General features: G+C 70.8%; 55 protein-coding genes, 5 tRNA genes and 1 pseudogene (1 of these 61 running past the window's edge). 13 read left to right on the forward strand and 48 right to left on the reverse strand.

From position 1 onward, the window contains the following. Window positions 1–95 precede the first annotated feature (95 nt). The 7 genes from rplS to proS form a co-directional block, all read right to left on the reverse strand. Complete coding sequence (rplS, locus tag ACFXJ5_RS28900; protein ID WP_384637226.1) at window positions 96–446, reverse strand: 50S ribosomal protein L19; 351 nt, start codon at window positions 444–446, stop codon at window positions 96–98. 129 nt (window positions 447–575) lie between these two features. Beyond that, window positions 576–1,400, reverse strand: coding sequence for a tRNA (guanosine(37)-N1)-methyltransferase TrmD (gene trmD, locus ACFXJ5_RS28905; RefSeq protein WP_384637229.1), 825 nt, complete (start codon window positions 1,398–1,400; stop codon window positions 576–578). 2 nt (window positions 1,401–1,402) lie between these two features. After that, window positions 1,403–1,948, reverse strand: coding sequence for a ribosome maturation factor RimM (gene rimM, locus ACFXJ5_RS28910; protein WP_384637231.1), 546 nt, complete (start codon window positions 1,946–1,948; stop codon window positions 1,403–1,405). 92 nt (window positions 1,949–2,040) lie between these two features. Beyond that, a complete protein-coding gene (locus ACFXJ5_RS28915) occupies window positions 2,041–2,280 on the reverse strand; it encodes an RNA-binding protein (protein ID WP_384637234.1) in 240 nt (79 codons plus the stop codon). A 2-nt stretch (window positions 2,281–2,282) separates the two neighbouring features. Then, window positions 2,283–2,714 (reverse strand): 30S ribosomal protein S16, encoded by a 432-nt coding sequence (rpsP, locus tag ACFXJ5_RS28920; RefSeq protein ID WP_384637237.1) that lies wholly within the window; start codon window positions 2,712–2,714, stop codon window positions 2,283–2,285. A 223-nt stretch (window positions 2,715–2,937) separates the two neighbouring features. Beyond that, entirely contained in the window at window positions 2,938–3,528 is a 591-nt protein-coding gene (locus ACFXJ5_RS28925; RefSeq protein WP_127360064.1) for a hypothetical protein, read from the reverse strand. Window positions 3,529–3,739: 211 nt separating this feature from the next. Continuing rightward, a complete protein-coding gene (proS, locus tag ACFXJ5_RS28930; RefSeq protein ID WP_384637240.1) occupies window positions 3,740–5,152 on the reverse strand; it encodes a proline--tRNA ligase in 1,413 nt (470 codons plus the stop codon). A 221-nt stretch (window positions 5,153–5,373) separates the two neighbouring features. On the opposite strand from proS, the gene ACFXJ5_RS28935 reads away from it, so the two are divergent. After that, window positions 5,374–6,195 (forward strand): class I SAM-dependent methyltransferase, encoded by an 822-nt coding sequence (locus ACFXJ5_RS28935; protein ID WP_384637242.1) that lies wholly within the window; start codon window positions 5,374–5,376, stop codon window positions 6,193–6,195. 24 nt (window positions 6,196–6,219) lie between these two features. Here ACFXJ5_RS28935 and ftsH read toward each other — a convergent pair whose 3' ends face one another. The 7 genes from ftsH to nsdA all read right to left on the reverse strand — a co-directional run bounded on the left by ftsH (window position 6,220) and on the right by nsdA (window position 16,502). Beyond that, window positions 6,220–8,163, reverse strand: coding sequence for an ATP-dependent zinc metalloprotease FtsH (gene ftsH, locus ACFXJ5_RS28940; RefSeq protein WP_384637245.1), 1,944 nt, complete (start codon window positions 8,161–8,163; stop codon window positions 6,220–6,222). Between the two features lie 87 nt (window positions 8,164–8,250). Beyond that, on the reverse strand, window positions 8,251–8,766 hold the full coding sequence (locus tag ACFXJ5_RS28945; RefSeq protein WP_384637248.1) for a GNAT family N-acetyltransferase: 516 nt from the start codon (window positions 8,764–8,766) through the stop codon (window positions 8,251–8,253). Between the two features lie 59 nt (window positions 8,767–8,825). Then, window positions 8,826–10,376: a signal recognition particle protein gene (ffh, locus tag ACFXJ5_RS28950; protein ID WP_384637250.1), complete on the reverse strand. Its 1,551-nt coding sequence runs from the start codon at window positions 10,374–10,376 to the stop codon at window positions 8,826–8,828. Window positions 10,377–10,466: 90 nt separating this feature from the next. Further along, on the reverse strand, window positions 10,467–12,926 hold the full coding sequence (locus ACFXJ5_RS28955) for a [protein-PII] uridylyltransferase (protein ID WP_384637252.1): 2,460 nt from the start codon (window positions 12,924–12,926) through the stop codon (window positions 10,467–10,469). Window positions 12,927–13,031: 105 nt separating this feature from the next. Continuing rightward, entirely contained in the window at window positions 13,032–13,370 is a 339-nt protein-coding gene (locus ACFXJ5_RS28960; RefSeq protein WP_384637255.1) for a P-II family nitrogen regulator, read from the reverse strand. Beyond that, window positions 13,367–14,695 carry an ammonium transporter gene (locus ACFXJ5_RS28965; RefSeq protein ID WP_384637258.1) on the reverse strand — a complete coding sequence of 443 codons (1,329 nt, stop codon included), beginning with the start codon at window positions 14,693–14,695 and terminating at the stop codon, window positions 13,367–13,369. The genes ACFXJ5_RS28960 and ACFXJ5_RS28965 overlap by 4 nt, the downstream gene beginning before the upstream one ends. A gap of 334 nt (window positions 14,696–15,029) precedes the next feature. Then, entirely contained in the window at window positions 15,030–16,502 is a 1,473-nt protein-coding gene (nsdA, locus tag ACFXJ5_RS28970) for a transcriptional repressor NsdA (RefSeq protein ID WP_459253993.1), read from the reverse strand. A 331-nt stretch (window positions 16,503–16,833) separates the two neighbouring features. Here nsdA and ACFXJ5_RS28975 point away from each other — a divergent pair, with 331 nt between their 5' ends. After that, window positions 16,834–17,511 carry a bifunctional DNA primase/polymerase gene (locus ACFXJ5_RS28975; protein ID WP_384637261.1) on the forward strand — a complete coding sequence of 226 codons (678 nt, stop codon included), beginning with the start codon at window positions 16,834–16,836 and terminating at the stop codon, window positions 17,509–17,511. Window positions 17,512–17,634: 123 nt separating this feature from the next. Here ACFXJ5_RS28975 and ftsY read toward each other — a convergent pair whose 3' ends face one another. After that, the gene (ftsY, locus tag ACFXJ5_RS28980; protein ID WP_384637264.1) at window positions 17,635–18,825 is read right to left on the reverse strand and encodes a signal recognition particle-docking protein FtsY; all 1,191 of its coding nucleotides are present in this window, start codon (window positions 18,823–18,825) and stop codon (window positions 17,635–17,637) included. 115 nt (window positions 18,826–18,940) lie between these two features. On the opposite strand from ftsY, the gene ACFXJ5_RS28985 reads away from it, so the two are divergent. Then, window positions 18,941–19,930 (forward strand): LLM class flavin-dependent oxidoreductase, encoded by a 990-nt coding sequence (locus ACFXJ5_RS28985; RefSeq protein WP_384637267.1) that lies wholly within the window; start codon window positions 18,941–18,943, stop codon window positions 19,928–19,930. An 88-nt stretch (window positions 19,931–20,018) separates the two neighbouring features. Here the strand turns inward: ACFXJ5_RS28985 and ACFXJ5_RS28990 are convergent, their stop codons facing one another. The 4 genes from ACFXJ5_RS28990 to ACFXJ5_RS29005 all read right to left on the reverse strand — a co-directional run bounded on the left by ACFXJ5_RS28990 (window position 20,019) and on the right by ACFXJ5_RS29005 (window position 26,384). Continuing rightward, on the reverse strand, window positions 20,019–21,446 hold the full coding sequence (locus ACFXJ5_RS28990; protein WP_384637270.1) for a sugar porter family MFS transporter: 1,428 nt from the start codon (window positions 21,444–21,446) through the stop codon (window positions 20,019–20,021). Window positions 21,447–21,658: 212 nt separating this feature from the next. After that, complete coding sequence (locus tag ACFXJ5_RS28995) at window positions 21,659–25,324, reverse strand: chromosome segregation SMC family protein (protein ID WP_384637273.1); 3,666 nt, start codon at window positions 25,322–25,324, stop codon at window positions 21,659–21,661. A 208-nt stretch (window positions 25,325–25,532) separates the two neighbouring features. After that, a complete protein-coding gene (locus ACFXJ5_RS29000) occupies window positions 25,533–25,736 on the reverse strand; it encodes a hypothetical protein (protein WP_127356461.1) in 204 nt (67 codons plus the stop codon). Window positions 25,737–26,102: 366 nt separating this feature from the next. Further along, window positions 26,103–26,384, reverse strand: coding sequence for an acylphosphatase (locus tag ACFXJ5_RS29005; protein WP_384637276.1), 282 nt, complete (start codon window positions 26,382–26,384; stop codon window positions 26,103–26,105). A gap of 122 nt (window positions 26,385–26,506) precedes the next feature. Here ACFXJ5_RS29005 and ACFXJ5_RS29010 point away from each other — a divergent pair, with 122 nt between their 5' ends. After that, entirely contained in the window at window positions 26,507–27,382 is an 876-nt protein-coding gene (locus ACFXJ5_RS29010; protein ID WP_459253994.1) for a CAP domain-containing protein, read from the forward strand. A gap of 49 nt (window positions 27,383–27,431) precedes the next feature. Here the strand turns inward: ACFXJ5_RS29010 and ACFXJ5_RS29015 are convergent, their stop codons facing one another. Continuing rightward, window positions 27,432–28,022: a flavodoxin family protein gene (locus ACFXJ5_RS29015; RefSeq protein WP_384637282.1), complete on the reverse strand. Its 591-nt coding sequence runs from the start codon at window positions 28,020–28,022 to the stop codon at window positions 27,432–27,434. A gap of 112 nt (window positions 28,023–28,134) precedes the next feature. Between ACFXJ5_RS29015 and ACFXJ5_RS29020 the strand changes: the two genes are divergently transcribed. Continuing rightward, complete coding sequence (locus ACFXJ5_RS29020) at window positions 28,135–28,518, forward strand: winged helix-turn-helix transcriptional regulator (RefSeq protein ID WP_384637285.1); 384 nt, start codon at window positions 28,135–28,137, stop codon at window positions 28,516–28,518. On the opposite strand, the gene mutM is transcribed toward ACFXJ5_RS29020, so the two are convergent. The 9 genes and pseudogenes from mutM to ACFXJ5_RS29065 all read right to left on the reverse strand — a co-directional run bounded on the left by mutM (window position 28,494) and on the right by ACFXJ5_RS29065 (window position 37,435). Continuing rightward, entirely contained in the window at window positions 28,494–29,348 is an 855-nt protein-coding gene (mutM, locus tag ACFXJ5_RS29025) for a bifunctional DNA-formamidopyrimidine glycosylase/DNA-(apurinic or apyrimidinic site) lyase (protein ID WP_384637288.1), read from the reverse strand. The genes ACFXJ5_RS29020 and mutM overlap by 25 nt on opposite strands. 116 nt (window positions 29,349–29,464) lie before the next feature. Beyond that, window positions 29,465–30,148 (reverse strand): annotated as a pseudogene (gene rnc, locus ACFXJ5_RS29030) (ribonuclease III); the annotation flags it as partial. A 19-nt stretch (window positions 30,149–30,167) separates the two neighbouring features. After that, window positions 30,168–30,341 (reverse strand): 50S ribosomal protein L32, encoded by a 174-nt coding sequence (gene rpmF / locus ACFXJ5_RS29035; RefSeq protein WP_026251550.1) that lies wholly within the window; start codon window positions 30,339–30,341, stop codon window positions 30,168–30,170. A 2-nt stretch (window positions 30,342–30,343) separates the two neighbouring features. After that, window positions 30,344–30,970: a YceD family protein gene (locus ACFXJ5_RS29040; protein ID WP_384637291.1), complete on the reverse strand. Its 627-nt coding sequence runs from the start codon at window positions 30,968–30,970 to the stop codon at window positions 30,344–30,346. Between the two features lie 94 nt (window positions 30,971–31,064). Then, window positions 31,065–32,150, reverse strand: coding sequence for an ATP synthase F0 subunit B (locus ACFXJ5_RS29045; protein ID WP_384637294.1), 1,086 nt, complete (start codon window positions 32,148–32,150; stop codon window positions 31,065–31,067). A gap of 164 nt (window positions 32,151–32,314) precedes the next feature. Beyond that, window positions 32,315–32,794 (reverse strand): pantetheine-phosphate adenylyltransferase, encoded by a 480-nt coding sequence (gene coaD / locus ACFXJ5_RS29050; protein WP_384637427.1) that lies wholly within the window; start codon window positions 32,792–32,794, stop codon window positions 32,315–32,317. Between the two features lie 26 nt (window positions 32,795–32,820). Continuing rightward, window positions 32,821–33,402: a 16S rRNA (guanine(966)-N(2))-methyltransferase RsmD gene (gene rsmD / locus ACFXJ5_RS29055; RefSeq protein ID WP_384637296.1), complete on the reverse strand. Its 582-nt coding sequence runs from the start codon at window positions 33,400–33,402 to the stop codon at window positions 32,821–32,823. A gap of 50 nt (window positions 33,403–33,452) precedes the next feature. Next, entirely contained in the window at window positions 33,453–35,657 is a 2,205-nt protein-coding gene (gene recG, locus ACFXJ5_RS29060; protein ID WP_384637299.1) for an ATP-dependent DNA helicase RecG, read from the reverse strand. A 95-nt stretch (window positions 35,658–35,752) separates the two neighbouring features. After that, window positions 35,753–37,435, reverse strand: a complete 1,683-nt coding sequence (locus tag ACFXJ5_RS29065) for a DAK2 domain-containing protein (RefSeq protein WP_384637302.1) — start codon at window positions 37,433–37,435, stop codon at window positions 35,753–35,755. 155 nt (window positions 37,436–37,590) lie between these two features. On the opposite strand from ACFXJ5_RS29065, the gene rpmB reads away from it, so the two are divergent. Continuing rightward, entirely contained in the window at window positions 37,591–37,776 is a 186-nt protein-coding gene (gene rpmB, locus ACFXJ5_RS29070) for a 50S ribosomal protein L28 (protein WP_014628431.1), read from the forward strand. A 77-nt stretch (window positions 37,777–37,853) separates the two neighbouring features. On the opposite strand, the gene thiD is transcribed toward rpmB, so the two are convergent. Together thiD and ACFXJ5_RS29080 are read right to left on the reverse strand one after the other, a co-directional pair. Beyond that, entirely contained in the window at window positions 37,854–38,654 is an 801-nt protein-coding gene (gene thiD / locus ACFXJ5_RS29075) for a bifunctional hydroxymethylpyrimidine kinase/phosphomethylpyrimidine kinase (protein WP_384637307.1), read from the reverse strand. After that, window positions 38,651–39,613: a thiamine-phosphate kinase gene (locus tag ACFXJ5_RS29080; RefSeq protein WP_384637309.1), complete on the reverse strand. Its 963-nt coding sequence runs from the start codon at window positions 39,611–39,613 to the stop codon at window positions 38,651–38,653. The genes thiD and ACFXJ5_RS29080 overlap by 4 nt, the downstream gene beginning before the upstream one ends. Before the next feature lie 155 nt (window positions 39,614–39,768). Between ACFXJ5_RS29080 and ACFXJ5_RS29085 the strand changes: the two genes are divergently transcribed. Together ACFXJ5_RS29085 and ACFXJ5_RS29090 are read left to right on the forward strand one after the other, a co-directional pair. Continuing rightward, window positions 39,769–40,002 carry an Lrp/AsnC family transcriptional regulator gene (locus tag ACFXJ5_RS29085; RefSeq protein ID WP_127356447.1) on the forward strand — a complete coding sequence of 78 codons (234 nt, stop codon included), beginning with the start codon at window positions 39,769–39,771 and terminating at the stop codon, window positions 40,000–40,002. An 86-nt stretch (window positions 40,003–40,088) separates the two neighbouring features. Beyond that, window positions 40,089–40,556: a DUF3515 domain-containing protein gene (locus tag ACFXJ5_RS29090; RefSeq protein WP_384637313.1), complete on the forward strand. Its 468-nt coding sequence runs from the start codon at window positions 40,089–40,091 to the stop codon at window positions 40,554–40,556. Between the two features lie 45 nt (window positions 40,557–40,601). On the opposite strand, the gene ACFXJ5_RS29095 is transcribed toward ACFXJ5_RS29090, so the two are convergent. Genes ACFXJ5_RS29095 through ACFXJ5_RS29105 form a run of 3 tightly spaced genes read right to left on the reverse strand, consistent with a single transcriptional unit; the run spans window position 40,602 to window position 43,476 of the window. Next, on the reverse strand, window positions 40,602–41,741 hold the full coding sequence (locus ACFXJ5_RS29095; RefSeq protein WP_384637316.1) for a D-alanine--D-alanine ligase family protein: 1,140 nt from the start codon (window positions 41,739–41,741) through the stop codon (window positions 40,602–40,604). 20 nt (window positions 41,742–41,761) lie between these two features. Further along, the gene (locus tag ACFXJ5_RS29100; protein ID WP_384637319.1) at window positions 41,762–42,763 is read right to left on the reverse strand and encodes an NAD(P)H-dependent glycerol-3-phosphate dehydrogenase; all 1,002 of its coding nucleotides are present in this window, start codon (window positions 42,761–42,763) and stop codon (window positions 41,762–41,764) included. Beyond that, a complete protein-coding gene (locus tag ACFXJ5_RS29105; RefSeq protein WP_384637322.1) occupies window positions 42,760–43,476 on the reverse strand; it encodes a lysophospholipid acyltransferase family protein in 717 nt (238 codons plus the stop codon). Before ACFXJ5_RS29105 ends, ACFXJ5_RS29100 begins: the two co-directional genes overlap by 4 nt. Window positions 43,477–43,646: 170 nt before the next feature. Between ACFXJ5_RS29105 and cofC the strand changes: the two genes are divergently transcribed. Next, complete coding sequence (gene cofC, locus ACFXJ5_RS29110; protein ID WP_384637325.1) at window positions 43,647–44,297, forward strand: 2-phospho-L-lactate guanylyltransferase; 651 nt, start codon at window positions 43,647–43,649, stop codon at window positions 44,295–44,297. A 5-nt stretch (window positions 44,298–44,302) separates the two neighbouring features. Further along, a complete protein-coding gene (locus ACFXJ5_RS29115) occupies window positions 44,303–44,521 on the forward strand; it encodes a hypothetical protein (RefSeq protein WP_384637328.1) in 219 nt (72 codons plus the stop codon). Between the two features lie 159 nt (window positions 44,522–44,680). Here ACFXJ5_RS29115 and ACFXJ5_RS29120 read toward each other — a convergent pair whose 3' ends face one another. From ACFXJ5_RS29120 to leuC, 4 genes are all read right to left on the reverse strand, one after another. Continuing rightward, window positions 44,681–45,316, reverse strand: coding sequence for an HU family DNA-binding protein (locus ACFXJ5_RS29120; RefSeq protein WP_384637331.1), 636 nt, complete (start codon window positions 45,314–45,316; stop codon window positions 44,681–44,683). A gap of 123 nt (window positions 45,317–45,439) precedes the next feature. Next, window positions 45,440–45,673 (reverse strand): SCO5555 family protein, encoded by a 234-nt coding sequence (locus ACFXJ5_RS29125; RefSeq protein ID WP_384637334.1) that lies wholly within the window; start codon window positions 45,671–45,673, stop codon window positions 45,440–45,442. Between the two features lie 113 nt (window positions 45,674–45,786). Beyond that, complete coding sequence (gene leuD / locus ACFXJ5_RS29130; RefSeq protein WP_384637337.1) at window positions 45,787–46,380, reverse strand: 3-isopropylmalate dehydratase small subunit; 594 nt, start codon at window positions 46,378–46,380, stop codon at window positions 45,787–45,789. A gap of 6 nt (window positions 46,381–46,386) precedes the next feature. Continuing rightward, on the reverse strand, window positions 46,387–47,799 hold the full coding sequence (leuC, locus tag ACFXJ5_RS29135; RefSeq protein WP_384637340.1) for a 3-isopropylmalate dehydratase large subunit: 1,413 nt from the start codon (window positions 47,797–47,799) through the stop codon (window positions 46,387–46,389). A gap of 160 nt (window positions 47,800–47,959) precedes the next feature. On the opposite strand from leuC, the gene ndgR reads away from it, so the two are divergent. Continuing rightward, window positions 47,960–48,676 (forward strand): IclR family transcriptional regulator NdgR, encoded by a 717-nt coding sequence (ndgR, locus tag ACFXJ5_RS29140; protein ID WP_127356438.1) that lies wholly within the window; start codon window positions 47,960–47,962, stop codon window positions 48,674–48,676. A gap of 4 nt (window positions 48,677–48,680) precedes the next feature. Here the strand turns inward: ndgR and ACFXJ5_RS29145 are convergent, their stop codons facing one another. Then, window positions 48,681–49,166 carry a DUF4188 domain-containing protein gene (locus ACFXJ5_RS29145; protein ID WP_384637344.1) on the reverse strand — a complete coding sequence of 162 codons (486 nt, stop codon included), beginning with the start codon at window positions 49,164–49,166 and terminating at the stop codon, window positions 48,681–48,683. Window positions 49,167–49,259: 93 nt separating this feature from the next. Here ACFXJ5_RS29145 and ACFXJ5_RS29150 point away from each other — a divergent pair, with 93 nt between their 5' ends. Beyond that, window positions 49,260–49,907 carry a MerR family transcriptional regulator gene (locus ACFXJ5_RS29150; protein ID WP_384637346.1) on the forward strand — a complete coding sequence of 216 codons (648 nt, stop codon included), beginning with the start codon at window positions 49,260–49,262 and terminating at the stop codon, window positions 49,905–49,907. A gap of 343 nt (window positions 49,908–50,250) precedes the next feature. Here ACFXJ5_RS29150 and ACFXJ5_RS29155 read toward each other — a convergent pair. From ACFXJ5_RS29155 to ACFXJ5_RS29195, 9 genes are all read right to left on the reverse strand, one after another. Next, window positions 50,251–50,323: transfer RNA gene (locus tag ACFXJ5_RS29155), tRNA-Glu, on the reverse strand. 28 nt (window positions 50,324–50,351) lie between these two features. Then, a tRNA-Gln gene (locus ACFXJ5_RS29160) sits at window positions 50,352–50,423 on the reverse strand. A gap of 12 nt (window positions 50,424–50,435) precedes the next feature. Further along, window positions 50,436–50,508: transfer RNA gene (locus ACFXJ5_RS29165), tRNA-Glu, on the reverse strand. Window positions 50,509–50,534: 26 nt separating this feature from the next. After that, window positions 50,535–50,607 (reverse strand) — tRNA-Glu (locus tag ACFXJ5_RS29170). Window positions 50,608–50,628: 21 nt separating this feature from the next. Next, window positions 50,629–50,700, reverse strand: a tRNA-Gln gene (locus ACFXJ5_RS29175). Between the two features lie 89 nt (window positions 50,701–50,789). Further along, the gene (locus tag ACFXJ5_RS29180; RefSeq protein WP_384637348.1) at window positions 50,790–51,518 is read right to left on the reverse strand and encodes an HAD family hydrolase; all 729 of its coding nucleotides are present in this window, start codon (window positions 51,516–51,518) and stop codon (window positions 50,790–50,792) included. A gap of 5 nt (window positions 51,519–51,523) precedes the next feature. Next, window positions 51,524–53,023 carry a glutamate--tRNA ligase gene (gltX, locus tag ACFXJ5_RS29185; protein ID WP_384637351.1) on the reverse strand — a complete coding sequence of 500 codons (1,500 nt, stop codon included), beginning with the start codon at window positions 53,021–53,023 and terminating at the stop codon, window positions 51,524–51,526. After that, on the reverse strand, window positions 53,016–53,798 hold the full coding sequence (locus tag ACFXJ5_RS29190; RefSeq protein ID WP_384637354.1) for a fumarylacetoacetate hydrolase family protein: 783 nt from the start codon (window positions 53,796–53,798) through the stop codon (window positions 53,016–53,018). The genes gltX and ACFXJ5_RS29190 overlap by 8 nt, the downstream gene beginning before the upstream one ends. An 81-nt stretch (window positions 53,799–53,879) precedes the next feature. After that, complete coding sequence (locus tag ACFXJ5_RS29195) at window positions 53,880–54,071, reverse strand: hypothetical protein (RefSeq protein ID WP_384637357.1); 192 nt, start codon at window positions 54,069–54,071, stop codon at window positions 53,880–53,882. A 556-nt stretch (window positions 54,072–54,627) separates the two neighbouring features. On the opposite strand from ACFXJ5_RS29195, the gene ACFXJ5_RS29200 reads away from it, so the two are divergent. Then, on the forward strand, window positions 54,628–55,136 hold the start of the coding sequence (locus tag ACFXJ5_RS29200) for a nitrate- and nitrite sensing domain-containing protein (RefSeq protein WP_384637360.1). The gene runs 3,082 nt beyond the window's last position; only the first 509 of its 3,591 coding nucleotides appear in the window; its start codon is at window positions 54,628–54,630; its stop codon lies off the right edge, out of view.

Here is a 55,136-nt window from a genome sequence, read left to right on the forward strand (position 1 = left end):
GGCTCAGTGCGGTCGCGCTTCGGGAGGTCTATCTCAGTGTCCATCGAGCGCTGAGCCTATACGGACCGGCTTTGCGCCCCGACGGAGTGCGCGACTCAGTTGTCGCGCTTCTCCTTGATCTTGGCGGCCTTGCCGCGCAGCTCACGGAGGTAGTACAGCTTGGCGCGACGGACGTCACCGCGGGTCACGACCTCGATCTTCTCGAAGATCGGGCTGTTCACCGGGAAGGTGCGCTCGACGCCGACGCTGAAGGAGACCTTGCGGACCGTGAAGGTCTCGCGGACGCCCGAGCCCTGGCGGCGGATGACGACGCCCTTGAACTGCTGCACACGAGAGCGGTTGCCCTCGATGACGCGGACGTGGACGTTCACGGTGTCGCCGGGGCGGAACGCCGGAATGTCGGTGCGCACCGAGGCGGCGTCGACGGAGTCGAGCAGGTGAGACATGATGGTCTGCTTTCTTCACCGATGCCACAGGTCATCGGCGGAATCTCGGAATGGTTTGCGGGAGCCGCACCACCGGGCGGACGTCGTTCCCCCTGTGGCAGGGGCGCACGCCGGACGGACAGCAGCGGCCTATTCTTCCACGGCCTGCGCGGCTCGCCCAAATCGGCCGTCCGCCAGCCCCGCCCAGCCCAGCTCGGCGAGCAGTTTGCGGTCGTGCTTGTCGAGCGTCGCCGGGTCGCAACGCTCGATCAGATCCGGCCGGTTGGCGGTGGTGCGGCGGAAGGCCTCGTCGCGCCGCCAGCGGGCGACCCTGCCGTGGTGACCGCTGAGCAGCACCTCGGGGACCTCGCGGTCCCGCCAGACCGGGGGCTTGGTGTAGACGGGTCCTTCGAGCAGGTCGGCCATGGCGCCGGGGGCGAAGGAGTCGTCGCGGTGCGACTCGGCGTTGCCCAGGACGCCGGGCAGCAGGCGGGCCACCGCCTCGACGATGACCAGGACCGGGGCCTCGCCGCCGGCCAGGACGTAGTCGCCGATGGAGACCTCGCGTACGTCCAGGCGCTCGCCGTACGCGTCGATGACCCGGCGGTCGATGCCCTCGTAACGGGCCGGGGTGAAGATCAGCCAGGGCCGTTCGGACAGCTCGACCGCCAGCTCCTGGGTGAAGGGCACCCCGCTGGGCGTGGGCACCACGAGCACGGGCCGCGCGTCGGCCTCGCCGCCCTCCCCCGACTCCAGCACGGCGTCCAGCGCCTCGCCCCACGGCTCGGGCTTCATGACCATGCCGGGGCCGCCGCCGTAAGGGGTGTCGTCCACGGTGTTGTGCTTGTCGTGGGCCCAGTCGCGCAGGTCGTGGACGCGTACGTCCAGCTGGCCGCGCTGCCGTGCCTTGCCGACCAGCGAGACGTTCAGCGGTTCGAGGTACTCGGGGAAGATCGTGACGACGTCGATCCGCATGGCTACTCTGCCTCGCCGGCCTTGCCGGCCCCGCCCGGCTCGTCGTCGAGCAGGCCCGGAGGCGGGGCGATGACCGCCCGCTGCTCCTCCAGGTCGATCTCCGGGACGATCTCCTCCACGAAGGGGATCATGACCTCGCTGCCGTCGGGGCGCTTGACGATCAGCAGGTCCTGGTAGGGCAGATGCGTGATCTCGGTGATCCGGCCGACCTCGGTGCCGTCGACGGTGACCACGTCGAGGTCCATCAGCTGGTGGTCGTAGAACTCCTCGGGATCCTCGGGCAGCTCCTCCGGGTCAACGTCGGCGATGAGCAGCACATTGCGCAGCGCCTCGGCGGCGTTGCGCTCCTTGACGCCCTCGAAGCGCAGCAGCAGCCGGCCGCTGTGCACCCGGCCCGTCTCGATGGTGAGCGGGCCGGCCGACGCCGGGTCCGTGGCCAGTACGGCGCCCGGGCCGAGCCGCAGCTCCGGCTCGTCGGTGCGCACCTCCACCGTGACCTCGCCCTTGATGCCGTGGGCGCGGCCGATCCTGCCGACTACCAGCTGCACTGCGGTTCTCCTGTTTGCTCTACGGAATACGGCACGGGCCGGGGACGGCCACATGAGCCGTACCCCGGCCCGTGCCGGTGCTTCGTACCTGTCTAGCGAACCTCGTCCACGTCGACCAGGTCGACGCGGACACCACGGCCGCCGAGTGCGCCCACGACAGTACGCAGGGCGCGGGCGGTGCGGCCGTTGCGGCCGATCACCTTACCGAGGTCCTCGGGGTGAACCCGGACCTCCAGTACCCGCCCGCGACGCAGGGTGCGCTCGGCCACCTGCACGTCGTCGGGGTTGTCGACGATGCCCTTGACCAGGTGCTCAAGGACCTCCTCAAGCACGCTCAGGCCTCGGTCGACTCGGCCGAGGCCTCGGCCTCAGCGGGCTTCTCGGACTTCTTCGCCTTGGGGGTGATGGCCTCACCCTTCGGACCGTCGCCCGCGGCGGAGGTCGCGGCCTCGAAGAGGGCGCGGTGGTCGGCCTTGGGCTCGGCGACAAGCAGCGGCGCGGGGGCCTCGAGGCCCTTGTACTTCTGCCAGTCACCGGTGAGCTTGAGAATCGCGAGCACGGGCTCGGTCGGCTGTGCGCCGACACCCAGCCAGTACTGCGCACGCTCCGAGTCGACCTCGATGCGCGACGGGTTCTGCACCGGGTGGTACAGGCCGATCTCCTCGATGGCCCGGCCGTCACGGCGGGTACGGGAGTCGGCGACGACGATGCGGTAGTGAGGCGAACGGATCTTGCCCAGACGCTTCAGCTTGATCTTGACTGCCACTGGAGTGGGGTCTCCTGGTCTTGACGTGTTTGGACGTGACGGAGCACCACGTGGGGTTGTGGTTCCCGAACGTCCGATGGACGCGTCAGCCGAAGGAGAGAGGGGTCCTGTACGACTGCCGAGTGCTCAGCTGACCATTCTGCCATACGGCGGGCACACTGCCGTACGCCCCGTACGCACGTCCTTGCCGTACAACAGGGCCGTCCAGCAGAAAGCCGGCCGCTCACGCCACCGCCGCGGCCTCCGGGATACGGAACGGGGTGCCGCACGCACCGCAGACGATCGGCGCCTGCGCGAGCACGGACGGTACGACCCGGACGTTACGCCCGCAGTCGCACACCGCCTTCACGCGTACGCCGCCGCCGGACGAGCCGTGCCGGGCCGCCGGACCGCGGAAGCTGCGGGCGGTGTCGGAGGCGGTCGCCACGGTGTGGGCCTTGAGGGCGCGCTGGAGTCTGTCGATAGTGGCTCGATAGCGCCTCTTCGTGTCGGGGCGCAGCTGGACCAACGAGAAGCCGCTGCTGGGATGCGGCTCCTCGGAATGGTCCAGTCCGAGCTCGTCGGCGATCGCCAGGAAGCGTCGGTTGTGGTAACGGCCGGCGCGCGAGGTGTCACGGATGCCGCGGGCGGCGGCGACTCCGTGCACGGCCTCGTGCAGCAGCCGTTCAAAGGAGAGCTCGGTGCCGCAGGCGGACGAGGACTCTCCGATCAGGGACTCTGGGGCGGCCAGATCCGGCAGTTCGGGGTGGTGCCGTTGAATGTCGGCCCACGCGACTGCAAGCTCGGCGGCGAGAACTGGTGGTGTCGTGCTCACGTCGTGACAACGAGCCGGGACCGCTCGGTGTTCCGATTCCGGGGCATCCCAAATAATTTGCACTCATGGGTCAGTTCTGAGTGATTCCCATGACTGAGGGCGGGTGCGGAGAACAGGGGAGAACCCGCGCACCCGCCCCTAAGCCGGGACGTACTACCGATTACGTACGTCGGTTTTCGGTCACCCTGCCCAACGGGCAGTCCATGGGCCGTCAGTATGCCCGCGCGACGATCGCGACGGTACCCGGCGCGTCGTCCGAGAGCGGCACCGAACCGTCCTCGGCCACCAGGCAGCGTACGGAGACGCCCTGCTCGGCGAGCTTGGCCTCACCCTCCGGGCCCAGGTCGGCCCACGGGATGCGGCCCCAGCCGGTGACGGCGGCCTCGGCGGCCTCCTCGATCGTCGCCACGTCGACGGTGCGGGACTCACGGCGCTCCCGCGACTCGCGCAGCAGCGTGGCCTGGTCCTCCTCGAGGACCGCCGGGAGGAGGGCCTCCAGCGCGTCGAGGGACACCGGCTCCTTGCCACCGGGGATCCGGCGGGCGAGCATCGCGGTGCCGTTCTCGAGGTCGCGCGGGCCGATCTCGACCCGTACGGGCACGCCCTTGAGCTCCCAGTCCACGGCCCGGCGGCCGAACGGGGTGTCGGTGCGGTCGTCCACCTGGACCCGGATGCCGGCCGCCTTGAGCCTCGCGCCGATCTCGCGGACCTTCGCGATGACCGCGTCGTCGCCCTTGATCGCCAGCACGACGACCTGGACGGGTGCCATGCGCGGCGGGACGCGCAGACCGCTGTCGTCGCCGTGCGACATGATCAGGCCGCCGACCATGCGGGTCGACGTACCCCACGAGGTCTGCCAGACCAGCTCCTGCTTGCCCTCGCCGGACAGGTAGGAGGTGTTGAAGGCCTTGGCGAAGTTCGTACCCAGCTCGTGGCTGGTACCCATCTGCAGGGCCTTGCCGTCGCCCATCATCCCTTCGAGGGTGAGGGTGTTGATCGCGCCGGCGAAGCGTTCCCGGGCGGTCTTGCGGCCGAGGACCACATCGACGGCGAGGTAGTTGATCATGAAGTCGCCGTAGACCTCACGGTGGATCATGTCGGCGTAGGCGCGCGCTTCCTCGTACGTCGCGTGCGCGGTGTGGCCCTCCTGCCAGAGGAACTCCGTCGTGCGCAGGAAGATCCGCGGCCGCATCTCCCAACGGACCACGTTCGCCCACTGGTTGATCAGCAGCGGCAGGTCACGATAGCTCTGCACCCACTTCGAGAAGTACTCGTTGATGATCGTCTCGGAGGTGGGGCGTACGACGACCGGCTCCTCCAGCCCCTTGCCACCGCCGTGCGTGACCACCGCCAGCTCGGGGGCGAAGCCCTCGACGTGCTCGGCCTCCCTGGTCAGGTACGACTGCGGGATGAAGAGCGGGAAGTAGGCGTTCTGCGCGCCCGCGTCCTTGATGCGCGCGTCCATCTCCTGCTGCATCCGCTCCCAGAGCGAGTACCCGTACGGTCGGATGACCATGGTGCCGCGCACCGGCCCGTTGTCGGCCAGCTCGGCCTTGTTGATCAGGTCCTGGTACCAGCGCGGGAAATCGGTCGCCTGGGGGGTGAGTACGGGAGCCTTTGCCATGGCGCAGATGGTACGGCGAGGCGACTGCGAAACGTGAATCGGCGTATGAGCAGGGAGTGATCGGAGCGTATACGGGGCGCACACAAGCAACCGCCCCAAACCTCTGGACTCCGGGCCGGAAGGGGAGTTGTCTGGCTTTCGGGGACATGCACTGCGCACGTACGTATCACGGGGGTTGGACGGCAAGCTGCGAATCGGACTCGGCGGATTGGGGCTGCTCGATGACACCTACGCTCGCACGCTCACGCAGTACCAGTACCAAGGCCCGTGACTGGGCCGAGATCCAGGAGCGCATGCTCGTTCCGCTCTACGATGCCGTGTACGACCGCCTCGGTGTCGGCCCCGGTACGCGACTGCTGGGCCTGCGGAGCGGTTCGGGGCTGGCCCTGCTGATGGCGGCGGCCAGGGGTGCGGCGGTCACCGGCTGCGAGCCGGACGAACAACGGCTGGCCCTGGCCCGGGAGCGGCTGCTGCCCGAGCCGCAGTGGGGCGCGGCGGCGCGCGGGCGGGCCTGGCCGGCTGCCCGGCTGCTGTTGGGCGGCCCCGAGCGGCTGCCCGCCACCGCCGGGCCGTTCACGGTGGTCACCGCCCTCGACCCGGCCGCCAAGTCGGCTGTCCTCGCCCCCGCTCTCGCGGCCGCAGCCCGCCTCGCCGAGCGCGGCGCCCCCGTGGTCCTCGCCGGCTGGGGCCCGTCCGAACGCTGCGCCACCCACCGCGTCCTCCGCGTCGCCGCCCGCCTCGCCGAGCCCCGCGGCCCCGCCGGGCGCCTGCGGCTCAGCGGCCGCGACGACCTCGAGGAGCTGGCCCTCGGCGCCGGGCTGCGGCCCGACGGCTCGGGACGCGTGTCCTGCCCCTTCGGCTACGCCGACATGGACAGCGCGGTCCGCGGCATGATCTCCACCGGGCTCTTCGACGACGCCGTCGCCGCGACCGATCAGGAGCAGGTCGAGAAGGAACTCGCCGAGGCCCTCCACCCCTTCCGCCGCCCGGACGGCGCGGTCCGGATGGACAACGTCTTCCGCTATCTGATCGCCCGCGCGTAAATCCGTCACCCGCGCGTAGATCCGTCAGACGTCCGGCTTCGCCAGCCGCGGGATACCCGCGGCGGCGTACGCCTCGGCCTCTTCCAGGGTCTCCGCCGCGAGCAGGGCGGTGGCGAGCGCGTCGAGCTGCTCCCGGTGCGTGTCGAGGAGCCGTTGTGCGGTGCCGTAGCACTCGTCGACGATGCGCCGCATCTCGCTGTCGACGACGTCGAGCGTCGCGGGTGCGGCGGAGAGGCCGTAGGGCTGCTGGGGGTCGTTGGGGATGGCGCTGATGGGGCCGACCCTCTCGCTCATGCCCCAGCGGCCGACCATGCCGCGGACCAGGTTGGTGACCTGTTCGAGGTCGTTCTCGGCGCCGGTCGTGATGACGCCGAAGACGATGTGCTCGGCGGCCATGCCGCCCAGGGCGCCGATGATGCGGCCGCGCAGGTACTCCTCGGTGTAGGCGTAGCGGTCGGAGTCGGGCGTGGAGAGGGTGACGCCGAGGGCGCGTCCGCGTGGGACGATGGTGATCTTGCGGACGGGGTCGGCGCCGGGCTGGAGCATGCCGAGGAGGGCGTGGCCGGACTCGTGGTAGGCAGTGCGCTTGCGCTCCTCCGGTGGGATGACCAGCGGGCGCTCGGCGCCGAGTTGTACCTTCTCCAGGGCATCGGAGAGCTCGCTCTGGCCGACGGCCTTCCTGCCGCGCTTGACGGCGAGGAGGGCGGCCTCGTTGGCGAGGTTGGCGAGGTCGGCACCGGTCATGCCGGGCGTGCTGCGGGCGACCCGGGTGAGGTCGACGCCCTTCTCCAGCGGGACCTCGCGGGTGTGGATACGGAGGATCGCCTCACGCCCGGGCCGGTCGGGCGGGCTGACGTGGACCGTACGGTCGAAGCGGCCGGGCCGCGTGAGAGCCGGGTCGAGGACGTCCGGCCGGTTGGTGGCGGCGATGACGACGACGCCTTCGGAGCCGGAGAAGCCGTCCATCTCGGTCAGGATCTGATTCAGCGTCTGTTCTCGCTCGTCGTGGCCGCCCAGGCCCCCGGCGGCGCCGCGCGCCCGCCCGATGGTGTCGATCTCGTCGATGAAGATGATCGCGGGGGCGACCTTCCGCGCCTCGGCGAACAGTTCGCGTACCCTCCCCGCACCCACGCCCACGATCATCTCGATGAACTCGGACGCCGAGGCCGAGAAGAACGGCACGTCCGCCTCACCCGCGACCGCCCGGGCCAGCAGCGTCTTGCCGGTGCCGGGCGGCCCGGCCAGCAGCACCCCGCGCGGCATGCGCGCGCCGAGCGCCCGGTAGGCCTCGGGTCGCTTGAGGAAGTCGACGACCTCGCTGAGTTCCGCCTCGACCTCGTCGATACCGGCGACGTCCTCGAAGGTGGTGCGTTTGCCCTCCTCGGGGACGACCGGCTTCGGTGGCGCCTTCCGGCCGAAGCCGCCGAGGCCACCGCCCATTCCGCCGGCCAGGGACTTGCTCACCCGACGCCCGATGAAGATCCACAGCGCCACGAGCAGCAGCACCGGCGCGAGCGAGATCAGCAGGTTGTAGAGGAAGCTGCGCTGCTGGACCACCGGTTGGGCGATGACGGTGACCTTGTTCTTGGTCAGCGTGGCCCACAGGTTGTCGTCGGCGAAGACCGGCCGCTGGGTCTTGAACTTGGTGTACTTCCCCTGGCCGTCACTCTTGGGGACGGTCTGCTCCTTCCTGAGCACGCCCTCGATCGCGTCGCCCTTGGAGTAGACCTTCGAGATGTTGTTCGCCTGGAGCTGCCTCTCGAACTCCGTGTACGACACCGTCGGCGTATTGGCACCGGAGAACAGCGACAGCACCAGGTCCGTGATCAGGAAGACCGCGAGCGCGGTGAGGATCATGGCGCCCCAGCCGCCCAGCCTGCGGCGCGGCGGGGTGGGCGGTCTCGGCGGCGCGCCCTCCGACCGCCACGGATCGTGGGGCTGCTGCCGGGGCGGCACGGAATTGCTCATAAGCGAACAATACGGACACCTGTCGGGGCGCCGCCCCGGAACGTAGGCCGTCAGGGCCTCCGGTCAGGGCCTGCGGTCACAGGACCGTCACAGGCCCGGCCAGTCCTCGACGGTGAGCGCGAACCGCTCGTGGTCCCGCCACGCGTCGTTCAGGAAGAGGAAGCGCGGCGAGAAGCCCTCGTGCCGGAAGCCGAGCCGCTTCGCCAGCGCGATGGACCGCTCGTTCTCCGGCTGCACGTTGATCTCCAGCCGGTGCAGCCCCAGGCCCTCCCGGGCGTCGGCGAAGCACCGGTCGACGACCAGCCGCATGCCCTCGCTCATCCGGCCGGTCCCGGCGTACGGAAGGTAGCTGTCGTAGCCGAGCGTGGCGTTGCGGAACCGGCCGCGCGCGATGTTGGCGACGTTGCACTTCCCGACGATCCCGCCGCTCTCGCCGTCGATGATCAGGAACGTACGCAACCCCAGCCCCTGCTGCCGCAGCAGCTCGTGGAAACCGTCCGGGTCGACGGGATTCCAGCGCCCGATGTGCTCGGCGGAGCGGATGACGGCTTCCGCGTAGGCGGCGGCGTCGGCGGGACGCGGCTCGCGGATCGTGACTCGCATGGGCTCATTGTCGTTCATGAACCACCCCGCGGGCCGCCGACTTGGAAGTTGCCGATCCGCTACTGGGGCGGCAGCAGGTCCTTGAACTCCGGCGGCAGCTCGAAGTTGTCCGCTCCGCCGCCGGCCGGGAGACCGAACGCGCCGCCGGCCTGCTGCTCGCGGCGGGTGGCGGCGGCCTGCTCCTCGGCCTTGCGCTTCATCGGGTTGCCCGACTTCCGCTTGCCCTTGGCCTGCTTGACCTGCTTCTTCTGACGGGCACCGCCGCCGCCCATGCCGGGGATCCCCGGCATGCCGGGCATGCCGCCGCCTTGGGCCATACGGGACATCATCTTGCGGGCCTCGAAGAAGCGCTCGACCAGGCTCTTGACCGCACTGACGTCGACGCCCGAGCCGCGGGCGACGCGGGCCCGGCGGGAGCCGTTGATGATCGTCGGGTCCTGGCGCTCGGCCGGGGTCATCGACTTGATGATCGCGGCGGTGCGGTCCACGTCCCGCTCGTCGAGGTTGGCGATCTGGTCCTTGATCTGGCCCATGCCGGGCATCATGCCGAGCAGCTTGGAGATGGAGCCCATCTTGCGGACCTGCTCCATCTGCTGGAGGAAGTCGTCGAGGGTGAACTCCTTCGGCCCCTTCGCCAGCTTCTCGGCCATCTTCTGGGCCTCGGCCTGGCTGAAGGTCTGCTCGGCCTTCTCGATCAGGGTGAGCATGTCGCCCATGCCGAGGATGCGGGACGCCATGCGGTCCGGGTGGAACGCGTCGAAGTCGTCCAGCTTCTCGCCGTTGGAGGCGAACATGACCTGCTTGCCGGTGACGTGCGCGACCGACAGCGCGGCACCGCCTCGCGCGTCGCCGTCCAGCTTGGACAGGACCACGCCGTCGAAGCCGACGCCGTCGCGGAACGCCTCGGCGGTGTTGACCGCGTCCTGGCCGACCATCGCGTCGACGACGAAGAGGATCTCGTCCGGGCTGACCGCGTCCCGGATGTCGGCGGCCTGCTGCATCATGTCGGCGTCGATGCCGAGCCGGCCGGCAGTGTCGACGATGACCACGTCGTGCAGCTTGCTCTTGGCGAACTCGATCGACTCCCTGGCGACCTTCACCGGGTCGCCGACGCCGTTGCCCGGCTCCGGCGCGAAGACCGCGACCCCGGCGCGCTCGGCGACGACCGACAGCTGGTTGACGGCGTTCGGGCGCTGGAGGTCGGCCGCGACCAGCAGCGGGGTGTGGCCCTGCCCCTTGAGCCACAGGCCGAGCTTTCCGGCCAGCGTCGTCTTACCGGCGCCCTGGAGACCCGCGAGCATGATGACGGTCGGCGGCTGCTTGGCGAAGCGCAGGCGGCGGGTCTCGCCACCGAGGATGCCGACCAGCTCCTCGTTGACGATCTTGATGACCTGCTGCGCGGGGTTCAGCGCCTGGGAGACCTCGGCGCCGGCCGCCCGGTCCTTGACCTGCTTGATGAACGCGCGGACCACCGGCAGTGCGACGTCCGCCTCCAGCAACGCGATACGGATCTCGCGCGCGGTGGCGTCGATGTCCGCCTCGGAGAGGCGGCCCTTGCCCCGGAGGTTCTTGAAAGTCGCTGCAAGGCGGTCGGAGAGGGTATCGAACACGTCGGTCGCGGATCCTCGTGTCGGGGGCGGGTGGTCGTCCTCAAGGGTATCCGGGCATGCAGGTGTATCCCACCCACCCGTCCACCCGGGTCAGCGCAGCGCGCGCTCGACCTCCCGGGCGACCTCGGCCGCCCGTACGTCGGTGAGGGGAGAGCCGTCGCTGCCGGTGACGTAGAAGGCGTCCACGGCGTTGGCGCCCAGGGTGCTGATGCGGGCGGAGCGAACGTTGAGGCCGGTGATCTCCAGGGCCCGGCCGATGCGGTGCAGGAGCCCCGGCGCGTCCTGGGCGCGGATCTCGATGACGGTGGCGGAATCGGACGAGCCGGGGGCGACCGTGACGCGGGGCGGAGGCGCGGTGACGCCCCGGCGGCGCGGATACGCGGATTCGCGTTCGGCCAGGCGGGCCTCGATGTCGAGGGTGCCGGCGAAGGCACGGTCGAAGTCGACCCGCAGGCGGGCGGCCTCGGGGAGGGAGCCGTACTCGGCGGCGACGCGCCAGCGCAGCAGCGTGACCGAGCCCTCCCCGATCGGGTCGACCGAGCGGAGGTCCGCGGCGCGGACGGTGAGCCGGTGCAGGGCGAGGACCCCGGCGGCCTCGGCCAGCAGGCCCGGCCGGTCGCGAACGGCGAGCAGCAGCTCGACGCCGACCTGTTCCGGTGCCTCGGACTCGGCGTCCGGGTCGGGCTCGGTGTGCGCGTGCAGGGCCAGCACCGGGCCGCCGGTGCGGGCGGCCTCCACGGCGAGACGTTCCTCCTCGGCGGTGGGCTCGGGGGTGATCGGCTCGGGGACGGCGCCGTTGGCGAGGACCTCGGCGACGCGTTTGGCCAGGTCGGAGACGAGCGAGGCCCGCCACGCACTCCAGGCGGCAGGCCCGGTGGCCAGGGCGTCCGCCTCGGTGAGGGCGTGCAGCAGTTCCAGGGTCTCGGTGTCCCGTACGGCGTCGGCGACGACCTGCACGGTCGCCGGGTCGTCCAGGTCGCGCCGGGTGGCGGTGTCGATGAGCAGCAGATGGTGCCGTACGAGCAGCGCCAGAGTGTCGACGTCGGCGCGGCCGAAGCCCAGGCGGGCGGCGACGTCGCGGGCGATGACCTCACCGGCCACCGAGTGGTCGCCGGGCCAGCCCTTGCCGATGTCGTGCAGCAGAGCGGCGATCAGCAGCAGGTCGGGGCGGCCGACACGACGGGTCAATGCCGAGGCGCGCACCGCGCACTCCACCAGGTGCCGGTCCACGGTCCAGATGTGTACGGCGTTGCGCTGGGGCCGGCAGCGCACCCGCTCCCAGTCGGGCAGCAGCCGGGTGATCAGGCCCTCGGCCTCCAGCGCCTCCCACACCGGCACGGTGGACTCCCCCGCGCCCAGCAGGGTGAGCAGCTGCTCGCGGGCCTCGGCCGGCCACGGCACCGGCAGCGGACGGGCGGCCTGGGCCAGGCGCCGTACGGTGTGCAGGGACAGCGGCAGCCCGGTCTGGGCGGCCGCGGCGGCGGCGCGCAGCGGCAGCACCGGGTCGCGGTCGGGCCGGGCGGAGCGGGCCAGCACGGCTTCGCCCTCGTGCTCGACCACACCGTCGGCGAGCGGGGTGCGCTCCTCGGGCGTGGCGGCGGCCTCGGTCCGGCCGAGCCCCAGCAGACCGCGCCGCTTCGGCCGCATCTCGCGGGAGCGCAGCACACGGCCGACCTCGCGCCAGGTGACGTCGGAGGCGTACGAGACGGTGCGCGCGGCTTCGTATACCTGCCGCAGCAGGGCATCGGCGTCCAGCAGGCCGAGCGCGGTGGCGACCTGGTCCTGCTCCTGGAGGGCGAGCCGGTCGGTGGCGCGGCCGGTGACCAGGTGGAGGGCGTCGCGGGCGTCGAGGAGCCGCGTACGGGCATCCTCCAGGCCTTCGCGGGGCGCGTCGGCGAGCCAGGACGCGGCGACGGCGCGCAGGGCGGTGGCGTCGCGCAGGCCGCCCCGGGCCTCCTTGAGGTCGGGTTCGAGGAGGTATGCCAACTCGCCCTGGCGTTCGGCGCGTTCGAGGCACATCTCGTGCAGCGCGGGCAGCCGCTTGGGAGCCTGGTTGCGCCAGTCGGCGAGGATCGCGGTGCGCAGGCCGGCGGTGAGCGCGGCGTCGCCGGCGATGTGCCGGGCGTCGAGCAGGCCGAGCTGGACCTTGAGGTCCTCGGCGGCGGTCTTGCGGGCCTCGACGGGGGTGCGTACGGAATGGTCGAGGGCGAGGCCGAGGTCCCAGACCGGGTACCAGACCTTGTCGGCCAGGGACGCCACCGGGCCGGCCTTCTCGGAGCCGTCGTGGAGCAGCAGCAGGTCCAGGTCGCTGCGTGGGGAGAGTTCGCCTCTGCCGTAGCCGCCGACGGCGACGAGCGCGTATCCGGCGACCCCGGCCTCGGCGGCCGCGCCGTGGGTGAGGGCGGCGAGCCAGCGGTCGGTGAGTTCCGCGAGGGCCTTACGCCGCGGCGGCCCGGACTGCTCTTCCTCGTTGAGGAGGTGCAACCGGGCCGCCGCGTAGCCTGCGGGGTCGTTCTCGTCGTTGGCTTTCGCTTCGACGCTTTCCGTCACGCTGTCTCCAGACGCAGGCTGTGCTTCGTACTTCTGTTACGTCCCGTGCTTCTTCGGTCCAAGTGTGAGGCGCGGCCGGGGAATTACCGGCCGCGCCTCGCGGTCTCAGAGGGCGTCGGGTCCGCGCTCGCCGGTCCGGACCCGGACCGCCGTCTCGACCGGGATCGACCAGACCTTGCCGTCACCGATCTTGCCGGTGCGGGCGGCCTTGACGACGACCTCGATCAGCTGCTCGGCGTCGGTGTCCTCGACCAGGACCTCGATCCGGATCTTCGGTACGAGGTCCACGGTGTACTCGGCACCGCGGTAGACCTCGGTGTGACCGCGCTGACGGCCGTAGCCGCTGGCCTCGGTGACCGTGAGGCCCTGTACGCCGAAGGCCTGCAGGGCCTCCTTGATCTCGTCCAGCCGGTGCGGCTTCACAACCGCGGTGATGAGCTTCACGCGTCCACCTTCTTCGTCTCGCTGCTGCCGTCCAGAGCGGAGGCGATCGCCCGGGCCGCGCCGCCGACACCCGCGAAGTCGTACGCCGTCTCGGCGTGCTCGACCTGGTCGATGCCCGCGACCTCGTCGTCCTCGCTCACGGTGAATCCGATCACCAGGTCAATGAGCTTGGCAAGGATGGCCGAGACGATCAGCGAGTAGAACAGGACCACGCTGACGCCGACGAGCTGCTTGACGAGCTGCGCACCGCCGCCGCCGTAGAACAGGCCCTTGGCGGTCTGGCCGACGCCGCCGGTGGCGAAGAAGCCGATCAGCAGGGAGCCGACGATGCCGCCGACCATGTGGACGCCGACGACGTCGAGCGAGTCGTCGTAGCCGAACTTGTACTTCAGGCCGACCGCCGCCGCGCAGAGCACACCGGCGATGACGCCGACCGCGATGGCGCCGAGCGGGCTGACCGAGCCACAGGCCGGGGTGATGGCGACCAGACCGGCGACCGCGCCGGAAGCGGCGCCCAGGGTGGTGAAGGAGCCGTGCTTGAGCTTCTCGTACGCCAGCCAGCCGATGACGGCGGCGGACGTGGCGACCTGCGTGTTGGTGAACGCGATACCGGACACGCCGTCCGCGGCCACCCACGAGCCGGCGTTGAAGCCGAACCAGCCGAACCACAGCAGACCGGCGCCGAGCATGACCAGCGGAAGGCTGTGCGGCCGGAACGGGTCCTTCTTGAAGCCGACGCGCTTTCGGATGACGAGGATCGCGCCGAGCGCGGCGGCACCGGCGTTGATGTGGACCGCCGTACCACCGGCGAAGTCGATCACGCCGTACTTGAACAGCCAGCCGTCGGAGGCCCAGACCCAGTGGGCGACCGGGAAGTAGACGACCGTGACCCACAGGGAGATGTAGACCGACCAGGCGACGAACTTCACGCGGTCCGCGAGCGCGCCGCTGATCAGTGCCGGGGTGATGATCGCGAACATCAGCTGGAAGACGGCGAAGACATAGGTCGGGACGCCGTTCGCCCAGACCTCGGTCTTGCCGATGCCCCGCATGCCGAGCCAGTCGAAGCCGCCGAGGAGGCCGCTTCCGCTGTCGAAGGCGATGCTGAAGCCGTAGAGCGTCCACAGAATCGTGACGATGGCGATCGCGATAAAGCTCATCATCAGCATGTTCAGGGCGCTCTTGACCCGGACCATGCCGCCATAGAAGAAGGCGAGACCAGGGGTCATCACCAGCACCAGCGCGGCGCTGATCAGCATGAACGCCGTATTGCCGGTATCGATCTTGGGGGCTTCCGCGGCAAGCGTCAGGATGCCTGCTGCCATCGGCGTCTCCTCGTCGTCTCGTCATCCGAACGGCCCGTGCGGGGTGTTTGAAACGGTGGGCCGGTTTTGGCCATGAGATTGCCTAAGCCGGGTTTCCGTCAGTGCCGCTCGATGTTTCCGTGCCGTGACGAAGAAGTCGTACGTGTTACGCCAAAGTGAATCGCCACCCCAGCGGTAGCGGCCGTGATTACTCTGTGACCCCTTTGGGACCCCGTGCATCCTGTATACGGGACCGGCCGCGGCAGTCACCCGGTTGACCTGGCATGGGGGAGCCGAGTCGGGCTGATCGGGGTGGCGGCCGCGGCCGGGGTCTTCCGGGTGGGTCTTTCCCGGGTCAGGCGGTCTCCGCGACCTCGGGCAGATGCGTGGCGAGGCGCTCGGTGAGCTGGGCCACGGCCGGCACCTCCCCGAAGTCGCGCAGGGCGGTGTCCGATGTCTTGCGGATGCGGGTGTTGACCCGCTCGGAGCGCACCTTCCGGGCGACCTCGATGGCCTGGATGGTCAGGTCCGCCGCCTGCTCCGGCTCGCGCTGCAGCAGGTGGACGGTGGCCATGCCGACCAGGTTGAGGGCGTACGCCCGCTGGTGCACCGGGTCGTTGCCGAAGAGCTCGACGGCCCGCTGCATGACGGGGTGGGCGAGCGAGGCGTACGTGGGGCTCCGGCCGGCCACGTACGCCAGGTCGCGGTAGGAGTGGGCGTTCTCCGCGTTGAGCTCGGCCTCGTTGAAGAAGCTGATCCAGTCGGGGTCCTCGACGGGCCGGGACTCGGTGTAGGCGTCCTCGGCCATCCGCACCGCCCGGTGGCACTTGCTGACCTGGCCCATGTTGGCGTACGCCCGGGCCTCCATCGCGTACAGCATCGCCTGGGTGGTGGAGGTGGCGCTGTCCCGGCTGCCGTACTGCGCGAGGTGGATGAGCTCCAGCGCGTCGTCGGGGCGGTTCAGGTGGATCATCTGGCGGCTCATGCTGGAGAGGATGAAGGCGCCCAGCGGCCGGTCGTCCGCCTCCTTGGCCGCGTGCAGGGCCAGCACGAAGTACTTCTGCGCGGTGGGTTGCAGCCCGATGTCGTACGACATCCAGCCGGCCAGTGCCGCGAGGTCGGCGGTGACCCGGTACAGGCGCCTGGCCACCCGCTGGGGGTGCGGCTCCTGGAGCAGGTCGGTCACCTCGTGCAGTTGGCCGACGACCGCCTTGCGGCGCAGGCCGCCGCCGCACTGGCTGTCCCACTGCCGGAACATCACGGTGGTGGTCTCCAGCAGTTCCAGCTCCGGATCGGACAGCCGCGCCACCCGGCCGCTCGGGCCGGCGTTCCGGGGCAGCGGCACCCCGGCCCCGGTGGCGTCGGGGAAGCCCAGGGGCGTCGGCACCAGCCAGCGCTGCATCGGCTCGACCAGGGCCGGTCCGGCGGACAGCATCAACGAGGCCCCGAGGAAGCCGCGGCGGCCGAGCATCAGGTCGCTGCGGGAGAACTCGTTGATCAGCTGGACCGTCTGCGGACCGGCCCACGGCAGGTCGACCCCCGACGAGGCGGTCGGCTGGTGCACCGAGCGCAGGCCCAGGTCCTCGACCGGCACCACACAGCCGAAGCGCTCGGAGAACAGCTCGGACAGGATTCTCGGGATCGGCTCACGCGGCTGCTCACCGTCCAGCCAGCGGCGCACCCGCGAGGTGTCGGTGCTGACGTGGAGGGCACCCATCTGGCGGGCCCGGCGGTTCACCTGGCGCGCCAACTCGCCCTTGGACCAGCCGCTGCGCACGAACCATGAGTTCAACTGCGCATTGGGCTGCTTGTCTTGTGTGCCGCCCACCGCAATGCCCCCATCCCGAGTACGTCCCGAGTCGCCCAACACCGTTGTCAACCAGAAGCGCTGTCAACGATAGAGCTTGATCATTTCCACGGCTCCGCGCTTGCCTCCGGCATACCCGGCTGCGGCGGCGGTTCCTGCGGCTTGTGCACTGAAAGTAATCCTACGATCACCCATCCGGCGACCCTCACTGCAGAATCGCCACCATTCGCCACCCCTTCGAATGAACTACTCCCCCGCCGCAGACGATTCACTTGACACATGCCGATCGCATCGGAGTCGGCAGTTCAGGAGCGGGCGTAACCATCAGAGACCGCGATCCGTTGGGGGTGTCATGGGCTTCACTATCGGCAGCATGCGGACCATTCGCGACATGCCGTACATGCGGCAGGGCGTGCGCCGCCGCACGCGAGCCTCGGCGTGCACCACAGTGGCGGAGTACACGGGGTTGTGCGGCTGGGCCGTCGCGCCGGGCGCGCGCGCCTCGCGAGGCGGCGGCGAATGCTCCTGCGGCGACGCGCACTGCGCCGCCCCCGGCGCCCACCCGCTCCCCTTCGCCGAGGAGATCCCGGCCGGCGCCACGCTGGAGGAGGCCACCGCCGCGTGGGAGCAGGTGCCCGGCGCGGCCGTGCTGCTGCCCGTCGGCGGCGCCTTCGACGTCATCGACGTGGCGGAACGGGCCGGGATCCACGCCCTGGTCCGCCTCGAACGCATGGGCCTGCGCCTCGGCCCCGTCACCGCCACCCCCACCGGCCGCGCCCAGTTCTTCGTCGCCCCCGGCGCCGCCACGGAGCTGCCGCATCTGCTCTACCGCATGGGCTGGGACGACGCCGACCTCGACCTCCGCTGCCTCGGCCCCGGCGACTACGTCACCGCTCCCCCCTCCGACCTCGGCGGCCTCGGCCCCGTCCGCTGGCTCCGCCCCCCGGCCCTGGACGGCGCCCAGCAGCCCCCGGAGGCCCGGCTGCTGCTGGGGACACTGGCGTACGTCTGCCACCGCGGCCGGGCGTAAGGGCAGCGGTCACGCGTCCCCGATCAGCGCATCCCATTCCCGACGCGCCCCTCGCACCGCTCGGCCCCAGGGGGCCTCCCAGGCTCCGAACCGCTGCGCCGGACTCCGTCCGGCCGTCCCGGCCTAGCCCTCCCCGATCAACGCGTCCACAAAAGCCTCCGGCTCGAACGGCGCCAGATCGTCCGCACCCTCCCCCAACCCGACAAGCTTCACCGGCACACCCAGCTCCCGCTGGACCGCGATGACGATGCCGCCCTTGGCGGTGCCGTCGAGCTTGGTGAGGACGATGCCGGTGATGTCGACGACCTCGGCGAAGACGCGGGCCTGGACGAGGCCGTTCTGGCCGGTGGTGGCATCGAGGACGAGCAGGACCTCGTCGACGGGGCCGTGCTTCTCGACGACGCGCTTGACCTTGCCGAGCTCGTCCATGAGGCCGGTCTTGGTGTGCAGGCGCCCCGCCGTGTCGATGAGGACGACGTCCGCGCCCTCGGCGATGCCCTCCTTGACGGCCTCGAAGGCCACCGACGCCGGGTCGCCGGCCTCGGGCCCACGCACCGTACGGGCGCCGACCCGCTCGCCCCAGGTCTGGAGCTGGTCGGCGGCGGCCGCACGGAAGGTGTCGGCGGCGGCGAGGACGACGCTGCGGCCGTCCGCGACCAGGACGCGGGCGAGCTTGCCGGTGGTCGTGGTCTTCCCCGTGCCGTTGACGCCGACGACCATGACGACGGCCGGCTGCTCCTCGTGGCTCTCGGTGCGCAGGGTGCGGTCGAAGTCCGTACCGAGGAGAGCGAGCAGCTCCTCGCGCAACAGCTCGCGCAGCTCGGCGGGGGTACGGGTGCCCAGCACCTTCACGCGGGTGCGCAGCCGCTCGACCAGCTCCTGGGTGGGGGCGACGCCGACGTCGGCGGTGAGGAGGGTGTCCTCGATCTCCTCCCAGGTGTCCTCGTCGAGGTGCTCGCGGGACAGCAGCGAGAGCAGCCCCTTGCCGAGCGTGTTCTGGGAGCGGGACAGCCGTGAGCGGAGCCGGATGAGCCGGCCGGCGGTCGGCTCCGGCTGCTCGAGCTCCAGGACCGGGGCCGCGGGGGCGGCGGTGGCCTCCGGGAGCTCGACCTCCTCGATGGTCCGCCGGGGCTCGTCCCGGGGGACCTCGGCGTCCTCACCGACGTGCGGTTCGGCGGGCGGGGTGGTGATCGTCGGCGCGGCGGGCGGCGCGGGGGGCAGCTGCCGCTTCTTGCGACGGCTGCCGACCACGAGGCCGCCGGCCGCGATGACCGCGACCAGGGCGATGACTACGGCAAGGATGACGGTTTCCATAACGCACACCAGTATGCGGGACCCGGTAGGTGGCCGTTCGTACTCTCCGCGGGCGGGTTCCGGTGTGCGAGCCGCACCTCTGTCAATCTGACGCTGCGTCAGCTACTTTCGGCCCATGGCTGTCACCGTCGTGCGCTTCAACCTCGTCGACCCCGCCGCCGCCACCCCCGAGGCGCTGTCCCACCGCTATCGCGCCGCCGTCGAGATGGCCGTGTACGCGGACGACAAGGGCGTCGCCACCGTCCAGACCGAGGAGCACCACGCCTCGCCCGACGGCTGGCTGCCGTCGCCGCTGGTGTTCGCGGGGGCCGTGCTGGGCGCGACCCGCCGGATCGCCGTCACCGTATCCGCGCTGATCGGGCCGCTCTACGATCCGCTGCGGCTGGCGGAGGACATCGCCGTACTCGACCTGCTCGGCGGCGGCCGCCTCGTCACGGTCGCCGGGATCGGCTACCGCGAGGAGGAGTACGTGGCGCTCGGCGCCGACTGGCGGCGGCGCGGCGCCCTCCAGGACGAGGTCCTGGAGACCCTCCTCGCCGCCTGGACCGGCGAGCCCTTCCCCTTCCGGGGCCGTACGGTCCGGGTCACCCCCCTCCCGTACACCCGGCCCCATCCGTTGCTGCTGGTGGCCGGCAGCTCGCGCGCCGCCGCCCGCCGGGCGGCCCGGCTGGGGCTGCCGTTCTTCCCCAGCGCGCACCTGCCAGAGCTGGAGGCCTACTACTACGCCCGCATGGAGGAGTACGGCACCGAAGGCTGGTGCCTGATGCCTCCGGCGGAGGTCCCGCTCCTGCACATCGCGGAGGACCCGGACCGGGCCTGGGCGGAATACGGCTCCTTCTTCCTGCGGGAGGCGCTCACGTACGCCTCCTGGCAGAACGGCGGGATCCGGTCGGCCGTCCGGTCGGCGGCGGGGACGGTGGAGGAACTGCGGCGCGAGGGCGTCTACCGGATCCTCACGCCGGAGGAATGCGTGGCCTTCGCCGAGGCGGGCGGTGAACAGACGAGCCTCGTCCTGCACCCGCTCTGCGGCGGCATGCCGGTCGACGAGGGCTGGCGCAGCCTGCGGCTCTTCGCGGAGCACGTGCTTCCCCGCGTGAAGGCGTGACCCGGGCGCCGTCGGCCGGCCAAGGTGTGCTGCCCCGGCCCGCACAGGGCGGGCCGGGGCAGCGGACTGCAGGAGTAGGGCAGCGGGGTCAGCCCATCTCCTCCAGGGTCTTGCCCTTCGTTTCCGGGACGAACTTGAGGACGAAGGGGATGGAGAGGACCGCGAAGGCGGTGTAGATGACGTAGGTCGCCGACAGGTTCCAGTCGGACAGGCTGGGGAAGCTGGCGGTGATGGCCCAGTTGGCGATCCATTGGGCCGAGGCGGCGACGCCGAGGGCGGCGGCGCGGATGCGGTTGGGGAACATCTCGCCGAGGAAGACCCAGACGACGACGCCCCAGGAGAGGGCGAAGAAGAGCACGAAGGCGTGGGCGCCGATGAGGGCGGCGGTGCCTTCGGCGTTCGGGAGGCTGATGTTGCTGCCGGTGCCGGTCTTGTGGGAGAAGGCCCAGGCGACGAGGCCGAGGGAGACGGCCATACCGGCGGAGCCGATGAGGGCGAGGGGCTTGCGGCCGATGCGGTCGACGAAGACCATCGCGATCACGGTGCCGATGATGTTGATGATCGACGTGGTGAAGGAATAGAGGAAGGAGCTGCTCGGGTCGATGCCGACGGACTGCCAGAGCGTCGCCGAGTAGTAGAAGATCACGTTGATGCCGACGAGCTGCTGGAAGACCGACAGCCCGATGCCGACCCACACGATCGGGAGGAAGCCGAAGCGGCCGCCGAGGAGGTCCGAGAAGCTGGACTTCTGCTCGCTGCGCATGTGGTCGCGGATCTCGGCGATGCGGCTGTCGAGCTCGACGCTCGCGCCCTCGACGTCGCGCAGGACGCCCTTGGCGTCTTCGATGCGGCCGGCGGAGATCAGGTAGCGGGGCGACTCGGGGATCGCGAAGGACAGCAGACCGTAGAGCACGGCGGGCACGACCATCACACCGAGCATGACCTGCCAGGCCTCGAGGCCGCCGATCGTGCCGCGCTGCCGGCCGCCCGCGGCCTGGAGGATGCCCCAGTTGACGAGCTGGGAGATGGCGATGCCGATGACGATCGCGGCCTGCTGGAAGGAGCCGAGCCGGCCCCGGTACGCGGCCGGGGCGACCTCGGCGATGTAGGCGGGGCCGATGACCGAGGCCATGCCGATGGCGAAGCCGCCGATGACGCGCCACATGGCGAGGTCCCAGAGGGCGAACGGCAGCGCGGAGCCTACGGCGCTGATGGTGAAGAGCACGGCGGCGATCTGCATCACGCGGATACGGCCGATGCGGTCCGCTATCCGGCCGGCGGTCGCGGCGCCGATGGCGCAGCCGATCAGGGCGATGGCGACGACCTGGGCGAGGGCGGCGGAGCCGATGTCGTACTTCCCCCGGATGCCCTCGACGGCGCCGTTGATGACGGAGCTGTCGTAGCCGAAGAGGAAGCCGCCCATGGCGGCGGCGGCGGTGATGAAGATGACGTGTCCGAGGTGGTCCGGGTGGGCCTTGCGGCCTCCGGAACCGACCGCGGTTGCGGTGCTGGTCAAGGTGATCTCCTGGGGCTCAGCGCTGAGCCCTCCTGTGGGGGGCTTGATCTTCGAGTGTCGGCGGACAGCTGGCGGCCCACCACCCGAACATCAGGACAACGAAGGAGACCTTATGCCTTCAAGTTTTGAACTGAAAAGCTTTCCAACAGAGTCTCTTACGCCACACAGCTCCGCCACCTGGCTTTATGAGTTGAATGTAAGAGCCAAGTTCTCTAGCGCAGCCGCTGGCTGATCACCTTGGACACGCCGTCGCCCTGCATGGAGACCCCGTACAGCGCGTCGGCGACTTCCATCGTGCGCTTCTGATGGGTGATCACGATGAGCTGCGAGCTCTCCTGCAGCTCCTCCATGATCCGGATCAGGCGCTGCAGGTTGGTGTCGTCCAGGGCCGCCTCGACCTCGTCCATCACATAGAACGGACTCGGCCGGGCCTTGAAGATCGACACCAGCAGGGCGACGGCGGTCAGCGAGCGCTCGCCGCCGGACAGCAGCGACAGCCGCTTCACCTTCTTGCCCGGCGGGCGGGCCTCGACGTCGACGCCGGTGGTGAGCATGTTGTCCGGGTCGGTGAGGATCAGCCGGCCCTCGCCGCCCGGGAAGAGCCGCGAGAAGACGCCCTCGAACTGGCGGGCCGTGTCGTGGTACGCCGCCGTGAAGACCTGCTCGACCCGCTCGTCGACCTCCTTGACCACCTGCAGCAGGTCGGCCCGGGTCTTCTTCAGGTCCTCCAGCTGCTCGCTGAGGAACTGGTGCCGCTCCTCCAACGCCGCGAACTCCTCCAGCGCCAGCGGATTGACCTTGCCGAGCTGCGCGTACGCCTTCTCGGCGGCCTTGAGCCGCTTCTCCTGCTCGGCGCGGTGATAGGGGCGGGGCTTGTTGCGCGGGTGCTCCGGGTCCTCCGGAAGCTCCTCGCCCTCGGCGGGCGGGGAGGGGGGGACCAGATGCTCGGGGCCGTACTCCGCGACCAGCCCGGCGGGCTCCACGCCGTACTCCTCCAGGGCCTTGGACTCCAGCTGCTCGATCCGCATCCGCTTCTCGGCGCCGAGGACCTCGCCCTTGTGGACGTCGTTGGTGAGCTTGTCCAGCTCCGACTTCAGCTCCCGGCCCTGCCGCCGTTCCTCGGCCAGTTCCGCCTCGCGCTCGGCCTTCGCCATTTCGGCCGCCGCGCGCTCCTCCTCGGCCCGGGCGACGGAGACCTGTACGTATTCGAGCAGCCCGCGCGCCCCGGCCAGCACGGCGGAGGCGACCTTGGCCTCGTACTCCAGGCGGGCCCTGCGCTGGGCCGCCCGGGCCCGGGTCTCGCGCTCCATGCGGGCCGCGCGGTCCAGGCCGTCGGCCCGGCCGGCCAGGCCCTTGACCCGCTCCTCGTGCGTACGGACCTGGAGCCGGGCCTCCATCTCGGTCTGGCGTGCGTTGGCGCCGTCGGCGGCGAGGCGGTCCCGTACGGAGGTGTCCGGCTCCTCCTCGGCGGGGGCGGCCTCGGCCTCGCCCAGGCGGTACGACAGCTCCTCGAACTCCTCGGTGGCGGCCGCCAGCGCCTCCTCGGCCCGTCCGACGGCCGCGGCGGTACGTTCCGCCTCGCCGGCGGCGGCGCGGGCCTGGCCGGCGAGTCGGCCGAGCTGCTGGGCGACCGACGACTTCTGCTTCTCCGCCGCGCGGCGCCGCTGGGTGAGGTCGTCCACGAGACGGGCGGTCGCGGCCCGGCGCTCCTTGGCCTCGCCCTGCTCCTCGGTGAGCGATGTGCAGCTCTCGGCCAGATGTTCCAGCTCGGCGGCGGCCTCGTCGACGGCGGCCTGCACCTCGAGGAGGCTGGGGACGCCGGCGGAGCCGCCCTGGGCGAAGTGCGCGCCGAGGGTGTCGCCTTCGGCGGTGACGGCGGTCAGGTCGGGGTGGGCGGCGAGGAGCGCTTCCGCGTCGGCGAGGGTCCCGACGACGACGTAGTCCCGGAGCAGCCGCCGTACGGCGGGCAGGAGTTCGGCGGGGCCCGAGACCAGCCCGGCGGCGGGGGTCAGGCCCGGGTCGGCCTCCGTACGGGCGTGCGGAACGGCTGCGGCGACGGTAACCGTGGGCGCGGGAGCCTCCCCCACCCCGCCCCTTCCCGCAACCAGGGCGCTCTGCCCCCCGGACCCCAGGTCCTCGAACGCCGGAGGGGCTGCATACTGCGCTGCCACCAGCATCGCCGCCCGGCCCGCGTCATCCGCGCGCAGCAGGCGCAGCGCCTCCGCAGCCGCTCCTGGCCCCGAAACGGCGACGGCGTCGGCGGCGGCGCCGAGGGCGGCGGCCACCGGGACCTCGAAACCCGGGGTGACCGTCAGCAGCTCGGCGGCCGGGCCGAGGAGACCGGTGAGCCGGTCTCCGGAGGCGAGGAGGGCGCCGGTGCCGTCCTTGCGGCGCAGGCCCAGGGCCAGGGCGTCGCGGCGGGCGGTGACGGCGGCGCGCCGGCGTTCGGCGGCGGTGGCGGCTTCGCGGGCGGCGGAGAACGCCTCGTCGGCGGCGGCCATGTCGCGCTTGGCGGCTTCCAGGCGGTCGTCGAGTTCGGAGTCGTCGGCGTCGAGCTCGTCGACCTGGGCCTTGAGCTCCTCGTACTCCTCCTGGGCGGACTCGGCGCGGTCCCGGGCCTCGTCTCGGGCGGCGGAGAGGCGGCCGATCTCGGCTTCGGCGGAGGAGGCCCTGGAGCGGGCGGCGTTGACCTGGCCGCTGAGCCGGGCGAGGCCTTCGCGGCGGTCGGCGATGGCGCGGGCGGCGGCCTTGAGGCGCTTGTCCTCGTCGGCGAGCTGCCGCTCCAGTTCGGCCCGGTGGCCGATGGTGTCGTCCAGGGCGCGTTGGGCGGCGTCCAGGGCCTCGGTGAGCTCGGCCTCCTGCTCGCGGATGCGGGCGGCCTCGCGCTCCATGTCCTCGGGGTCGCGGCCGCGCCGTTCCTCGGCGGGCTGGCCGGTGGCGTGGCGTACCCGCTGCTCGGCGAGGCCGATGGTGCCGCGTACCCGTTCGGCGAGCTGGGAGAGTCCGTACCAGGTGGCCTGCGCGTCGGCGAGCCGTGGGGCGAGCGCCCTGACCTGCTCCTCCAGACCGGCCTCGCGCTTGAGGGCCTCGGCGAGCAGGGACTCGACGGTGTCCCGGCGCTCTTTGAGGGCCGCCTCGTCGGCGACTTCGGTACGCAGCGCCTCTCGCAGTGTGACAAGATCGTCGGCAAGCAGCCTCAGCCTGGCGTCGCGCAGATCGGCCTGGATGACCGCTGCCCGTCGGGCCACCTGGGCCTGCCGTCCCAGGGGCTTGAGCTGTCGGCGCAGCTCACCGGTCAGGTCCTGTACGCGCGCGAGGTTGGCCTGCATCGCGTCGAGCTTCCGCAGCGCTTTTTCTTTGCGCTTGCGGTGCTTCAGCACGCCCGCGGCCTCTTCGATGAAGGCGCGGCGGCCCATCGGATCGGCGTGGAGTACGGAGTCGAGCTGCCCCTGGCCGACGATGACGTGCATCTCGCGGCCGATGCCGGAGTCGGACAGCAGTTCCTGGATGTCGAGCAGCCGGCAGGTGTCGCCGTTGAGCTGGTACTCGCTGCCGCCGTTGCGGAACATGATCCGCGTGATGGTGACCTCGGCGTACTCGATGGGCAGTACACCGTCGCTGTTGTCGATGGTCAGCGACACCTCGGCCCGGCCGAGCGGCGGGCGCCCGGTGGTGCCGGCGAAGATGACGTCCTCCATCTTGCCGCCGCGCAGTGACTTCGCGCCCTGTTCGCCCATGACCCAGGACAGCGCGTCCACGACGTTGGACTTGCCGGAGCCGTTGGGGCCGACGACGCAGGTGATTCCGGGCTCGAAGCGCAGCGTCGTCGCCGAGGCGAAGGACTTGAACCCGCGCAGGGTCAGGCTCTTGAGGTGCACGCCGAAGAACCCTACCCTTCGCTTGCCCTTCGCTTTGGGTCTATCCCCGGCGTTTCACGGCAGGACGCGCAGGGCATTGAGAGCGTAAGGGTGGAGATCACCGGAGGTCGAGGGGTCGAGGGCAGGGGCGGAAACGACGAAGGGACGCCGAAGCGTCCCTTGCACATCCCAAGCGGGCACGTCGCCACTGATCTGCCGAAAGGCAGGATCAAGCGAGAACGGGCTCCGCGTGGTGTACGTCGATGCTGCTGAGCAGCGACTCTTCGTGCGACGCGGCAGCAAGCGCATCGTTCTGGGCCTGGATCCGTACAAGCTCGGACTCCAGGTCCTGAACACGCTGCTGCAGCCTTCGCATCTCGGCGAGGAGTCGCGGGTCGGGGCCGCCGACGTAACCGAGAAGCGCCTTTGCCATGATGGATGGTCCTCCACGCTGAGTGACCGAACCGGAGCGGTGTGGGTCGTGAGTGAGGGGTTTGGCACCCGCGCCCTGTAGTGCCGAAGCTGCCGTTTTCAAGCCATAACAGCCTCGTTGGGCGGGGCTTCCAGCGTCTCACCAAATGGTTTGAGGGTCAACACGATCACAGCCCACTCGTCGCGCACGCCTAAGAAATCGCGGCGCGGAGATGGCGCCGGTTGCGTACCGCGAGGCTGGTGATCGCCCTCGATTACGGCAGCCTTGCATGCCGTTCCACAAAAGGCAACCTCCCCGCAGACCTTGCCTCATGCGATTGCCACCTACCCGCGCTCCGCGCGTCCACCTGCGAGGACGTGTCGGTGGTCAGCGGATCTCGAAGCTCTCGTAACCACCTCTGGGTACGTCCCAGATCTCGGTGACACCGTCCACCCGCCCGGGCGTGTCCCCGTCGCGCAACCATGCCAGAAGGCGCTCGCAGACGGCTCGAGGCCCCTCGGCGACGACCTGCACCCGGCCGTCTGCGAGATTGCTCACATAGCCGCAGAGACCGCCGATCTCCAGTGCGGTGGCCCTGGTCCACCAGCGGAATCCGACTCCTTGGACCCGGCCCCGCACCCAGGCGGTGAGCCGGACATTCTCGTTCATGTCCGCACGTTATCCCGGCAGTTCTCACAGGTTCACCACAGTCCCGTGCGTCATTCGATACAGTCGCGCCGCAAAGGACTCACCCGTTCGGGTGATCCCCGACGACGCAAGGACAGCACCGGATGGGTCGCCATTCACGTACTGCCCCACCGCCCGTGATCAAACGGAGCGGGGGTCGGCGCCGCCGCACGAACAACCGCGCCAGCCTGGTCAACGCCAAGCGACGCCGCCACCACCCGGTACGCACCGGGTTGCTGGCGACGTCGGCGGCGATGGCGGTCGGCGCGATCGCGGTGTCCGCGGGGCTGCTACCGGGGCCGAACGGGTCGGGAGGGTACGCCTTCCCCGGCAGTAACGCAGGACAAGTGCAGGCCGGCGGCCAGTCCGAGAACACCGGCGTGCAGGGCGGCGCCTCCGCGACGCCCACCGACCGCGCCTCCGAACCCGCCAGCCGTGGCAACGGCCGCTCCAGCGCGCCCGTCGCCACGCCCTCGGCCCCCGCCGCCACCCCCAGCGCCTCGGCGCCGGTCGTGACGCCCAGCCCGTCCGCCAGCACCACGGCGCCCACGGCCACGCCGAGCGCCACCGCGTCCAGCACCGCCAGCGAGCCCGCGAACACCGGGAACAGCGCCGAGGACCAGGTACTGGCGCTGGTCAACGCGGAGCGAGCCAAGATCGGCTGCGCCGCGCTGATCGCCGACCCGGATCTGGGCAAGCTCGCCGAGGCCTTCAGCAAGGACATGGCCAAGCGGGACTTCTTCGACCACATCGACCCCGACGGCAACGACCCCTGGGACCGCGCCGAAGCCGCCGGCATCACCGGCCTCGGCGGCGAGAACATCGCCCGCGGCCAACCGGACGCCGCCTCCGTCATGGACGCCTGGATGAACAGCCCCGGCCACCGAGCCAACATCCTCAACTGCAACTTCAAGACGATCGGCGTCGGCGCCTTCCTCGCTACCGGCGGCCCCTGGTGGACCCAGGACTTCGGCTACTGACATAACCACAGGTCAGGGCGTTCGGCTGGGTCGTCGCTCGGCGAGCGGCTCAGGCAGCGACTGCCGCCCGGCCGGCCGCGAAGAGGCGGGCCTGTTCGGCGACCCGGCGGCCGAGGTGTTCCGCTGTGGCGGTGTCTGCCTTGTGGAGGGCGTCGGCGGAGTGGTCGGCGTTGGTCTGGGCGCCTGCGCCGAGGAAGAAGCCGAGGCGGTTCTGGTCGTTCTCGGAGGCCTCGGAGGTGTTCCAGCCGGGGAGTAGGCCGAGGTTGACCCAGTGCATGCCGAGCTGGGCGGCGAGCACGGTGAAGTACTGCAGGGTGTTGAGCTTGTCGCCGCTCTTGGAGGCGGAGTTCGTGAAGCCGGCTGCCAGCTTGTCCTGCCAGTCACGCGAGTAGAAGCGGCCGGAGGTCGACTCGGCGAAGGCGTGGAAGGCTGCGGAGGCCGTGCCCATGTAGGTCGGCGAGCCGAAGACGATCGCGTCGGAGCCGTCCAACAGCTCCCACTGGGCGTCGGTGATCTCGTCGACCTTGATGAGGTGGGCGGTGGCGCCTGCGGCGGCCGCGCCGTCGCGGACGGCCTCGGCGAGGACGGCGGTGTGGCCGTAGCCGGAGTGGTAGGCGATCGAGACGACGGGCGCGGTCATGGGTGTGCTCCTGGGGATACGGGAGGGGTTGCCGACTGACCGGACCAGAGAAGCACTAACTTTCAGAAATCGCAACCCGACAGTTAGCGCTGCATGAGGGTACGCTTCCCCCATGGAGACCCAAAGCCAGGACGTCGAGTTCAGCGTGTTCGCGCGTGGCTGCCCCTCACGGCCGACGTTGGAGCACGTCACCGGCCGCTGGGGATCCCTCGCGCTCGGCGGACTCATGGAGGGCCCGCTGCGCTTCAACGAGCTGCGGCGGCGGATCGAGGGCGTCAGCGAGAAGATGCTCTCCCAGACCCTGCACGCCCTGGAGCGGGACGGCCTCGTACACCGGGAGGCGCAGCCGACCAATCCGCCGCGCGTCGACTACAGCCTCACCCCGCTGGGGCAGGAGACCGCCGAGCGGCTGAGGGCGCTCATCGAGCTGGTCGAGCAGCGGATGCCCCAGGTGATCGAGGCCCAGCGGCGCTATGACGCGCGCGGCGAGCGCTGACAGCGCGGGCAGTAGTAGCTGGAGCGGTTCATCCACGGCCGGCGGCGGATCGGCGTCCCGCAGCGGCGGCAGGGCTCGCCCTCACGGCCGTACGCGTCCAGGGACCGGTCGAAGTAGCCGGACTCCCCGTTGACGTTGACGTAGAGGCTGTCGAAGCTGGTGCCCCCGGCGGCCAGCGCGTCGCCCATCACCTCGCGGATGTGGGTGATCAGCTCGGCGGTGAGGGGGCGGGTGAGGGTCGCTGTCGGGCGCTCGTAGTGCAGTCGCGTACGCCACAGCGCCTCGTCGGCGTAGATGTTGCCGACCCCGCTGATCAGCGACTGGTCGAGCAGCGCCCGCTTGATCGTCGTACGGCGACGGCGCAGCGCCGCGTGGAAGGCGCCCTCGTCGAAGGCGTCGTCGAGCGGGTCACGTGCGATGTGCGCGAGCGGGGCGGGTGCTCCGTCGGGCGTCGTGCCGTGGACCGAGAGGCCGCCGAAGGTGCGCTGGTCGACGAAGCGCAGCTCCGTACCGAGGTCGTCAGCGAAGCGCATCCGGATCCGGAGGTGGGTCTCGGGCGGCGCGTCCTGCGGCTGGACGAGGAGTTGGCCGCTCATGCCCAGGTGGGCGAGCAGCGCGGCTTCGCCGTCGATCGGCAGCCACAGGTACTTGCCCCGGCGGTGCGCCTCGCCGAGGGCGGCACCCTTGAGGCGGTCCGCGAAGTCCTCCGCGCCCGCGAGGTGGCGTCGTACGGCGCGGGGGTGCCGCACCTCGACCTCGGCGACGGTCCGGCCGCTCACCCAGCGGGCGAGGCCGCGTCGGACGACTTCGACCTCGGGCAGCTCGGGCACGTGCCGTTCCCTTCGGGTTTCGTTGCCGGGCGCGCCGGTGGCCGGGTCGGGGCCAAGCCGTCCGCCTGAGGCGGAGGGCCTGGCCCCGACCCGGACCGTCAGAGGTTCAGCCCTGAGATGGCTCGCCAGGCCGCTTCCGCGGCCTGCTGTTCGGCTTCCTTCTTGCTGCGGCCGGTGCCGGTGCCGTACTCGACACCACCGACGCGGGCGGCAGCCGTGAAGGTCTTCTCGTGGTCGGGGCCGGTCTCGGTGACGACGTACTCGGGGACACCGAGACTCTCGCTTGCCGTGAGCTCCTGGAGGCTGGTCTTCCAGTCCAGGCCGGCGCCGAGGTTGGAGGACTTCTCGATGAGCGGGTCGAAGAGCCGGTGGACCAGCTCGGACGCGGCTTCGAGACCCTGGTCCAGATAGACCGCGCCGAGGACCGCTTCAAGGGTGTCCGCGAGGATCGACGCCTTGTCACGGCCGCCGGTGCCCTCTTCGCCACGGCCCAGGCGGATGAAGCTGCCGAGGTCGAGGCCGCGGCTGACTTGAGCGAGGGCACGCGAGTTGACCACCGCGGCCCGGAGCTTGGCGAGAGTGCCTTCCGGGAGGTCGGGGTGGGTGCGGTAGAGCGTGTCCGTGACCACCAGGCCGAGGACGGAGTCCCCGAGGAACTCGAGCCGCTCGTTGGTGGGCAGGCCACCGTTCTCGTATGCGTAGGAGCGATGCGTCAGCGCACGCACCAGAAGGGCGGGCTCAAGCTTGTAGCCGAGCCGCCCTTCCAGAAGCGTGTGGGACGAGGCTGCCGTATCTGACATGGAGCCCGTCACCCGCCGATCAGACCTCGAGGACCTGACGACGGTTGTAGGTGCCGCAGCTCGGGCACGCGATGTGCTGCTGCTTCGGCTCGTGGCAACGCTCGCACGCCACCAGGCTCACGGGCGCAGCCTTCCACTGCGAACGGCGGTGGCGCGTGTTGCTGCGCGACATCTTCCGCTTCGGAACAGCCACGGCTACTTCTCCTGGTTCTCGTCGGCACCCTGGTCGGCGCCGCTCTTCTGAAATTGCTGCAGGGCCGCCCAACGGATGTCGGTGACCTCATGGTGGTGGTCCGGGTCTTCCGCGAGCCGCGCCCCGCATTCGGAGCACAGGCCCGGACAGTCGTCCTGGCACACCGGCTGCAGCGGCAGTTCGAGAACCACCGCGTCACGCAGCACAGGTTCGAGGTCGAACAGGTCGCCCTCGAGGTGGAGTGTGTCCTCCTCCTCGGCGTCGTCACCGGCGTCGGCGGGCTTGAGGTGCCCACCGGTCCGGGTGTCGGCGTCGGGGTAGGAGTACAGCTCCTGGAATTCCGTGTCGAGCTCGCGCTCGATCGGCTCCAGACACCTTACGCACTCCCCCGAGAGCGTGGCACGGGCGGTACCCGTGACGAGTACCCCCTCCATGACCGACTCCAGGCGGAGGTCAAGCTGGATGTCCGCGCCCTCGCGGACGCCGATCACCTCGATGCCGAGGTCCTTGGGCGCGGGCACCGTGCGGGAGACCTTCCGCATCGACCCAGGACGACGGCCCAGCTCGTGCGTGTCGAACACGAGAGGGTCGCGGTGGTCGAGGCGGGTGTTCAGGGCTTCCTCTTTCATCGGTACGGCGTGCACCACCCGTTTCACGGTGGCGGGCACGCCGAAGCGCCGGCGGATTACACGGCTGAGGGATCAGGATACCGGTCCCCCGGGCTCAGCCCAAACCGCGCTCCCGCTCCAGCTCACGGAGCCGGTCCAGGTCGATCATGCCGGTGTCGAAGAAGCTGGTCTCGTCCAGCGCGGGCTGCTGCTGCGGCTGGTAGCCGTACTCCGGCTGTTGCTGCTGTTGTTGCTGCTGCGCGTACGGATCCTGCTGGTAGCCGTACGAGGGGTCCTGGTAGCCCTGCTGCTGCGCCGCGTACGGGTCGGCCGCGTACTGGTCCTGCGGCACGTACTGCTGCTGGCCGTACGGGTCCTGCTGCTGCGGGTAGCCGTAGCCGGCGTTCGGGTCGTACGGCTGCTGGTACTCCGCGGGCTGAAGCGGCTGGGGCTGCGGGGGCTGCTGCTGCGCGGGCACCGGGGCGGCGAGGCCGGCCATGTACTCGGCGTCGGTCTGCTCGGCGTGCCCGCCGGCCGCGTCCTGGGCCGCCATGTGGGCGCCGAGGTCATCGACTGCGGTGTGGCCGGTGAGCTTGAGGCGGCCGCGGCCGACGGCCTCCAGGGTCTTGCTCAGCACCGCCTCGAAGGCGCCCAGCTTGGCGTCCACGTAGTCGTCGGCGCGGCGGCGCAGGGTCTCGGGGTCGGCGGAGCGCTCCGGGGCGTCCTCGTCGACGTAGCCCTGCTCGTCGAGGCCGGGGCCGTGCCCGAGGAGCTTCTCGCGGCCGCGGTCGACCGAGCCGATGGTCTTGGTGAGGACCACCTCGAAGTTCGCCAGCTTGCTGTCGACATAGTCGTCGGCCTCGGCGCGGATCTCCTCGGCCTCGCGGCGGGCCTCGGCGACGATCCGCTCGGCCTCCTCCTGCGACTGCCGGGCGACCTGGGTGTCCGAGATCATGGAGCCGCGTTCGGCGTGCGCGGACTCGATGATCCGCTGCGCCTCGGCATGGGCCTCCTCCACCATCTGCTCGCGCCCGCCGAGCAACGCCTCGGCCTGCGAGAGGGAGTCGGGAAGCGCGGCGCGCACATCACCGAGCATGGCGAGCAGCTCAGCGCGGTTGACCACACAGGAGGCCGACATCGGCATCGACCGGGCGGCCCCGATGGCGGCCACGATCTCATCGAGCTTCTTCTGGACGTCCACAGCGCAGAGCCTAGCGCCTGCCCGGTCGGCCCCCATGGGGAAAGGAGCGGGGTCCGGTGCGGGCGATCGCACGGCGGAGGAAGGAGGGTGACGCGGAGGGGCACCTCCCGGCGTCCGGCTGGGGGAGTCGTCGACCGACGTCAACGCCGCGACCGGGCAAGGCGCTAGCGCTGCCCGAGCTTCCGGTTGAGGGCCTCGAGGACCGTGGGCGGCACCAAGTGCGAGATGTCGCCACCCCATTGGGCGACTTCCTTGACCAGGGAAGACGACAGGAAGCTGTAGGTCGGGCTGGTGGGGATGAAGAGGGTCTCGACGCCCGACAGACCGTTGTTCATCTGCGCCATCTGCAGCTCGTAGTCGAAGTCGCTGACCGCGCGCAGGCCCTTCACGATGGCCGGGATGTCGCGCTCCTTGCAGAAGTCGACCAGCAGCCCGTGGAAGGCCTCCACCTGCACGTTGCCGAACTCCGCGGTGACCTCCTCGATGAGGGCGATCCGCTCGTCGACCGTGAACATGCCCTGCTTGGCCTTGTTGATCATCACGGTCACATGCACCACGTCGTACAGCCGGGAGGCGCGGGCGATGATGTCGAGGTGTCCATTGGTGATGGGGTCGAAGGACCCCGGACAGACTGCGCGGCGCAATGGAAACTCCTCGCTCTGCGGGTGCGTCATGACGCGTCGGTAACCTGGGCGGCGCGACCGTACCAAAACGTCCCCTCGCCGTAGCGACGGGCCCTCAGTCCTTCGAATCCCTCGGGCCAGCGGAATTCTCCGCCCCGGGTGCTCCTCTCCACGGTGGCGACCGCGTCCTCGTCCAGCCACCCCCCGGTACGGAGTGTGAGCAGAATCTCGCGGAGCTCGTCGTCCTCCACGGCGTACGGCGGGTCCAGGAAGACCAGGTCGTACGGCTGAGCCGGGGGCGGCCCCGCGACGACCTTCTCGGCCTTGCCGGCCCGCACCTCGGCGCCGGGAAGGCCCAGCGCCTGCACGTTCTCCCTGATGACGCGGGCGGCGCGCGGCTCGGCCTCGACCAGCAGGACGTGCTCCGCGCCGCGCGACAGCGCCTCCAGGCCCACGGCGCCCGATCCGCCGTACAGGTCGATCACCCGGGCCCCGCGCAGGGTGCCGCGCAGCGACTCCCAGGTGGAGAACAGCCCCTCCTTCGCCCGGTCCGAGGTCGGCCTGGTCCCCGTCCCCGGCGGTACGGCGAGGCGGCGGCCACCGGCGGCTCCGGCGATCACGCGGGTCATGTCACGTCCTGAGGGGCTGAGGCGGCGTTCTGGCTCAACCACGATACGGCTCAGCCCTTGTCCAGGTACTCCTCGCGGTCGGCGTCCACGAGGCTCTCCAGGGCGCTGCGCAGGTCCGGGTGGCCGGTCAGCTCCGGGTCGGCCGCGACCAGGGCGGTGGCCTCCTCGCGGGCGGCGGCGATGACGTCCTCGTCCTCGATCACGGTGAGCATGCGCAGCGACGAGCGGGTGCCGGACTGGGCCTGGCCCAGCACGTCGCCCTCGCGGCGCTGCTCCAGGTCGATACGGGACAGCTCGAAGCCGTCCAGCGTGGCCGCCACCGCGTCGAGCCGGGCGCGGGCCTGGCTGGCCTCGGCCATCTCGCTGACGAGCAGGCACAGACCGGGGGCGGTGCCACGGCCGACGCGACCACGGAGCTGGTGGAGTTGGGAGACGCCGAAGCGGTCCGCGTCCATGATCACCATCACGGTGGCGTTCGGGACGTTCACGCCGACCTCGATGACCGTCGTCGCGACCAGTACGTCCACCTCGCCGGCCGTGAAGCGCCGCATCACGTCGTCCTTGGCGTCCGGAGGCATCCTGCCGTGCAGGAACTCCACCCGGAGCCCGGCCAGCGGTCCCTTCACCAGCTGCTCGGCGATGTCCAGCACGGCCAGCGGCGGGCGCCGCTCGGCCAGGTCCTCAGGGGAAGGGGTCTCGGCGGACTTCTTCTTGGGGTCGGCCTCCTCGTCCCCGATCCGCGGGCAGACCACGTACGCCTGATGCCCGCCCTCGACCTCCTCGCGCACCCTCTCCCACGTACGGGCCAGGAAGTGCGGCTTGTCCTTGGCGGGGACCACATGCGTGGCGATCGGCGAACGCCCGGCGGGCAGCTGGTCCAGGACCGAGGTCTCCAGGTCGCCGAAGACCGTCATCGCCACGGTGCGCGGGATCGGCGTCGCCGTCATGACCAGCAGGTGCGGAGGCTGTGCCGACTTCACCCGGAGCGCGTCGCGCTGCTCGACCCCGAAGCGGTGCTGCTCGTCCACCACGACCAGACCCAGATCGTGGAACTGCACCTTGTCCTCGATCAGCGCATGCGTGCCCACCACGACGCCGGCCTCGCCGGTCACCAGGTCCAGGAGTGCCTGCCGGCGCGCGGCGGTGCCCATGGAGCCGGTGAGCAGCGTCACCTTCGTGCCGTTCGCGGCCCCGCCGAGCATTCCGCCCTGCGCCAGGTCGCCCATCATCTCCGTGATCGACCGGTGGTGCTGCTGGGCCAGCACCTCGGTCGGCGCCAGCATCGCCGCCTGGCCGCCGGCGTCGACGACGGCCAGCATCGCCCGCAGGGCCACCAGTGTCTTGCCGGAACCGACCTCGCCCTGGAGCAGACGGTGCATCGGGTGATCCGTCGCGAGGTCTCCGAAGATCTCCCCGGTGACCTTTCGCTGGCCCTCGGTGAGCGTGAACGGCAGCCGGGTGTCGAAGTCCGCCAGCAGCCCGTCCTTCGCCGCCACGCGCGGCACCGCCGGCAACGCGGATTCCGCCGCCCGCCGCCGGGCCAGCGCCACCTGCAGCACGAACGCCTCGTCCCACTTCAGCCGGGACCTGGCGTCGTTGACATCGGCCTTCGTACGTGGCCGGTGGACCTTCTCCAGCGCCTCCGGCAACGGCGCCAGGCCGCGCGCCTCCCGCAGGGCGGCGGGCAGCGGCTCGCCGACGCCGGCCCATCCGGCCGCGTTCTGCGAGTCGAGGACCACCTCGACGGACTGGGCGATCTGCCACGACGCGAACTGCTTGCACGCCGGATACAGCGGGATCAGCTGGTTCGCGAACGCGTCCACGGCGTCCTCCCCCGCCTCGGCGTCCAGCAACTGGTAGTCCGGATGCGCGAGTTGCCGGGTCCGGTTGAACACCGACACCTTGCCGGCGAACATCCCGCGCCGCCCGGGGATCAGGTCCTGCTCCGGCTTGAACACGCCCCGCCCGAAGAAGACCAGGGTCAGTGACCCGCTGCCGTCGGTGACGACCACTTCCAGGCGTACGCCCTTGCCCGCGTTGAAGGTCTTCTTCGTCGCCTTGGCGACCTGCGCGACCACGGTGACGTGCTCGTCCAGCGGCAGGTCCGCCAGACGCGTCAGCTCACCCCGCTCGGCGTAACGGCGCGGGTAGTGGTGCAGCAGGTCGCCGACGGTGTGCAGGTCGAGATGGTCGGCCAGCACTTTTGCCGTGCGGCCGCCGACCGACTTCGTGAGGGATTCGTCCAGGGCAGACATCGGGTCCATCTTTGCGCACGGCACGGACAATCCGCGTGCGCATGCCCTGTCGGGGCACGCCCTCACCCCGACGGTGGGCCCGGTGGGGTGCGCGCCTACTCGACGCCGATGAGCAACGGGCAGCCCGCCTCGCCGCCGTGGTAGACGACCGTGTCGACCGCGAGGTAGCCGTCGCGGACGTGGGTTTCGAGGCGCTCGGCGAGGTCGGGTGGGGCGGAGGAGCCGAGGACGAGGGTGACCATTTCGCCGCCGGCGGCGAGCATGCGGTCCAGGACGATGGCGCCGGTCTCGACGAGGTTGCCGCCGATGACGGCGACGTCGCCGTCGATGAGGCCGAGGATGTCGCCGGCCTGGCAGATGCCGGCGGAGGTCCAGGACTCGCGCTCGGCGACGCCGAGTTCGGCGTAGCGGGTGGCGCCAGCCGCCGAGGTCATGGCGACGACGTCCTCGTCGAAGCGGCGGGCGGGTTCGTGGACGGCGAGGGCGGCGATGCCCTGGACGGCTGAGCGGGTGGGGATGAGGGCGACGCGGACGCCCTCGGCGCGGGCTTGGTCGGCGGCGGCGCCGGCGGCTTCACGGAGGTCGGCGTCGTTGGGGAGGAGGACGACCTCGCGGGCGTGGGCGCGGCGGATCGCGTCGGGGATCTCCTCACCGGAGCCGACGACGACCGCGCCGGCGTCGGAGCAGAGCGCGGCCAGTCCGTTGCCGCGTACGACGGCGACGACCGCGCGCAGCACCCGCTCGCCCCGGGGAGCGCCCGCCCGGACCTGGTCGCCGAAGTGGGTGACCTTGATGCGGTAGGGGCGGCCGGCGGCGATGCCGGCCTCGACGGCGGCGCCGACGTCGTCGACGTGGACGTGGACGTTCCACAGCCCGTCGCCGCCGACCACGACCAGGGAGTCGCCGAGGCCGTCGAGGGCTTCCCGCAGGGCGGGGACGGCCGGGTCGGCGGCCTCCAGCAGGTAGATCACCTCGTACGCGGGCCCGCCCGGCGTGACGTGCGGGTCGCCGTCGGATCCGCAGCCGAAGGGGACCACGGTCCCGGTGGGTTCCATCACCGCGTGAGCGGCCGGCTCCCGACCGGACAGTGCGTCCGCGAGGGCCCCGAGGACGGCCACGAGCCCGCGTCCGCCGGCGTCCACGACTCCGGCACGGCCGAGTTCGGCCAGCTGTCCCGGGGTGGCCGCGAGCGCGCTGCGGGCGGCTTCGTACGCGGCCCGGGCCACCGCGAGGTCTCCCTCGACCCCCGTCACGGCCTCCGCCGCGGCCGCCGCGACGGTGAGCATCGTCCCCTCCACGGGGTGCGCCACCGCCTGGTACGCCGAATCCGCGGCCTCGCGCAGCGCCGGCGCCAGGCCGCCACCGCTCACGAGGACGCCGGTCATGCCCCGCAGGAGCTGGGCCAGGATGGTGCCGGAGTTGCCGCGGGCACCGATGAGGGCGCCCTGTGACATGGCTCGCAGGACCTGCGGGAGGTCGGTGTGGTCGGCGCTCGCCTCCAGCGACTCCGCGGCGGACTCGACGGTGAGGTAGAGGTTCGTACCGGTGTCACCGTCCGCGACCGGGTAGACATTGATCGCGTCGATCTCCTCGCGGGCCCGGCCCAGGGCCTGCAGGGTCAGTCGGCACCACGCCCGCACGGCAGCAGCGTCGAGCGTGTGCGTGACGGGCACGTGATCCTCCAGGGGGCCGACTGCGTCGGGCGGCTTCGGGCTGCCACGCACAGTAGCGGGAGGTCCCCGGGCTGGGCTGTCCGGGGCGGAGGGCCCGCTGACCATGGTAGTTTCGTTGCACAGGAGCGGTCGTAGTATGCTGCTCCGGTTGCCCGGGACCAATCTCGGGCCATCCCTCGGATCAACCCGGTCATCAGTTATGGCGCTCGGACACCGCAGGGATTTCACCGTACGTGCATCTGAAGTCTTTGGAGTGACCCGTGGCTGCCAACTGCGACGTCTGCGGCAAGGGGCCGGGCTTCGGCAACAACATTTCGCACTCGCACCGCCGTACTCGCCGTCGTTGGAACCCCAACATCCAGACGGTGCGTGCTGTGGTCGGTCGGACGCCGAAGCGCCTCAATGTCTGCACCTCGTGCATCAAGGCCGGCAAGGTCGCGCGCTGACGTACACGTCGTAGCGCAGCCTTGCGGCTACTCGAAGCCGGTCCACCCTTGTGGTGGGCCGGCTTCTCGCTGTGTTCTCAGGACTCGGGGAGGCGCCAGGTGTGGTCGACGGGGCCGATGCCGGCGCCCAGGGGGAAGCCGGCGGCGATCGCGCCGGTGACGTAGTGCTTGGCGGCGTGGACGGCGTCGGGGACGTCGAGGCCGCGTGCCAGGTGTGAGGCGATGGCGCTGGCCAGGGTGCAGCCGGTGCCGTGGGTGTGCCGGTTGTCGTGGCGGGGGGCGTGCAGCCAGTGGTCCCGGGTGCCGTCGGAGAGCAGGTCGACGGCGTCGCCGGTGAGGTGGCCGCCCTTGATGAGGGCCCAGCGTGGGCCGTACGCCAGGATCGCCGCGGCGGCCTCCCGCATGTCGTCCTCGCTGTCCACGGTGACGCCGGTGAGCTGGGCGACCTCGTCGAGGTTGGGCGTGGCGACGGTGGCGAGCGGAAGCAGCCGCGTACGTACGGTTTCCAGGGCCTCGGGCGCGAGCAGCGTGTCGCCGTGCTTGGAGACGCCGACCGGGTCGACGACGATCGGGGCGTCCTGGTCGGCGAGCAGATCGGCGACGACCGCCACCAGTTCGGGGGACGCGAGCATGCCGGTCTTGACGGCCTGGACGCCGATGTCGTCGACGACGGCGCGGTATTGGGCGCGTACGGCTTCGGCGGGCAGCTCCCAGGCGCCCTGCACGCCGACGGAGTTCTGCGCGGTGACCGCCGTGATGACGCTCATGCCGTGCACGCCGAGGGACAGCATCGTCTTGAGGTCGGCCTGGATGCCGGCCCCGCCGCCGGAGTCGGAGCCGGCGATGGTCAGGACCCTGGGCGGGGGCAGGACGCTCATGCGTCGGCGCCGAAGTGGTCCCAGCCGCCCGCCTTGTCCCAGGGGGCGCCGTCGACGGTGACCTGCGGGGTGCCGGCGGCTGTGTGGACCTCGCCGATGATCCGCCACCGCGCCGGGAGCTTCACGTCTCGGGGGAAGGCGGCGACGATCGCGTGGTCCTCTCCCCCGGTGAGCACCCAGTGCAGGGGGTCGACGCCGACGGCCTGCCCGATGTCGGACATCTGGGCGGGGACGTCTATGTCGGCGGACTTCAGGTCGATCCGTACGCCGCTGGCCGCCGCGATGTGCCCGAGGTCGGCGACGAGGCCGTCGCTGACGTCGGTCATGGCGGTCGCGCCGAGCTCGGCGGCCGCCGGGCCCGCGTGGTACGGGGGTTCGGGCCGCCGGTGGGCCTCGACGAAGGCGCGCGGCGAACGGAAGCCGCGCGAGAGGACGGCGAAGCCCGCCGCGGACCAGCCGAGCCAGCCGGTGACGGCGATGATGTCGCCGGGCCGGGCGCCGGAGCGGGTGACGGGCTCGCGGTTGCGCAGGTCGCCCAGCGCGGTGATGCAGACCATGATCGTGTCGCCGCGTACGACGTCGCCGCCGGCCACGGCGGCCCCCGCGACCTGGCACTCGTCGCGGATGCCGTCCATCAGCTCGACCGGCCAGGTGACCGGCAGGTCGGCCGGCACGACCAGGGCGAGCAGCACGGCGGTCGGGACCGCGCCCATCGCCGCGATGTCCGCGAGGTTCTGGGCGGCGGCCTTGCGGCCCACGTCGTACGCGGTGGACCAGTCCCGGCGGAAGTGCCGGCCCTCGATCAGCGCGTCCGTCGTGGCCACCACCCGGCGGTCCGGCGCGGCGATCACGGCCGCGTCGTCGCCGGGCCCGAGCCGTACGGCGGGGCTGGAGGTGAGCCGGGAGGTCAACTCCCTGATCAGCCCGAACTCCCCCAACTCGCCCACGGTCCCCTTCATCTCTTCGTCCCCTTCACCTGGTCATTCCCCTTGCCATGGGCCGTCCGGCCAGGACCGCCGCACACCGTGCCCGCGCGGGTCTCCCCGTGACGTGCGGCGACGCGGTACCGTGGCGTCCCCTCCCACATGATCCTCGTAGCCGCCCTGGAGGTTCCGTGGTACAGGCGTACATTCTGATCCAGACCGAGGTGGGCAAAGCCTCGGCAGTAGCGGAGGTGATCTCCAAGATCCCCGGAGTCATCCAGGCAGAGGACGTCACCGGCCCGTACGACGTGATCGTGCGCGCCGAGGCCGACACGGTCGACGATCTCGGCCGCCTGGTGGTCGCGAAGGTACAGCAGGTGGACGGGATCACCCGCACCCTGACCTGTCCGGTGGTCCACCTCTGAGTCCTCTCCGGTCCCCCCTCTAGACTCGGCGGGTGATATTCCGCCGCCCCAGTCGTCGTCCGAGTCGTCGTGCAGTGCTGTTGTCCGTGTCCGCCGTCGCGTGCCTGTCCGCGGCGGCGGTCTACGTTTCCGTCTCCGGCGGGGACGGGGGCGCAAACGTCGCCGTCCCCAAGCCTTCGGCGGAGGCCACCGCGATGTGCGGCAAGCTTCACAGCGCGCTCCCGGCCAAGGTCGACGGGCTTTCCCGGCGCACCCTCGCCCCGGCGTCCCGGCTCACCGCCGGCTGGGGCGATCCTACGGTGGTCCTGCGCTGCGGCGTGGCCCGGCCGGCCGTCCTGACCCCGGGCAACAAGACGTACGACCCGACCTCGGACGCGGCCGACGTGAACGGCGTGAGCTGGCTCATCCAGAAGCTCGATGACGGATACCGGTTCACCACCACCGGGCGGAAGACCTTCGTCGAGGTGACGGTGCCGGGGAAGTACGCGCCGGAGGTCAATCCGCTGACGGATCTGGCGGCGGCGGTGAAGCGCGCGGTGCCCACCGAGCTCTGAGCCGGGTTGGGGGCAGGACGGCCTACCCACAACCCGGCGGAGCCGTCAGCGCAGGCCGGTCGGGCGGCGCAATGCCGCCTGGATGAGGCGGTCGACGAGTTCGGGGTAGGAGACGCCGGACTCCTGCCACATGCGGGGGTACATGGAGATGGGCGTGAAGCCCGGCATGGTGTTGATCTCGTTGATGACGAACTCGCCGGTGTCCAGGAGGAAGAAGTCGGCCCGGACGAGGCCCTCGCAGGAGGCGGCCTCGAAGGCGGCGACGGCGAGGCGCTGGACCTCGGCGGTCTGCTCGGGGGTGAGGGGTGCGGGGACGACGCCTTCGGCGGAGTCGATGTACTTGGCCTCGAAGTCGTAGAAGGCGTGGGCGCTGACCGGCGGGATCTCGGCGGGGACGCTGGCGCGGGGGCCGTCCTCGAACTCCAGGACGCCGCATTCGATCTCGCGGCCGCGCAGCAGCGCTTCGACGATGACCTTGGGGTCGTGGCGGCGGGCTTCCTCGATCGCGTCGTCGAGACCGGAGAGGTCGTCGACCTTGCTGATGCCGATGGAGGAGCCGGCCCGCGCGGGCTTCACGAAGAGCGGCCAGTCGTGTTCGCCCGCGAGGTCGACGATCTTCTTGCGGGCGGCGGCCGGATCGTTCTCCCACTCGCGGGGGCGGATCACCGTGTACGGGCCGACGGGCAGCCCGAAGGAGGTGAAGACCCGCTTCATGTACTCCTTGTCCATGCCGACGGCCGAGGCGAGGACGCCGGAGCCGACGTACGGCGTGCCGGAGAGGTCGAGCAGCCCCTGGAGGGTGCCGTCCTCGCCGTACGGGCCGTGCAGCATGGGGAAGACGACGTCGACCTCGCCGAGGACCTTGGGCACGGAACCGGGTTCGGCGTAGACGACCTCGCGGTTGCCGGGGTCGACCGGGAGCAGCACGGAGCCTTCGTCGGCTTCGGCGAGCTGGTCGACGCTGGGGTGGCGCCGGTCGGCGATGGCCATGCGCTCGGGGTCGTCGGCGGTCAGCGCCCACCGGCCGTCCGTGGTGATGCCGATGGGCAGCACGTCGTATTTCGTACGGTCGATGGCGCGCAGAATGGCTCCGGCGGTCACGACGGAGACGCCGTGCTCGGAACTGCGGCCGCCGAAGACGACCGCGACCCGCGGCTTGCTGTTCGATGAAGGCTGGTTGCTCATGTCGCGTTGACCCTACCGTCTCAGCGCTCCGACTTGGCGGAGCGGGACAGCAGCTCCTTGACGGCGACCGCGGGCGACTTGCCGTTGTGGACGATGTCGACGACGGTCTCGGTGATCGGCATGTCGACGCCGTGCCGGCGCGCCAGATCGGCCACGGACTCGCAGGACTTGACGCCTTCGGCGGTCTGCTTGGTGACCACGATGGTCTCCTCCACGGACATCCCGCGCCCCAGGTTCGTACCGAAGGTGTGGTTGCGGGACAGCGGCGAGGAGCAGGTGGTGACCAGATCACCCAGCCCGGCCAGGCCGGAGAAGGTGAGCGGGTCGGCGCCGAGGACGAGGCCGAGACGGGTGGTCTCGGCGAGGCCGCGGGTTATCAGCGAGCCCTTGGCGTTGTCGCCCAGGCCCATGCCGTCGGCGATGCCGACGGCGAGGCCGATGACGTTCTTGACGGCGCCGCCGAGTTCGCAGCCGATGACGTCGGTGTTGGTGTACGGGCGGAAGTACGCGGTGTGGCAGGCCGCCTGCAGCCGGCGGGCCACCGCCTCGTCGCGGCAGGCGACCACCGAGGCGGCGGGCAGCCGGGCGGCGATCGGCTTGGCGAGGTTGGGGCCGGACAGCACCGCGACGCGCTCGGGGCCGGCCTTGGCGACCTCCTCGATGACCTCGCTCATCCGCTTGGCGGTGCCGAGTTCGATGCCCTTCATCAGGCTGACCAGGACGGAGTCCGGCGGCAGCAGCGGCGCCCAGTCCGCCAGGTTGCCGCGCAGCGTCTGCGACGGTACGGCGAGGATCACGAACTCGGCGTCGCGGGCGGCCTCGGCGGGGTCGGTGGTGGCCCGGATGGCAGCCGGCAGTTCGATGCCCGGCAGGTAGTCGGGGTTGGTGTGGGTGGTGTTGACCGCTTCCGCCACTTCGGGGCGGCGGCCCCACATGGTCACCTCGGCTCCGGCGTCGGCGAGCACCATCGCGAAGGCCGTGCCCCAGGAGCCGGTTCCGTACACCGCGCAACGCGTCGTCACTTGGAGATCCCTTTCTGCTTGCGCGGGTCGAACCGTACGGCGGGCGCGGGCTTGCCGCGCAGTTCGGAGAGCTGCGCGCTGATGGCCGCCATGATGACGTCGGTCACTTCCCTCAGCACATCGGGGGTGGGGTCGAGCCCGTAGTACGCGCTCAGGTCGACCGGCGGTCCCGCGATGACCTTGAGGGTCTTGCGCGGGAACAGGTGCAGCTTGCCGTAGGGCGGCAGCGCCTCGTTGGCACCCCACTGCGCGACGGGGATGACCGGTGCCTTCGTCATCATCGCGACCCGGGCGACGCCGGTCTTGCCGACCATGGGCCACAAGTCGGGATCCCGGGTGAGGGTGGCCTCGGGGTAGAAGGAGACGCACTCGCCGCGGTTGACCGCGTCGACGGCGGCACGGAAGGCGTTGGCGGCGTCCGTGGACTCGCGGAAGACGGGAATCTGGCCGGTGCCGCGCAGCATCATGCCGACGAAGAAGACGTCGAAGAGGGTGGCTTTCGCGAGCAGGCGCGGAACGCGTCCGGTGTTGTACTGGAAATGCCCGTACGACAGAGGGTCGAGGGCGGAGTTGTGGTTCACCGCGGTGATGAATCCGCCGTCGGCCGGAATGTTGTCCATTCCACGCCAGTCCCGCTTGAAGAGGAGAACAAGCGGCGGTTTTGCGATGACAGCTGCGAGCCGGTACCAGAAGCCGATTCTGCGGCGGGACACCAGAACATCCTCCTCGTTCCGCCGCCTGCCCGGGGTCTCCGGGCCGCGGCCACTGTGTACGGCTGCGGCCTGTACGGGTTTCGCAGCCGCACAAGTGTCGCCGGTACGCCCACCGTAACGCCAGGGGCGCCGGTCGCCGCCGACCCGGTTGGCGTGAGCACAATAGTTCGGTGTCTACATGGTCCCTGGTGGTCCCCCTCAAGCCGCTCGCCGTCGCCAAGAGCCGCCTCGCCGACTCGGCGGGCCCGGTGCGGGCCGGGCTGGCGCTGGCGTTCGCCCAGGACACCGTGGCCGCGGCGCTGGCCTGTGCGGCGGTGCGGGATGTGACGGTGGTCACCGACGATCCGCTGGCCGGTACGGAACTGGCGGCCCTGGGTGCGTACGTCCTGCCGGACGACCCGGCGGCGGGCCTCAACGCCGCCCTGCGGCACGGGGCGGCTGCCGTGCTGGCGGCCCGGCCCGGTGCCGCCGTGGCGGCCCTCAACGCCGATCTCCCCGCCCTGCGGCCCCAGGAGCTGCACCGGGTACTCGACGACGCGGCGGCGGGCGCCGGGCGGGCCTTTGTGGCCGACGCCGCCGGGGTGGGGACGACCCTGCTGGCCGCCGCCCCCCGGGTGCCGCTGGCTCCCGGCTTCTCCGGCCCCTCGCGCGCCCGCCACCGCGCTTCCGGGGCCCGCGAAATCCTTCTGCCCGGCGTGGACTCCGTCCGCCAGGACGTGGATACGCCGGCGGATCTGCGGGCGGCGCTCATGCTGGGCGTCGGGCCCCGTACGGCCGCCACGGCGGCACGGCTGGAGTTCGAGGACCAACGGCTAGGCTGAGCCGCATGCAGGCGACCGCGTACACGTACGACCCCGACAGCCGTGAAGGCAGTGTGCTGCTCGACGACGGCACTCCGCTGCCGTTCGACGCGGCGGCCTTCGACGCGGGCGGCCTGCGGCTGCTTCGTCCTGGACAGCGGGTCCGGATCCGTACCGAGGGAAGCGGTGACGGTCGCCGTGTGGTCTTCGTGACCCTGCAGACCTTCCCGGACCCGCAGAGCTGAGCCCGGCCCCCGCCGTCCCGGGCCGGGGGGCGGGGCCGGAGCCGGGGCCCGAACGCACCGCGGGCCGAGCTCCAGTGAGGAGCCCGGCCCGTCGCGGCCTGTTGAGGGTGCCCCCGACCCAACGGACGGCGTCGAGGATCGGTGTGACTCCCGGAGGGGCTAGCGGTTGGCGGTGCGCTTGCTGGCGGCCTTGCGCGCGGAGGACCTGGCCGGGGCCTTCTTGGCGGTGGTCTTCTTGGCCGGGGCGGTCCGCTTGGAGGTCGCCTTCTTGGCGGTGGTCTTCTTGGCGGTGGTCTTCTTGGCCGTCGTGGCCTTCTTGGCCGCGGTGGTCTTCTTGGCCGCCGTGGTCTTCTTCGCGGCGGTGGTCTTGGCCGCCGTGGTCTTCTTCGCGGCGGTCTTCTTGGCTGCGGTGGTCTTCTTCGCGGCCGCCTTCTTCGTGGTGGCCTTGGCGGTGACGCCGCCGGTCAGGCTGCCCTTGGGCGCCTTCTTGACCGAGACCTCGCCGCCGCGGGGGAGCTTCTTCGTCCCGCTGACCAGGTCCTTGAAGCCCTGGCCCGCGCGGAAGCGCGGCACCGAGGTCTTCTTGACCCGGACCCGCTCCCCGGTCTGGGGGTTGCGGGCGTAGCGGGCCGGACGCTCGACCTTCTCGAACGAGCCGAATCCGGTGACCGAGACCCGGTCCCCGGCGACAACCGCGCGGACGATCGCGTCCAGGACCGCGTCCACCGCGTCCGCCGCGTTCTGCCGACCGCCGACCTTGTCGGCAATCGCTTCAACGAGCTGCGCCTTGTTCACGTCTTCCCCTTCGGAACTTTGCCCGGCGATTGGGTTCGGGCTTTTTCGCACGCTAGGCGGATATATACCGCAAATCAAATACGAAACGGGCGAATCACCCTTGTGCCGCAACGAACTCGGCGCTCAGGAAGAGCCTCGATCGGGGAATCGGCCTTCATCGAGGTCCTTCATCAGAGCATCCAGACGCCTTGCCGCACCTGGGAGATCGTGCTTCGCGGCAGCGGTGATGACGAGGAGCTTCCGGCTCAACTTGACCCGGATCTCCTCGGACACTTGCAGACCCGCCACTCGGGTGTGGGCCTGCTTCAACCTGGCAGCGAGGGACGCGTACAGCTTGAGTTGGCGTTCGCGTTCCATGTGCCGATTGTGTCATCTGGGGTGAGTTGTCGCTCAGCACGGGGCCGAACAAGCAGCAGCGCCCCCTGCCGGTCGGCAGGGGGCGCTGCGTCAGCGCTGCGTTATGTGCCAGGTCAGACGTGCAGAGTCCGCGGCTTGAAGGAGGGCCGCTTGGCTTCGTACGCGGAGATGTCGGCCTCGTTTCCGAGCGTGAGGCTGATGTCGTCCAGGCCGTTCAGCAGCCGCCAGCGGGCGTTGTCGTCCAGTTCGAACGGGGCGGTGATGCCGGCGGCGCGCACCTCGCGGGATTCGAGGTCGACGGTGATCTCGGCGGTCGGGTCGGCCTCGGTGAGCTTCCAGAGCTGTTCGACGGTCTCCTGCGGGAGGATGACGGTGAGCAGGCCGTTCTTCAGCGAGTTGCCGCGGAAGATGTCGGCGAAGCGGGACGAGATGACGGCCTTGAAGCCGTAGTTCTGCAGGGCCCAGACGGCGTGCTCGCGGGAGGAGCCGGTGCCGAAGTCGGGGCCGGCGACCAGGACGGTGGCGCCCTTGCGCTCGGGCTGGTTGAGGATGAAGGACGGGTCCTTGCGCCAGGCCTCGAACAGGCTGTCCTCGAAGCCGTTGCGGGTGACCTTCTTCAGCCAGTGGGCCGGGATGATCTGGTCGGTGTCGGCGTTGCTGCGGCGCAGCGGCACGGCCCGGCCGGTGTGGGTGGTGAACGCTTCCATAACTGCTCAGGCCTCCACGGGGCTCAGGTCGGAGGGGGACGCGAGGGTGCCGGTGACCGCGGTGGCGGCGGCGACCTGCGGGGAGACCAGGTGGGTGCGGCCGCCCTTGCCCTGCCGTCCTTCGAAGTTGCGGTTGGAGGTGGACGCGGAGCGCTCGCCGGGGGCGAGTTGGTCGGGGTTCATACCCAGACACATCGAGCAACCCGCGTGCCGCCATTCGGCGCCTGCGGCCTTGAACACCTTGTCCAGGCCCTCTTCGACGGCCTGCAGCGCGACGCGTACGGAGCCGGGCACGACCAGCATCCGTACCCCGTCGGCGACCTGGCGGCCCTCGACGACGGCGGCGGCGGCGCGCAGGTCCTCGATACGGCCGTTGGTGCAGGAACCGAGGAAGACGGTGTCGACCTTGACCTCGCGCAGCGGCGTACCGGCGGACAGCGCCATGTACTCCAGGGCCTTCTCGGCGGCCATACGGTCGCTCGGGTCGGCGAAGGAGGCGGGGTCCGGCACGGTGGCGCTCAGCGGGGCGCCCTGGCCCGGGTTGGTGCCCCAGGTGACGAACGGCGAGAGCGCGGCGGCGTCGACGACGACCTCGGTGTCGAAGACGGCGTCCTCGTCCGTCTTCAGGGTCTTCCAGTACGCGACTGCGGCGTCCCAGTCCTCGCCCTCGGGCGCGTGGTCGCGGCCCTGGAGGTAGTCGAAGGTGGTCTGGTCCGGGGCGATCATGCCCGCGCGGGCACCGGCCTCGATCGACATGTTGCAGATGGTCATGCGGGCTTCCATCGACAGCTTCTCGATGGCCGAGCCGCGGTATTCGATGACGTAACCCTGGCCGCCGCCGGTGCCGATCCTGGTGATGATCGTCAGGATCAGGTCCTTGGCGGTGACGCCGGCGGGCAGTTCGCCCTCGACGGTGATCGCCATGGTCTTGAAGGGCGCCAGCGGCAGCGTCTGGGTGGCCAGTACGTGCTCGACCTGGCTCGTGCCGATGCCGAACGCCAGCGCGCCGAAGGCGCCGTGGGTGGAGGTGTGGCTGTCGCCGCAGACCACCGTCATGCCGGGCTGGGTCAGGCCCAGCTGCGGGCCGACGACGTGAACGACGCCCTGCTCGACGTCGCCCAGCGGGTGCAGGCGGACGCCGAACTCGGCGCAGTTCTTGCGCAGCGTCTCCAGCTGGGTGCGCGAGACCGGGTCGGCGATCGGCTTGTCGATGTCGAGGGTCGGAGTGTTGTGGTCCTCGGTGGCGATGGTGAGGTCCAGGCGGCGCACCGGGCGGCCGTTCATCCGCAGGCCGTCGAAGGCCTGGGGGCTGGTGACCTCGTGGATGAGGTGCAGGTCGATGTAGAGGAGGTCGGGCTCGCCATCGGCGTGCCGGACGACGTGATCGTCCCAGACCTTTTCCGCGAGTGTCCTACCCATCGCTGTCCCTCCGACCGGCCGCATTGCCGGCCAACTCGTCCGATGCTGCGGCGCTCCGGCCCTTTGTGGGGGTGGGTGCCACAGCTCTGTGCTTCAAGCGTGACGCGTTCTACGGAAAATTGAACTTGCGTTTCACAGAGTGAGACGCGAGTATCGTTGCATGGACAACAGTAGTGGCGTCGGCGTTCTCGACAAGGCGGCTCTGGTGCTCAGCGCACTCGAGTCCGGCCCGGCCACCTTGGCCGGGCTCGTAGGCGCCACCGGCCTGGCCCGCCCCACGGCGCACCGACTGGCGGTCGCCCTGGAGCACCACCGTATGGTCGCGCGGGACATGCAGGGTCGATTCATCCTCGGGCCGCGCTTGTCCGAGCTGGCCGCGGCCGCCGGCGAGGACCGCCTGCTGGCCACGGCGGGCCCGGTTCTCACGCACCTGCGGGACGTCACCGGCGAGAGTGCGCAGCTCTACCGCCGCCAGGGCGACATGCGGATCTGCGTGGCGGCCGCCGAGCGGCTCTCCGGCCTGCGGGACACGGTGCCGGTCGGCTCCACGCTGCCGATGAAGGCCGGTTCCGCCGCGCAGGTCCTGATGGCCTGGGAGGAGCCCGAGCGGCTGCACCGCGGCCTCCAGGGCGCCCGCTTCACCGCCACCGCGCTTTCCGGCGTACGCCGCCGTGGCTGGGCCCAGTCCATCGGCGAGCGCGAGCCGGGCGTGGCGTCGGTGTCGGCGCCCGTACGCGGCCCCTCCAACCGCGTCGTGGCCGCCGTCTCCGTCTCCGGGCCCATCGAGCGGCTGACCCGCCACCCGGGCCGTATGCACGCCCAGGCCGTCATCGACGCCGCCGGGCGGCTCTCCGAGGCCCTGCGGCGCAACGGTTAGGCGTTCACGCGGCGGCCAGGCGGTCCCCGGCGCGCTCACCGCGCCGGGCGACCGGGATGACGCCGGTCGCCGCCGCGAGGCCGAAGGCGGGCATGTCCGCGTAGATCGCCTCGTACGAGCCCGCGGGGACCAGGTACGTCTCGTGCCAGATGCCGACGTGGCCCTTGCCGGCGCGTGCGTGGCGGTTGAAGGCCGTCCAGGCGGGGCGGTGCAGCTTGTCCTGGTCGGCGGCGTAGGCGAGCAGCTTCTCCTTGGACTCCCAGTACTGGACGACGTAGAAGATCCTCGGGCCGCCGCTCAGCAGGCGGTAGCCGAGCAGGCCCGCGGTCTTGTCCCGGGACAGCTCGCGCAGCATGCGCGGCATGGCCTGGAAGACCGGGAACCAGTTGCGCAGCGCCCAGTAGTGATTGATCCGCATCCCTATGTGGAAGACGACGATGTCGCCTTCGGCGGCGGCGGTCTGGCGGCCCGGTATCGGCTTGGCGCTCATGGTGGATCCCCCTGTGCGGCGTGATCGACGCGTTGGATAGTGTTGCTATCCATGCTTGGATAGTGTCACTCCCCAATGGAAGGTGCAAGAGGAATGCGACTGGCGGAGCTGAGCGAGCGCAGCGGGGTGTCCACCGCCACGATCAAGTACTACCTCCGCGAGGGACTGCTGCCGCCCGGCCGCCGCGTCACAGCCACCCAGGCCGAGTACGGCGAGGAACACCTGCGCCGGCTCCGCCTCGTACGGGCCCTCATCCAGGTCGGCCGGCTACCGGTGGCCACCGCCCGCGAAGTACTGACCGCGGTGGAGGACGACTCCCTCGACCAGCACGCGCGGATCGGCGCGGCGGTCTGGGCCCTGCCGCACGGGCCCGAGCCGGCCGACGACGATCCCACGACCGAAGCCGCACAGCGCGAAGTCGACCGCCTCCTCCAGAAGTTGGACTGGAGCTTCAGCCGCGCCGTCGCCGGCCTCTCCCCCGCCTACCGGATGCTGGTCTCGGCCGTCGCCACCCTCACCCGCCTCGGATACCCCTGCGACGTGGCGCACTTGACGCCGTACGCCCACATCTCCGCCCGACTGGCCGTCCACGACCTGGACTTGCTCGAGGAGTACGCGACCCCGCTCGAGAAGGTCGAGGCCGCCGTGATGCTCACCGTGCTCTACGAGCCCGTACTGCTGAGCCTGCGGCGCCTGGCCGAGGCCGAGGAATCCAACCGCCGCTTCAGGGAGGGCAGCTAGTGCCGTGACCGGCGATGTTTGCCCGTCAAGGAGCGTCGTCCGGTGCGTGCGATCGCAAGGCGGCCGGAAGTCTTTGTAGCGGAGCTACCAGGACTTTTGGCCAACGCCGCGAGCGTGCGTGCTGGGCGGTGCGACAGGGCAAAGCTTGCCGGGAGGGGCACTAGCCCACCCCGCCGCCCCAGCCCCGGCACGACGGACGGAGTCCGGCGCAGCCGGGCGAAGCCCGGGAGGCCCGCCAGGGCCGAGCGGTGCGAGCACGGCGTCAAAAAGAGGTCGTGGGTGAGACGGGCGGATAGCAAAAAGGGCCCGGCGCCGGTGGCGTTGGGCCCTTCTTCTCTTCGTGTACCCCCGACCGGATTCGAACCGGCGCTACCGCCTTGAGAGGGCGGCGTGCTAGGCCGCTACACAACGGGGGCCTGTTCTGCGGGTGAAGCGGATACTGCGCTGGGGTACCAGGACTCGAACCTAGACTAAATGAACCAGAATCACTCGTGCTGCCAATTACACCATACCCCATGGTGTGTCAAGTACCCCCGACCGGATTCGAACCGGCGCTACCGCCTTGAGAGGGCGGCGTGCTAGGCCGCTACACAACGGGGGCCCTAGCGAAGTCCCGTACGGGACCAGTACCCCCGACCGGATTCGAACCGGCGCTACCGCCTTGAGAGGGCGGCGTGCTAGGCCGCTACACAACGGGGGCTTGCACTGCGAAAGTGATGCGCTGGGGTACCAGGACTCGAACCTAGACTAACTGAACCAGAATCAGTCGTGCTGCCAATTACACCATACCCCACCAAAACTCAACCCCCACTTTGGGGGGTTTTGTTTGGTTACGCTTTCCGGTCCGGCCTTTCGGCCCGCTCGGGCGGCGCAGGAAGAACATTACCCGATCGGAGACGGGGCTCCAAAACGGGTATCGGCCGTCAGGATCCCGGGCAGTTGCCCCAGGTCCGTGATACGCCGCAGGTCGGGCGGGGCGGGCGCCCGGCCCGCCCGGTCCAGCCAGACGCCGAGGAGGCCGGCCGCGTCGGCGCCGCGTGCGTCGGTGTCGGGTTTGTCACCTACGTACGCCACCTCGCGCGGCGGCAGCCCGAGCGCGTCGCAGGCGGCGAGGAAGGCCTCGGGGGCGGGTTTGGCGTGGCCGAGCTCGTCGGAGCAGAGCAGGCATTCGAAGCGGTCGCGGAGGCCGAGCCTGCGGAGCTTGGGCTCCTGCTGGGCCACGCTGGAGTTCGAGAGCACGCCGTGCCGGTAGGCGGGGGTCAGCGCGTTCAGGGTCGGCAGGACGTCCGGGAAGGCCGTCGCGGCGGACGCCTCGAAGTGCGCCCGGTAGCCGGCGAACCACGCGTCGGCCTCGGCGTCGTCCATGGAGTGGCGGCCCAGGAAGTCCCGGGCCCGCTCGCGGCGCTGCTCGGCGAAGGTCAGCTCACCGGCGAGGAAGCGGTCGTAGTGGAACTCCATCACCTCGCGCCAGAGGCCGAGGGCCTGCTCGGGGGATGCGTACCTCCCGAGCAGGCCCTCGGCCTCGAAGTGCGCGAGCGCGCCGTCGCGCTCGGCCCCGGTGTAGTCGAAGATCGTGTCGTCGATGTCCCAGAGCACGGCGCGGATCGGCACCGCCGTCAGCCGCCGAGCTTCGCGAGGGCGGCGTCGATGCGGGCCAGGGTGCGCTCGCGGCCGAGTACCTCGAGGGACTCGAAGAGCGGCAGGCCGACGGTGCGGCCGGTGACGGCGACCCGGACGGGGGCCTGGGCCTTGCCGAGCTTGAGGCCGTGGGCCTCGCCGGCGGCCAGGACGGCCTCCTTCAGCGACTCCGCGTTCCAGTCGGCGGCGGCCAGCTTCGTACGGGCCGTGCGGAGCAGGTCGGCGGCGGCAGCGGGGTCCTTCATCGCCTTCTGCCAGGAGGCCTCGTCCTCGGCCGGCTCGGGCAGGAAGAGGAAGTCGACGTTGGCGGTGATGTCGGACAGCACCGTCAGGCGGGTCTGGGCGTGCGGGGCGATGGCCTCCCACGCCGCCTGGTCGAAGTCCTCGGGCGCCCAGGGGGCATGCGGAGGCTTGAGCCAGGGGTCGCAGGCCTCGATGAAGGCCTTGAGGTCGAGGCGGCGGATGTGGTCGGCGTTGATCGCCTCGGCCTTCTTGAGGTCGAAGCGGGCCGGGTTGGCGTTGACGTCCTTGATGTCGAACGCCGCGACCATTTCGTCCATGGTGAAGATGTCCTGGTCCGCGGAGAACGACCAGCCCAGCAGGGCGAGATAGTTCAGCAGGCCGTGGGGCAGGAAGCCGCGCTCGCGGTAGAGGTTGAGCGAGGACTGCGGGTCGCGCTTGGAGAGCTTCTTGTTGCCCTCGCCCATGACGTAGGGCAGGTGGCCGAACTCGGGCACCAGCCCGTTCCCGACGCCGATCTCGGCGAGGGCCGCGTACAGGGCGATCTGGCGCGGGGTGGAGGACAGCAGGTCCTCGCCGCGCAGCACGTGGGTGATCTCCATGAGCGCGTCGTCGACCGGGTTGACCAGGGTGTAGAGCGGGGCGCCGTTGGCCCGGACGATGCCGTAGTCGGGCACGTTGTCCGGGGTGAAGGTCAGCTCGCCGCGCACCAGGTCGGTGAAGGTGATCGGCTGGTCGGGCATCCGGAAGCGGACGATGGAGCTGCGGCCCTCGGCCTCGTACGCGCCGATCTGCTCGGGGGTGAGGTCCCGGCAGTGGCCGTCGTAGCCGGAGGGGCGGCCGGCGGCGCGGGCGGCGTCGCGGCGGGCGTCGAGCTCCTCGGTGGTGCAGTAGCACGCGTAGGCGTGGCCGGCGTCCTGGAGCTTGCGGGCGACGTCCGCGTAGATGTCCATGCGCTGCGACTGGCGGTACGGCGCGTGGGGGCCGCCGACCTCGGGGCCCTCGTCCCAGTCGAGGCCGAGCCAGCGCATCGCCTCGAGGAGCTGGTTGTACGACTCCTCGGTGTCGCGGGCGGCGTCGGTGTCCTCGATGCGGAAGACCAGGGTGCCCTTGTGGTGGCGGGCGAAGGCCCAGTTGAACAGGGCGGTGCGCACCATGCCCACGTGGGGGTTGCCGGTCGGCGAGGGACAGAAACGTACGCGGACGGGGGAAACGGGGGAAACTGCTGCGCTAGCCACGCTTGATCACCTTGTTGGTGAGAGTGCCGATGCCTTCGATGGTGACGGCGACCTCGTCGCCGATGTTGAGCGGTCCGACCCCGGCCGGGGTGCCGGTGAGGATGACGTCACCGGGGAGCAGGGTCATCGCCTCGGTGATGTTGACGATCAGGTCCTCGATGGAGTTGACCATCTGGCTGGTGCGGCCGGCCTGCCGCAGCTCGCCGTTGACGGTCGCGGTGATCGCCAGGTCCGAGGGGTCCACGCCGGTCTCGATCCAGGGGCCGAGCGGGCAGGAGGAGTCGAAGCCCTTCGCCCGGGCCCACTGCTTCTCGGCCCGTTGGGTGTCGCGGGCGGTGACGTCGTTGGCGCAGGTGTAGCCGAGGATCACGTCCTTGACGCGTTCGCGCGGGACCTCACGGCACATACGGCCGATGACCACGGCCAGCTCGGCCTCGTGGTGCACCTCGCTGGAGAACGTGGGGTACACGATCGGGTCGCCCGGGCCGACCACGGAGGTGGACGGCTTGAAGAACGCCCAGGGCGAGGGCGGCACCTCGTTGCCCAGTTCCGCGGCGTGCTCGGCGTAGTTGCGGCCGATGGCCACGACCTTGCTGGGCAGTACGGGCGGCAGCAGCCGGACCTTGCTCAGCGGGACCTTCGTACCGGAGAGCTCGAAGTCGGCGAACGGGACGCCCTTGATGATGTCGAGGACGAGGCCGTCGGGCACGGAGTCCGTACCCTCGACCGCGCCGAAGGCGACATTGCCGTCGATGGAGAACCTGGCGATGCGCACGCTTTCCCTCACTGGGGTGACCGGAGATGGAAGCCCCAGCCTATTTGACGCGGGCGCGCGAGCCGGCGAACCTGCGGCGGCTCAGCCCTGATCGGGGAGGTTGACGAGCGTCGTGCGGCGGGGATTCGCCGTCTGCTGAGGCAGTGGACGTACCTCCACCGCTTCGGCGTCCGTGGCCGGCTCGGCCTCGAGCAGCGGCTCCGCGTCCTTCAGGTGGGCCAGGGTGGTGCGGCGCGGGTTGGCTATGGGACGCATCAGCATGGTCGTCTTCATGGGCCGGTCTGGACCTCGGGTATTCAGGGCGCACTATCGCGCCGATTGACGGCTTGCAACACGGTGTAAAGCGTCAGGTTAGTGGCGCCCATTCCCCCCACTCGGTGCCCGAGACAACCAGCGGGCTGTGATATTCCTCACCAATGGATGGACAAAACGACCGAGTCGGACAGTGGATCAAGGTCGTCCAATCCGGCATCCAGGACTTTTAGGGACTCTTCGCCCACGAGTGGGGTGGAAAGGGGCCCCGAACCCCCCTCGCGACTTGCGGGAATAACGTCCGAATTAGCCGACTATCCCCGATACCGTCACCGACAACGGGTGACCCGCCCAATGCGCTGAGTCACACATTCCGCTCAATGCGGCTCGAGCCTTGTTGCCGGATCCGGCACTGTGCTGGAATTCCCCGGACCGCCGCATCATCCGGCGCGCAGGGGGCGCGTTCGGCCACCGAGCGGCGGCGAACAGGGCACCCGCCGGGGAGGGTGGGGCTCCCGAACTCGACACCGTCCTGCCGCCCGCGCGGCGGACGCCTGGTCCAGAGGTTGCGACGCTAGTGCAGGGACGTTTCAAGAGGGATGGCGGCGCTGCGGGCGGCGACCCGGAGCAGCGTGGTGGGACCGATCACGGCCCATCACCGCGCCGGACGAACGAAACCGCAGAAGCCGGGACCACGGGCGCGCAACCTAGCGCGGGCCCGCTCCGCGGCACGGGTACGGGCCCCAAGCACGGCTCGCGCATTGCCATGCGCAACTGGCGCATCAGCACGCGTCTGGTGTCGCTGCTCGCGCTGCCGGTCGTCGCGGCGACGTCTCTGGGTGCCCTGCGCATCCAGAGCTCGCTGGACAACGTCACCCAGCTCGGCAACGTGCAGACGCTGACCGACCTGACCGAGCAGGCGACCAAGCTGGCCGCCGCGTTGCAGGAAGAGCGCGACAGCTCCGCCGGCCCGCTGAGCGGCAAGAACCGCAACACCGGGAACGACACGGTCATCGCCAAGCGCGAGGCGACCGAGCGGGCGAAGACTGCCTTCATCGCCGCCAGCAACAACGGCATCCCGCAGGA

Origin of the sequence: Streptomyces sp. NPDC059373 (assembly GCF_042751495.1) — a bacterium.
In the GTDB taxonomy this organism is placed as follows: Bacteria; Actinomycetota; Actinomycetes; order Streptomycetales; family Streptomycetaceae; genus Actinacidiphila.

Bases quoted from the DNA above. Each gene is read 5' to 3' on its own strand.
- rplS (WP_384637226.1), bottom strand. From the start codon at position 446: ATGTCTCACCTGCTCGACTCCGTCGACGCCGCCTCGGTGCGCACCGAC.
- leuD (WP_384637337.1), bottom strand. From the start codon at position 46,380: ATGGAAGCGTTCACCACCCACACCGGCCGGGCCGTGCCGCTGCGCCGC.
- ftsY (WP_384637264.1), bottom strand. From the start codon at position 18,825: ATGGAAACCGTCATCCTTGCCGTAGTCATCGCCCTGGTCGCGGTCATC.
- proS (WP_384637240.1), bottom strand. From the start codon at position 5,152: ATGGCAAAGGCTCCCGTACTCACCCCCCAGGCGACCGATTTCCCGCGC.
- ACFXJ5_RS29080 (WP_384637309.1), bottom strand. From the start codon at position 39,613: ATGAAGGGGACCGTGGGCGAGTTGGGGGAGTTCGGGCTGATCAGGGAG.
- ndgR (WP_127356438.1), top strand. From the start codon at position 47,960: ATGGACAACAGTAGTGGCGTCGGCGTTCTCGACAAGGCGGCTCTGGTG.
- ACFXJ5_RS28965 (WP_384637258.1), bottom strand. From the start codon at position 14,695: ATGGCAGCAGGCATCCTGACGCTTGCCGCGGAAGCCCCCAAGATCGAT.
- ACFXJ5_RS29125 (WP_384637334.1), bottom strand. From the start codon at position 45,673: ATGGAACGCGAACGCCAACTCAAGCTGTACGCGTCCCTCGCTGCCAGG.
- ACFXJ5_RS28935 (WP_384637242.1), top strand. From the start codon at position 5,374: ATGACACCTACGCTCGCACGCTCACGCAGTACCAGTACCAAGGCCCGT.
- ACFXJ5_RS29145 (WP_384637344.1), bottom strand. From the start codon at position 49,166: ATGAGCGCCAAGCCGATACCGGGCCGCCAGACCGCCGCCGCCGAAGGC.
- ACFXJ5_RS29195 (WP_384637357.1), bottom strand. From the start codon at position 54,071: ATGAAGACGACCATGCTGATGCGTCCCATAGCCAACCCGCGCCGCACC.
- ftsH (WP_384637245.1), bottom strand. From the start codon at position 8,163: ATGAGCAATTCCGTGCCGCCCCGGCAGCAGCCCCACGATCCGTGGCGG.
- recG (WP_384637299.1), bottom strand. From the start codon at position 35,657: ATGTCTGCCCTGGACGAATCCCTCACGAAGTCGGTCGGCGGCCGCACG.
- trmD (WP_384637229.1), bottom strand. From the start codon at position 1,400: ATGCGGATCGACGTCGTCACGATCTTCCCCGAGTACCTCGAACCGCTG.
- ACFXJ5_RS29000 (WP_127356461.1), bottom strand. From the start codon at position 25,736: ATGGCAAAGGCGCTTCTCGGTTACGTCGGCGGCCCCGACCCGCGACTC.
- ACFXJ5_RS29040 (WP_384637291.1), bottom strand. From the start codon at position 30,970: ATGAAAGAGGAAGCCCTGAACACCCGCCTCGACCACCGCGACCCTCTC.
- rsmD (WP_384637296.1), bottom strand. From the start codon at position 33,402: ATGACCCGCGTGATCGCCGGAGCCGCCGGTGGCCGCCGCCTCGCCGTA.
- ACFXJ5_RS29065 (WP_384637302.1), bottom strand. From the start codon at position 37,435: ATGGTCAGCGGGCCCTCCGCCCCGGACAGCCCAGCCCGGGGACCTCCC.
- ACFXJ5_RS29095 (WP_384637316.1), bottom strand. From the start codon at position 41,741: ATGAGCAACCAGCCTTCATCGAACAGCAAGCCGCGGGTCGCGGTCGTC.
- ACFXJ5_RS29020 (WP_384637285.1), top strand. From the start codon at position 28,135: ATGGAGACCCAAAGCCAGGACGTCGAGTTCAGCGTGTTCGCGCGTGGC.
- leuC (WP_384637340.1), bottom strand. From the start codon at position 47,799: ATGGGTAGGACACTCGCGGAAAAGGTCTGGGACGATCACGTCGTCCGG.
- ACFXJ5_RS28975 (WP_384637261.1), top strand. From the start codon at position 16,834: ATGGGCTTCACTATCGGCAGCATGCGGACCATTCGCGACATGCCGTAC.
- ACFXJ5_RS29150 (WP_384637346.1), top strand. From the start codon at position 49,260: ATGCGACTGGCGGAGCTGAGCGAGCGCAGCGGGGTGTCCACCGCCACG.
- ACFXJ5_RS28945 (WP_384637248.1), bottom strand. From the start codon at position 8,766: ATGCGAGTCACGATCCGCGAGCCGCGTCCCGCCGACGCCGCCGCCTAC.
- thiD (WP_384637307.1), bottom strand. From the start codon at position 38,654: ATGAGCGTCCTGCCCCCGCCCAGGGTCCTGACCATCGCCGGCTCCGAC.
- ACFXJ5_RS29010 (WP_459253994.1), top strand. From the start codon at position 26,507: ATGGGTCGCCATTCACGTACTGCCCCACCGCCCGTGATCAAACGGAGC.
- ACFXJ5_RS29015 (WP_384637282.1), bottom strand. From the start codon at position 28,022: ATGACCGCGCCCGTCGTCTCGATCGCCTACCACTCCGGCTACGGCCAC.
- ACFXJ5_RS29115 (WP_384637328.1), top strand. From the start codon at position 44,303: ATGCAGGCGACCGCGTACACGTACGACCCCGACAGCCGTGAAGGCAGT.
- ACFXJ5_RS28985 (WP_384637267.1), top strand. From the start codon at position 18,941: ATGGCTGTCACCGTCGTGCGCTTCAACCTCGTCGACCCCGCCGCCGCC.
- ACFXJ5_RS29005 (WP_384637276.1), bottom strand. From the start codon at position 26,384: ATGAACGAGAATGTCCGGCTCACCGCCTGGGTGCGGGGCCGGGTCCAA.